Source organism: Priestia megaterium, from assembly GCF_046599315.1.
Classification (GTDB): domain Bacteria; phylum Bacillota; class Bacilli; order Bacillales; family Bacillaceae_H; genus Priestia; species Priestia megaterium_F.
Genome location: NZ_JBKIKC010000024.1, coordinates 1 through 57,671, shown reverse-complemented (window position 1 = coordinate 57,671; position 57,671 = coordinate 1). Strand labels below are relative to the sequence as shown.

The 57,671-nt window shown below is 38.0% G+C and carries 58 protein-coding genes, 4 pseudogenes and 1 riboswitch (1 of these 63 running past the window's edge); of the genes and pseudogenes, 49 read left to right on the top strand and 13 right to left on the bottom strand.

Annotated features, from left to right (window positions below):
* The 5 genes in view from ureC to ACLHDF_RS30760 are tightly spaced (at most 39 nt apart) and all read left to right on the top strand, a layout consistent with a single transcriptional unit that may run on beyond the window.
* Positions 1–1,454 carry the 3' portion of an urease subunit alpha gene (gene ureC, locus ACLHDF_RS30780; protein ID WP_413922173.1) on the top strand. The gene continues 256 nt to the left of window position 1, outside the view, so only the last 1,454 of its 1,710 coding nucleotides appear in the window; its start codon lies beyond the left edge, outside the window; the stop codon is at positions 1,452–1,454.
* A 10-nt stretch (positions 1,455–1,464) separates the two neighbouring features.
* Positions 1,465–1,911 (top strand): urease accessory protein UreE, encoded by a 447-nt coding sequence (gene ureE, locus ACLHDF_RS30775; RefSeq protein WP_413922172.1) that lies wholly within the window; start codon positions 1,465–1,467, stop codon positions 1,909–1,911.
* Complete coding sequence (locus ACLHDF_RS30770; protein WP_413922171.1) at positions 1,904–2,590, top strand: urease accessory protein UreF; 687 nt, start codon at positions 1,904–1,906, stop codon at positions 2,588–2,590. Before ureE ends, ACLHDF_RS30770 begins: the two co-directional genes overlap by 8 nt.
* Before the next feature lie 39 nt (positions 2,591–2,629).
* Complete coding sequence (ureG, locus tag ACLHDF_RS30765) at positions 2,630–3,244, top strand: urease accessory protein UreG (RefSeq protein ID WP_413922192.1); 615 nt, start codon at positions 2,630–2,632, stop codon at positions 3,242–3,244.
* The gene (locus ACLHDF_RS30760; RefSeq protein WP_413922170.1) at positions 3,241–4,050 is read left to right on the top strand and encodes an urease accessory protein UreD; all 810 of its coding nucleotides are present in this window, start codon (positions 3,241–3,243) and stop codon (positions 4,048–4,050) included. Before ureG ends, ACLHDF_RS30760 begins: the two co-directional genes overlap by 4 nt.
* Before the next feature lie 277 nt (positions 4,051–4,327).
* On the opposite strand, the gene ACLHDF_RS30755 is transcribed toward ACLHDF_RS30760, so the two are convergent.
* Positions 4,328–4,966: a sulfite exporter TauE/SafE family protein gene (locus ACLHDF_RS30755; RefSeq protein WP_413922169.1), complete on the bottom strand. Its 639-nt coding sequence runs from the start codon at positions 4,964–4,966 to the stop codon at positions 4,328–4,330.
* A 273-nt stretch (positions 4,967–5,239) separates the two neighbouring features.
* Here ACLHDF_RS30755 and ACLHDF_RS30750 point away from each other — a divergent pair, with 273 nt between their 5' ends.
* The 15 genes from ACLHDF_RS30750 to ACLHDF_RS30680 all read left to right on the top strand — a co-directional run bounded on the left by ACLHDF_RS30750 (position 5,240) and on the right by ACLHDF_RS30680 (position 18,889).
* Positions 5,240–5,701: a hypothetical protein gene (locus ACLHDF_RS30750; RefSeq protein WP_413922168.1), complete on the top strand. Its 462-nt coding sequence runs from the start codon at positions 5,240–5,242 to the stop codon at positions 5,699–5,701.
* Positions 5,702–6,008: 307 nt separating this feature from the next.
* Positions 6,009–6,551 carry a carotenoid biosynthesis protein gene (locus tag ACLHDF_RS30745; protein WP_413922167.1) on the top strand — a complete coding sequence of 181 codons (543 nt, stop codon included), beginning with the start codon at positions 6,009–6,011 and terminating at the stop codon, positions 6,549–6,551.
* Between the two features lie 65 nt (positions 6,552–6,616).
* Positions 6,617–6,835 (top strand): hypothetical protein, encoded by a 219-nt coding sequence (locus ACLHDF_RS30740; RefSeq protein ID WP_413922166.1) that lies wholly within the window; start codon positions 6,617–6,619, stop codon positions 6,833–6,835.
* Between the two features lie 225 nt (positions 6,836–7,060).
* Positions 7,061–7,789, top strand: a complete 729-nt coding sequence (locus ACLHDF_RS30735) for a hypothetical protein (protein ID WP_413922165.1) — start codon at positions 7,061–7,063, stop codon at positions 7,787–7,789.
* Positions 7,790–7,946: 157 nt separating this feature from the next.
* Positions 7,947–8,690, top strand: coding sequence for a sugar phosphate isomerase/epimerase family protein (locus ACLHDF_RS30730; protein WP_413922164.1), 744 nt, complete (start codon positions 7,947–7,949; stop codon positions 8,688–8,690).
* Positions 8,687–9,646, top strand: a complete 960-nt coding sequence (locus ACLHDF_RS30725) for a sugar kinase (RefSeq protein ID WP_413922163.1) — start codon at positions 8,687–8,689, stop codon at positions 9,644–9,646. Before ACLHDF_RS30730 ends, ACLHDF_RS30725 begins: the two co-directional genes overlap by 4 nt.
* 2 nt (positions 9,647–9,648) lie before the next feature.
* Positions 9,649–10,929, top strand: coding sequence for an MFS transporter (locus tag ACLHDF_RS30720; RefSeq protein ID WP_413922191.1), 1,281 nt, complete (start codon positions 9,649–9,651; stop codon positions 10,927–10,929).
* A gap of 26 nt (positions 10,930–10,955) precedes the next feature.
* Positions 10,956–11,600: a bifunctional 4-hydroxy-2-oxoglutarate aldolase/2-dehydro-3-deoxy-phosphogluconate aldolase gene (gene eda / locus ACLHDF_RS30715; RefSeq protein ID WP_413922162.1), complete on the top strand. Its 645-nt coding sequence runs from the start codon at positions 10,956–10,958 to the stop codon at positions 11,598–11,600.
* A gap of 101 nt (positions 11,601–11,701) precedes the next feature.
* Positions 11,702–12,712, top strand: coding sequence for a LacI family DNA-binding transcriptional regulator (locus ACLHDF_RS30710; protein WP_413922161.1), 1,011 nt, complete (start codon positions 11,702–11,704; stop codon positions 12,710–12,712).
* Between the two features lie 104 nt (positions 12,713–12,816).
* A complete protein-coding gene (gene hxlA, locus ACLHDF_RS30705) occupies positions 12,817–13,452 on the top strand; it encodes a 3-hexulose-6-phosphate synthase (RefSeq protein ID WP_413922160.1) in 636 nt (211 codons plus the stop codon).
* Positions 13,452–14,000, top strand: coding sequence for a 6-phospho-3-hexuloisomerase (gene hxlB / locus ACLHDF_RS30700; protein ID WP_413922159.1), 549 nt, complete (start codon positions 13,452–13,454; stop codon positions 13,998–14,000). The genes hxlA and hxlB overlap by 1 nt, the downstream gene beginning before the upstream one ends.
* A 341-nt stretch (positions 14,001–14,341) precedes the next feature.
* Positions 14,342–15,313, top strand: a complete 972-nt coding sequence (locus tag ACLHDF_RS30695; RefSeq protein WP_413922158.1) for a DHH family phosphoesterase — start codon at positions 14,342–14,344, stop codon at positions 15,311–15,313.
* Positions 15,314–15,334: 21 nt separating this feature from the next.
* Positions 15,335–16,084: an SDR family oxidoreductase gene (locus ACLHDF_RS30690; protein WP_413922157.1), complete on the top strand. Its 750-nt coding sequence runs from the start codon at positions 15,335–15,337 to the stop codon at positions 16,082–16,084.
* Between the two features lie 269 nt (positions 16,085–16,353).
* Positions 16,354–17,001, top strand: a complete 648-nt coding sequence (locus tag ACLHDF_RS30685) for a nitroreductase family protein (RefSeq protein ID WP_413922156.1) — start codon at positions 16,354–16,356, stop codon at positions 16,999–17,001.
* A 316-nt stretch (positions 17,002–17,317) separates the two neighbouring features.
* Positions 17,318–18,889, top strand: a complete 1,572-nt coding sequence (locus tag ACLHDF_RS30680) for an APC family permease (RefSeq protein ID WP_413922155.1) — start codon at positions 17,318–17,320, stop codon at positions 18,887–18,889.
* Between the two features lie 58 nt (positions 18,890–18,947).
* Here ACLHDF_RS30680 and ACLHDF_RS30675 read toward each other — a convergent pair whose 3' ends face one another.
* On the bottom strand, positions 18,948–19,511 hold the full coding sequence (locus tag ACLHDF_RS30675; RefSeq protein ID WP_413922154.1) for a YdcF family protein: 564 nt from the start codon (positions 19,509–19,511) through the stop codon (positions 18,948–18,950).
* A 147-nt stretch (positions 19,512–19,658) separates the two neighbouring features.
* A riboswitch (cobalamin riboswitch) is annotated at positions 19,659–19,839 on the top strand.
* Positions 19,840–19,930: 91 nt separating this feature from the next.
* On the opposite strand from ACLHDF_RS30675, the gene ACLHDF_RS30670 reads away from it, so the two are divergent.
* From ACLHDF_RS30670 to ACLHDF_RS30660, 3 genes are all read left to right on the top strand, one after another.
* The gene (locus ACLHDF_RS30670) at positions 19,931–21,457 is read left to right on the top strand and encodes a cobyric acid synthase (RefSeq protein WP_413922153.1); all 1,527 of its coding nucleotides are present in this window, start codon (positions 19,931–19,933) and stop codon (positions 21,455–21,457) included.
* 205 nt (positions 21,458–21,662) lie between these two features.
* Positions 21,663–22,721, top strand: a complete 1,059-nt coding sequence (locus ACLHDF_RS30665) for a FecCD family ABC transporter permease (RefSeq protein WP_413922152.1) — start codon at positions 21,663–21,665, stop codon at positions 22,719–22,721.
* Positions 22,718–24,001, top strand: a complete 1,284-nt coding sequence (locus ACLHDF_RS30660) for an ABC transporter ATP-binding protein (RefSeq protein WP_413922151.1) — start codon at positions 22,718–22,720, stop codon at positions 23,999–24,001. The genes ACLHDF_RS30665 and ACLHDF_RS30660 overlap by 4 nt, the downstream gene beginning before the upstream one ends.
* Positions 24,002–24,018: 17 nt before the next feature.
* Here the strand turns inward: ACLHDF_RS30660 and ACLHDF_RS30655 are convergent, their stop codons facing one another.
* From ACLHDF_RS30655 to ACLHDF_RS30625, 7 genes are all read right to left on the bottom strand, one after another.
* Complete coding sequence (locus ACLHDF_RS30655) at positions 24,019–24,945, bottom strand: hypothetical protein (protein WP_413922150.1); 927 nt, start codon at positions 24,943–24,945, stop codon at positions 24,019–24,021.
* A gap of 44 nt (positions 24,946–24,989) precedes the next feature.
* Entirely contained in the window at positions 24,990–25,415 is a 426-nt protein-coding gene (locus tag ACLHDF_RS30650) for an Hsp20/alpha crystallin family protein (protein ID WP_413922149.1), read from the bottom strand.
* Positions 25,416–25,503: 88 nt separating this feature from the next.
* Complete coding sequence (locus tag ACLHDF_RS30645; RefSeq protein WP_413922148.1) at positions 25,504–26,007, bottom strand: Hsp20/alpha crystallin family protein; 504 nt, start codon at positions 26,005–26,007, stop codon at positions 25,504–25,506.
* 51 nt (positions 26,008–26,058) lie between these two features.
* Positions 26,059–26,301 carry a spore germination protein gene (locus tag ACLHDF_RS30640; RefSeq protein WP_013057626.1) on the bottom strand — a complete coding sequence of 81 codons (243 nt, stop codon included), beginning with the start codon at positions 26,299–26,301 and terminating at the stop codon, positions 26,059–26,061.
* Between the two features lie 107 nt (positions 26,302–26,408).
* Positions 26,409–26,651 (bottom strand): spore germination protein, encoded by a 243-nt coding sequence (locus ACLHDF_RS30635; RefSeq protein WP_013057625.1) that lies wholly within the window; start codon positions 26,649–26,651, stop codon positions 26,409–26,411.
* A gap of 143 nt (positions 26,652–26,794) precedes the next feature.
* Positions 26,795–27,574: an STAS domain-containing protein gene (locus ACLHDF_RS30630; RefSeq protein ID WP_413922147.1), complete on the bottom strand. Its 780-nt coding sequence runs from the start codon at positions 27,572–27,574 to the stop codon at positions 26,795–26,797.
* A 176-nt stretch (positions 27,575–27,750) separates the two neighbouring features.
* The gene (locus tag ACLHDF_RS30625; protein WP_413922146.1) at positions 27,751–28,956 is read right to left on the bottom strand and encodes a TcaA 3rd/4th domain-containing protein; all 1,206 of its coding nucleotides are present in this window, start codon (positions 28,954–28,956) and stop codon (positions 27,751–27,753) included.
* A gap of 196 nt (positions 28,957–29,152) precedes the next feature.
* On the opposite strand from ACLHDF_RS30625, the gene ACLHDF_RS30620 reads away from it, so the two are divergent.
* The 3 genes from ACLHDF_RS30620 (at position 29,153) to ACLHDF_RS30610 (ending at position 31,913) form a co-directional block, all read left to right on the top strand.
* Complete coding sequence (locus ACLHDF_RS30620; RefSeq protein WP_413922145.1) at positions 29,153–30,298, top strand: acyl-CoA dehydrogenase family protein; 1,146 nt, start codon at positions 29,153–29,155, stop codon at positions 30,296–30,298.
* Between the two features lie 108 nt (positions 30,299–30,406).
* Positions 30,407–30,928 carry a GrpB family protein gene (locus ACLHDF_RS30615; protein WP_413922144.1) on the top strand — a complete coding sequence of 174 codons (522 nt, stop codon included), beginning with the start codon at positions 30,407–30,409 and terminating at the stop codon, positions 30,926–30,928.
* A gap of 52 nt (positions 30,929–30,980) precedes the next feature.
* Complete coding sequence (locus tag ACLHDF_RS30610) at positions 30,981–31,913, top strand: alpha/beta hydrolase (RefSeq protein WP_413922143.1); 933 nt, start codon at positions 30,981–30,983, stop codon at positions 31,911–31,913.
* 28 nt (positions 31,914–31,941) lie between these two features.
* Here the strand turns inward: ACLHDF_RS30610 and ACLHDF_RS30605 are convergent.
* A pseudogene (locus ACLHDF_RS30605) lies at positions 31,942–32,043 on the bottom strand (DUF2639 domain-containing protein); the annotation flags it as partial.
* Between the two features lie 133 nt (positions 32,044–32,176).
* Here ACLHDF_RS30605 and ACLHDF_RS30600 point away from each other — a divergent pair.
* From ACLHDF_RS30600 to ACLHDF_RS30575, 6 genes and pseudogenes are all read left to right on the top strand, one after another.
* Positions 32,177–32,401 (top strand): annotated as a pseudogene (locus tag ACLHDF_RS30600) (AbgT family transporter); the annotation flags it as partial.
* Between the two features lie 199 nt (positions 32,402–32,600).
* Complete coding sequence (locus ACLHDF_RS30595) at positions 32,601–33,827, top strand: ammonium transporter (protein WP_413922142.1); 1,227 nt, start codon at positions 32,601–32,603, stop codon at positions 33,825–33,827.
* A gap of 14 nt (positions 33,828–33,841) precedes the next feature.
* Positions 33,842–34,204, top strand: coding sequence for a P-II family nitrogen regulator (locus tag ACLHDF_RS30590; RefSeq protein WP_413922141.1), 363 nt, complete (start codon positions 33,842–33,844; stop codon positions 34,202–34,204).
* Positions 34,205–34,351: 147 nt separating this feature from the next.
* Positions 34,352–34,801, top strand: a pseudogene (locus ACLHDF_RS30585) (branched-chain amino acid ABC transporter permease); the annotation flags it as partial.
* 381 nt (positions 34,802–35,182) lie between these two features.
* Positions 35,183–35,863 carry a hypothetical protein gene (locus ACLHDF_RS30580; protein WP_413922140.1) on the top strand — a complete coding sequence of 227 codons (681 nt, stop codon included), beginning with the start codon at positions 35,183–35,185 and terminating at the stop codon, positions 35,861–35,863.
* Between the two features lie 216 nt (positions 35,864–36,079).
* Positions 36,080–37,177, top strand: a complete 1,098-nt coding sequence (locus tag ACLHDF_RS30575; protein WP_413922139.1) for an acyltransferase — start codon at positions 36,080–36,082, stop codon at positions 37,175–37,177.
* Between the two features lie 94 nt (positions 37,178–37,271).
* Here ACLHDF_RS30575 and ACLHDF_RS30570 read toward each other — a convergent pair whose 3' ends face one another.
* A complete protein-coding gene (locus ACLHDF_RS30570) occupies positions 37,272–37,559 on the bottom strand; it encodes a hypothetical protein (protein WP_413922138.1) in 288 nt (95 codons plus the stop codon).
* 223 nt (positions 37,560–37,782) lie between these two features.
* Between ACLHDF_RS30570 and ACLHDF_RS30565 the strand changes: the two genes are divergently transcribed.
* The 3 genes from ACLHDF_RS30565 (at position 37,783) to ACLHDF_RS30555 (ending at position 39,437) form a co-directional block, all read left to right on the top strand.
* A complete protein-coding gene (locus ACLHDF_RS30565) occupies positions 37,783–38,271 on the top strand; it encodes a GyrI-like domain-containing protein (RefSeq protein ID WP_413922137.1) in 489 nt (162 codons plus the stop codon).
* Positions 38,272–38,364: 93 nt separating this feature from the next.
* Positions 38,365–38,655 (top strand): hypothetical protein, encoded by a 291-nt coding sequence (locus ACLHDF_RS30560; RefSeq protein WP_413922136.1) that lies wholly within the window; start codon positions 38,365–38,367, stop codon positions 38,653–38,655.
* Positions 38,656–38,978: 323 nt separating this feature from the next.
* Positions 38,979–39,437, top strand: coding sequence for a hypothetical protein (locus ACLHDF_RS30555; protein ID WP_413922135.1), 459 nt, complete (start codon positions 38,979–38,981; stop codon positions 39,435–39,437).
* A gap of 47 nt (positions 39,438–39,484) precedes the next feature.
* On the opposite strand, the gene ACLHDF_RS30550 is transcribed toward ACLHDF_RS30555, so the two are convergent.
* Positions 39,485–40,699 (bottom strand): DUF418 domain-containing protein, encoded by a 1,215-nt coding sequence (locus tag ACLHDF_RS30550; protein ID WP_413922134.1) that lies wholly within the window; start codon positions 40,697–40,699, stop codon positions 39,485–39,487.
* 165 nt (positions 40,700–40,864) lie between these two features.
* Between ACLHDF_RS30550 and ACLHDF_RS30545 the strand changes: the two genes are divergently transcribed.
* The 6 genes from ACLHDF_RS30545 to odhB all read left to right on the top strand — a co-directional run bounded on the left by ACLHDF_RS30545 (position 40,865) and on the right by odhB (position 49,205).
* Complete coding sequence (locus ACLHDF_RS30545) at positions 40,865–41,761, top strand: NAD-dependent epimerase/dehydratase family protein (RefSeq protein ID WP_413922133.1); 897 nt, start codon at positions 40,865–40,867, stop codon at positions 41,759–41,761.
* A 122-nt stretch (positions 41,762–41,883) separates the two neighbouring features.
* Positions 41,884–42,330: an OsmC family protein gene (locus tag ACLHDF_RS30540; protein ID WP_413922132.1), complete on the top strand. Its 447-nt coding sequence runs from the start codon at positions 41,884–41,886 to the stop codon at positions 42,328–42,330.
* Positions 42,331–42,470: 140 nt separating this feature from the next.
* Positions 42,471–44,015 (top strand): MDR family MFS transporter, encoded by a 1,545-nt coding sequence (locus ACLHDF_RS30535; protein WP_413922131.1) that lies wholly within the window; start codon positions 42,471–42,473, stop codon positions 44,013–44,015.
* A 65-nt stretch (positions 44,016–44,080) separates the two neighbouring features.
* Positions 44,081–44,668 carry a PadR family transcriptional regulator gene (locus ACLHDF_RS30530; protein WP_413922130.1) on the top strand — a complete coding sequence of 196 codons (588 nt, stop codon included), beginning with the start codon at positions 44,081–44,083 and terminating at the stop codon, positions 44,666–44,668.
* Between the two features lie 363 nt (positions 44,669–45,031).
* A complete protein-coding gene (gene sucA / locus ACLHDF_RS30525) occupies positions 45,032–47,893 on the top strand; it encodes a 2-oxoglutarate dehydrogenase E1 component (protein ID WP_413922129.1) in 2,862 nt (953 codons plus the stop codon).
* Positions 47,894–47,909: 16 nt separating this feature from the next.
* Positions 47,910–49,205: a 2-oxoglutarate dehydrogenase complex dihydrolipoyllysine-residue succinyltransferase gene (gene odhB / locus ACLHDF_RS30520; RefSeq protein ID WP_413922128.1), complete on the top strand. Its 1,296-nt coding sequence runs from the start codon at positions 47,910–47,912 to the stop codon at positions 49,203–49,205.
* Positions 49,206–49,247: 42 nt separating this feature from the next.
* On the opposite strand, the gene ACLHDF_RS30515 is transcribed toward odhB, so the two are convergent.
* Positions 49,248–49,856, bottom strand: a complete 609-nt coding sequence (locus ACLHDF_RS30515) for a TetR/AcrR family transcriptional regulator (protein WP_413922127.1) — start codon at positions 49,854–49,856, stop codon at positions 49,248–49,250.
* A gap of 197 nt (positions 49,857–50,053) precedes the next feature.
* On the opposite strand from ACLHDF_RS30515, the gene ACLHDF_RS30510 reads away from it, so the two are divergent.
* The 8 genes and pseudogenes from ACLHDF_RS30510 to ACLHDF_RS30475 form a co-directional block, all read left to right on the top strand.
* On the top strand, positions 50,054–51,229 hold the full coding sequence (locus ACLHDF_RS30510) for an ABC transporter permease (protein ID WP_413922126.1): 1,176 nt from the start codon (positions 50,054–50,056) through the stop codon (positions 51,227–51,229).
* Positions 51,230–51,264: 35 nt separating this feature from the next.
* Positions 51,265–52,779 carry an FAD-dependent monooxygenase gene (locus ACLHDF_RS30505; protein WP_413922125.1) on the top strand — a complete coding sequence of 505 codons (1,515 nt, stop codon included), beginning with the start codon at positions 51,265–51,267 and terminating at the stop codon, positions 52,777–52,779.
* 131 nt (positions 52,780–52,910) lie between these two features.
* Positions 52,911–53,588, top strand: a complete 678-nt coding sequence (locus ACLHDF_RS30500) for a response regulator transcription factor (protein ID WP_413922124.1) — start codon at positions 52,911–52,913, stop codon at positions 53,586–53,588.
* Positions 53,585–55,057: a sensor histidine kinase gene (locus ACLHDF_RS30495; RefSeq protein WP_413922123.1), complete on the top strand. Its 1,473-nt coding sequence runs from the start codon at positions 53,585–53,587 to the stop codon at positions 55,055–55,057. The genes ACLHDF_RS30500 and ACLHDF_RS30495 overlap by 4 nt, the downstream gene beginning before the upstream one ends.
* Positions 55,058–55,077: 20 nt before the next feature.
* On the top strand, positions 55,078–55,488 hold the full coding sequence (locus tag ACLHDF_RS30490) for a hypothetical protein (RefSeq protein WP_413922122.1): 411 nt from the start codon (positions 55,078–55,080) through the stop codon (positions 55,486–55,488).
* Positions 55,488–56,045, top strand: a complete 558-nt coding sequence (locus ACLHDF_RS30485) for a TolB family protein (RefSeq protein WP_413922121.1) — start codon at positions 55,488–55,490, stop codon at positions 56,043–56,045. The genes ACLHDF_RS30490 and ACLHDF_RS30485 overlap by 1 nt, the downstream gene beginning before the upstream one ends.
* A gap of 160 nt (positions 56,046–56,205) precedes the next feature.
* Positions 56,206–56,984 (top strand): annotated as a pseudogene (locus ACLHDF_RS30480) (D-alanyl-D-alanine carboxypeptidase family protein).
* 118 nt (positions 56,985–57,102) lie between these two features.
* On the top strand, positions 57,103–57,671 hold a 569-nt coding region (locus ACLHDF_RS30475), incomplete at its 3' end, for a DUF421 domain-containing protein (protein WP_413922120.1).

The window sequence follows — 57,671 nt, the reverse complement described above, 5'->3', positions numbered from 1 at the left end:
CAGATATTGGAATAAAAGATGGACTCATTCAAACCATCGGAAAAGCGGGTAATCCTCTGTTGATGGACGAAGTAGATATCGTTATTGGTGCGAGTACGGAAGTGATTGCAGCAGAAGGGAAAATTGTAACAGCGGGCGGTATTGATGCGCATATTCACTTCATTTGTCCGCAGCAAATTGAAACCGCTCTTGCCTCTGGCGTTACAACGATGATCGGTGGAGGAACGGGACCCGCTACAGGAACAAAAGCTACAACTTGTACACCCGGAGCATGGCATATCGAGCGAATGCTTGAAGCTGCTGAAGCATTTTCAATGAATATTGGCTTTTTAGGAAAAGGAAATGCAAGTGCCAAAGAACCTTTAATTGAACAAATTGAAGCAGGAGCGATTGGATTAAAGCTTCATGAAGACTGGGGAACCACGGCATCTGCCATTGATACAAGCTTGCAGGTTGCAGACGAGTATGATGTTCAAATTGCAATTCATACGGATACCTTAAATGAAGGCGGTTTTGTCGAAGATACGATTGCAGCGATTGGTGATCGCGTTATTCATACCTATCATACTGAAGGGGCTGGAGGCGGGCATGCACCCGATATTATGGAAATGGCAAGCTTTCCAAACGTGCTTCCATCATCAACTAATCCAACAAGACCCTATACAGTTAACACGCTTGAAGAACATTTAGATATGCTCATGGTATGTCATCACCTTGATCCCTCTGTACCAGAAGACATCGCTTTTGCTGATTCCCGCATTCGAAAAGAAACGATTGCCGCTGAAGATATTTTACACGACTTAGGTGTATTCAGTATGATTTCTTCAGATTCTCAAGCAATGGGACGTGTAGGAGAAGTGATTACAAGAACGTGGCAAACAGCGGACAAAATGAAAAAGCAGCGAGGAAAACTTGATGGTGACAGCGAAGTCGGCGATAATGCACGTGTTAAACGCTATGTAGCTAAATATACGATTAATCCAGCTATTGCTCATGGAATTTCCGAATACGTAGGATCCGTGGAAACAGGTAAAATGGCCGATTTAGTACTATGGGAGCCCGCGTTTTTTGGAATAAAGCCTGACTTGATCGTAAAAGGCGGTTTTATTGCTCACAGCTTAATGGGAGATCCTAACGCTTCGATTCCAACCCCACAGCCGGTTTTATACCGTGCGATGTTTGCTTCTTATGGAAAAGCGAGAGCTAAAACATCTCTTACGTTTGTGTCAAAAGCAGCATACGAGCAAGGGGTGGGCGAGAAACTGGGATTACAAAAGCTGCTTAAACCGGTAAAAGACATTCGTCAACTAAAAAAAACAGATATGAAGTTAAACGGGGAAATGCCTAAAATTGAAGTGGATCCCCAAACATACGAAGTAAAAGTAGATGGACAAATGATTACATGTGAAGCAGCAGAAGTCGTGCCTATGGCGCAGCGATACTTTTTATTTTGAGGTGAAAAAGATGGTAATCGAAAAAATTATCGGAAATATAGCAACATTAGAAAAAAGAGCTCCCCATATAGAAAAGGTATATATCGAAAGTGATCACTTGGTAAAACGCGTTCAGCGCGTTGTAACAGATCACGGCAAAGAACTAGGAATCCGTCTGAAAGAAAATCGCGAATTACTTGATGGCGATGTACTATTTATGGATGAAAGTAATATGATTGTTGTCCATGTACTAGCAGATGATATTTTGACCATTCAGCCGATTGATATTCAGCAAATGGGAGAAATTGCTCATCAGCTTGGCAACCGACATTTGCCGGCGCAGTTTGAAGGTGGAGAAATGCTCGTACAGTACGATTATTTAGTCGAACAATTGCTCCAGCAGCTCGACATTCCCTATAAGCGCGAAAAGAGAAAAGTAAAACAAGCTTTTAAGCATATCGGACACAGTCATGACTAATTCCTTGCTTTCGCTGATTCAACTATGTGATTCGAATTTTCCATCGGGTGCATTTTCACATTCGTTTGGTTTTGAAACGTATATTCAGCGAAATCAAATTTACAACACAGAAACCTTTCAAGAAGTGCTTCGTACATATCTTGATGTTCAGCTGACGTATACGGACGGCTTAGCATGCAGACTGGCTTATGAGTATGCTGCTCGGAACCAGTTTACCAAAATTATAGTGCTTGATCATGAACTATATGCGCTTGCTTTATCAAAAGAAACAAGAGAAGGGACAAGAAGGGTGGGCCAGCGCATGCTAAAACTTTGCTTGGAGTTATTTAAAGGCACTTATTTAGAAAAGTATATGAACGAAGTAAAAGCAAAGAAGGCATATGGACATCCTGCTGTTGTATTTGCGTTAGCCAGCCTGCAGTTAAATATCACAAAAGAAGATGCAGTTTTAAGTCACTTGTACGCTAGCATCTCTTCTTTAATTCAAAATGCTGTTCGCGGCATACCAATCGGTCAAACAGATGGGCAAAAAACGCTCGTTCTTTTTCAACCTCTGCTGCAGCAAGCACTTCAGCATATTTTACAAGCGGACCAAGAGGAATTTGGTGCTGTGACACCAGGGTTAGAAATTGCTCAAATGCAGCATGAACAATTGCATGTCCGATTGTTCATGTCATAAAAAGGGAGGGAAGGCCTTCTGTCGATGAAGGCGCAAAAAATGGATGCAATTAAAATTGGAATTGGCGGACCTGTTGGTGCAGGTAAAACGATGTTAGTAGAACGACTAACTCGTGCCTTAGAAGGACAGCTCAGTATGGCAGTTGTTACAAACGATATTTATACAAAAGAAGACGCACAATTTCTAGTAAAAAACAGTATTTTGCCAGAAAATCGTATCGTAGGGGTAGAAACAGGAGGCTGTCCTCATACGGCTATTCGAGAAGATGCGTCCATGAACTTTGCCGCAATCGATGAGTTAATGGAACGTCACCCTGATGTTGAACTTATTTTTGTGGAAAGCGGAGGAGATAATTTAGCCGCAACATTTAGCCCGGAGCTTGTGGATTTTTCGATTTATATCATTGACGTAGCACAAGGGGAAAAAATCCCGCGTAAAGGCGGTCAAGGGATGATTAAATCTGATTTATTCATTATTAATAAAACAGATTTAGCCCCGTATGTAGGAGCTAGTTTAGAAGTAATGGAAAAAGATACAATTCAAGCGAGAGGGCATAAGCCTTTTGTTTTCACCAATTTAAAAGAAGATAAAGGGCTCGACCAAGTTATAGAATGGATTAAAAAAGAGGCATTTTTAATCGGCCTTGAATCATGAGCTACACAGGTTATTTAGAGCTTCGAGCAGAAAAAAACAGTGAGCGAACCGTTATTAAAGATACTTACCATTACGGTGCTTTCAAAGTTGCAAGACCTATTTACATGACTCCTGAATCACCTTTTATTTATATGCTTCACGTAGGCGGCGGATACGTGAGCGGAGACAAATATAAGACGATGATAACGGTTGAAAAAGGTGCTCAGCTGACGGCTACTACTCAATCCGCGACAAAGGTGTACAAAACACCGAACGAAGCTGTTTTACAAGAAACGTGTATAACTGTTGAAGAACAAGCCATCATGGAATATATACCCGACCCGCTTATTTTGTATGAAAATGCTTCGTTTGTCCAAGAAACAACGGTTCATATGGCAGAAAACGCTGCTTTGTTTATATGTGATAGCATCACTCCAGGTTGGTCGCCGGATGGGCAGCTGTTTCAATATACCTCTATGCGTTCTAAGCTTAAGCTGTATATAAACAACCAGCTTAAGGTGTATGATCACTTATATTTGAATCCGGAAAATCATTTGCGCGGCATGATGAAAATGGAAGGGTATACGCATTTTGGATCAATTATCATTGTTCATCCAAGCACCGACGACGCATTCATAGTGAAAGTACATCAGCTGTGCGAAGAAACATGCTGTAAAGTGGGTGCTTCCGCACTTCCGATATCCGGGTGTGCTGTTCGAATATTAGCTGCTAGTACACAAGAAGTGGAAGATATAATCATCAAAGTATACGGATTGTTCCGACAGGAGTTACTAAAAGCTGAAGTATCACTTTTGCGTAAGTATTAAAGAGCCTTCACAAAAGGATATTAGTTGAAGAAAAATCCGAACGAGCTGGATTCTTAATGGAGAATCAGATTCGTTCGGGTTTTTTATTGGTAGGGTGAACGTAGGTTTCCTGTATGTAGCTGCTTCTAGCTGTTGATTGGAGGACAAGGCTCAGCGGCCGCCCACGGAAAGCGAAGTCTTGCACGGAAATCAACAGCGGTAGAACAAGCAGTCCAGCTCATTTATCCTAATTATTCGTCTTTAGATTGAATTGATTTAGTTATGTCTCATTCTCTTTCTAAAACCACAGACTAAATAATCCGTCGCTTACACCTAAATTATACATATAGTAGAGACCAAATATGATACTGACAACACCTGTTACCTGCATTAAGCAGCGATTTAACGTGACTTGCTTTTTAGTAGTAACGAACGGAATCCCAATAACTGTTGTAAACAACAGCATGCCAAGACAAGTGCCAATTCCAAAAATCACAATGTAGAGAGCACCTTGCCATGCCTGAGTAACGGTGCTCATTGTTAATACAACCATCGCTGCGCTTCCGGCCAGTCCATGAACAAAGCCGATGCCCAATGACTTTAAGTAAGATGTTTTTTCGTGATGAGTATGTATTTGCTTTTTGTAAGATAGAAGCGACGTAAAACCGAGGTAAACGAGCATAATACCTACTAAAAATTCAAGTGACATGCTCATACGCTCAGAAATACTGCTTTTTAACACAATTAAAATCATGCCAAAGATAAACAGCGTAAGCGTGTGGCCAATCCCCCAGTATACTCCTGCAAGCGAAGAACGCCCCAGCTTTTTGCTTTTTGAAGCAATGGTTGATACAGCAATAATATGATCTGGTTCTAGAGCATGCTTGATTCCTAAAACAAACCCTAGTATTAAAATTGAAAAAATACTTGTTTCCATGTCAGCTTTCTCATCCTCTCGTACGTATAAAACCAGTATATCGTACGCTTCTGCTTTCATAAACAGAAAATTCTAAAATAAAAACAACTGAACAGATAGCTAAACAATTTATCAATTTACAATAAGTTACAAATTTTAAAGGGGAGGTAGTATAAAAATTTTACATTTACAAAAACTATGAGTAAATTATTGTGAGGTTGATAACTATGGACAAAATTTCTACTGATATCATGCTGTGGAGTTCTTTTATACGTCAAAATGTTGGGATAAACCGTGACTAGACTAGAAGCTCTTTTATGGAGCATTGCGTTGCCGGGCTTTGGACAGTTACTAAACAAAAAACATATAAAAGGCATTTTGTTTATTGTACTTGAATTCCTCATTAATATGGGCGCAAATTTTAATGAAGGCATTCGCTTAAGCTTTTTAGGAGATACAAGACAGTCCCTAGAGGTAATGAACATGCAGTGGTTAATGTTTTATCCATGTTTATATTTTTTTGCAATTTGGGATGCTGTTAAAGAAGCGGAAAACGGCGCGTCAAGATTTACATTTATTCCCTTTGTCTCCTGTGCTTATTTTGTTACAGTAGGCATTATGTATTCCTCAATAACCACCATCAACGGTGTTTTTATAGGGCCAATTTGGCTGCCTATGCTGTTTGTTGTACCGGGGCTTGTTATTGGACTCATTGTCAAAAAGCTATTAGAAGTGTATATACATAAGAAAAAATAGACGTCATTACAATCTATACATCCGTAGATTTTAATGGACGTTTATTTTATTTTTGTTTATAAATAAGTAATAAAGTCTCTTATTTAGGGAACGTACTAACAGTGGCTATTTTTACATAATCTTAAGGGAGTGTGTTCTACTCATAGAAACGAGCACATTGAAAATGGAGAGAGTGGGTACAAGCTTATATAATAGCATTTTGACAAAAAGAAGCTGGAGAGAAGGTGAATAGAGGAGTACCACAAATGGCATTTATCGTTTTTTTCTTAGCTGGTACGTATGCGGAGTTATTTTACTTTCCTTTGATTTGCTGCCTTCATGGTTAGAATGGGCAAACGCAGTCTTTTTACATTTGAGCAGTCTTCTTGCCCTCATCTATCTCGCTAAGGCCTATGGAGTAAGGCGTGCCTTGTTCATTACGCTATTTGTGACAGGCGCATCTATTTATGTCGAAAGTTTAGGTGTTAAATATGGATTTTTATTTGGATCCTACGATTATGAAAAAGCTTTTGGTGCCAAAGTTTTAGGAGTTCCTCTGACCATTGGGTCGGCTTGGTTTATGATTGTGATTACAAGCAGAATATTAGCTCTCGGGATTATGAAGCGTATGGAGCTGCCGTTTGTTGTCCATGGAATTGCCTATGCAGTCATTAGTTCCATATTTGCTGTTATTATGGATTTGGCTATTGATCCTGTTGCCTATGTTGTTAGACAATATTGGGTGTGGAAAGGGGACAGTTTTTATTATAATATTCCTTTATCTAATTTCTCCGGCTGTTTTCTACTGTCTTTCTTCATACCGATCCGACTGTTTATATTTGTAACTCTTCATACACCGATAATACGGTAGCTCCGGGTGATAATTTATTTATTTTAGTGAATGCACCTGCTGTAAAAAAAGAGAATCAAGAAGAGATGAAAGCTTACAGAGACGTTGTCTATCGCAAGCTTTCTCAGTTTGGTTTAGATATCAAGCCTTCGCTTGTACATGAACGAATTATTACTCCATATGAAATCGAACGAACATTTGGTGTATTTAGAGGTGCTTTATACGGAGTAAGTTCAAATCGAAAAATGGATAGTTTTCTTCGCCCAAGCAACGTTTCAAAAGACTTAAAAACTTATATTTTATAGGAGGAACGACTCACCCGGGTGGAGGGTCTCCTATGGTCACGATTAGCGGAATCAATGTAGCTACGCTTATTTCATCTTCCTAATTGATAAATCAGGATTGTCAAAAAGTTTAGTTTTTTGGTACTATAAGAAAGTACAGAGGCTGTTAACCCACTGTTCTTATGGATGGAAAAAAATGAAAAAATATGTTACATAACGAAGTTGAAAAGGTGATTACATAATTATATGATTGTATTTACGTGTCTTATTATTATCATAAGCATTATCCGTCCGTACTTGGAAAGCGTGACTGTCAAGCGAATTGCTTCAGAAGGAAAAAAAATTCGCTACTACAAAGAACAGTTCTTTTTTTATGTGCTAATTTTACTATTTTATATTGCGGTTATGGTATACCATGCGGTTCCAATTTCTATGTTAGGGCTGCAGGGAGTATATCTAGATACGATTCATCGGACGGCTCCTTATCCAGCATGGATTGAATATTTGCTGCTTTTAATCTTTGCAGGCTTCATCATTCTTTCCATTATGCTTCAATGGATGAAAGATCATGGAGAAACGGTTTTCGTGGAACAGGAGATGCCCACCTCAATTGAGGCAACCGTTCCTAAAACGGAAAGAGAGCAAAAGTGGTGGCTTGCATACAGCGGTATTTCGAGCTTCGTAGAAAGTACCGTCTATTTTCCTAGCTTTTATCTATATAGTCACTATGTATTAGCCATTCAAAATACATGGGTGTTAGCTATTTTAATTGGCATTGGTTATTTCTTATCACAGCTAGCTTTTCAGCGTGACCGTTTAAGTTTCCAGACGCTGTTAGTTGGTATCGGGCTAGGCGCTTTATTTATTATGACAAAGTCAGTTGTCATCATGGTCTTGTACTATGGCTTTAGCTTCTTAATTTATGATATTTATCAACAAGATCGCAATCTAGTAAAAAGCACAGATGATCGCTAAGAAACAACACAGCATAAAGCTGTGTTGTTTCTTTTTTTTATAAATTAAAAAAAAAGCTTGAAAAGCGCTTTCAATAGTCTTATAATTTAGATAAATCGATTTACTAAACCGGTTTAGTAAGTGGTTAGTTCATATAATAAGAAAGGTAGGTCGATTTATGAACAGGATCATTATCCCATTAAATGCATTTGAAATGATAGGCTGTCAGCACGCCATGATTCAGAGAATATATGAGCAGCAAGTACATGGAGTGGAAATTCGAAGAGAGTTAATGAAAAAAGTAGATCAAGAGATTAACCTTATTGCCAAAGAATTAAAAAAATATCCGCTTTTTACAGTGTATTCGGCTCCCATTGAATTGTGGAAAGAAAATGGAGAATTAAACAAACAAGAGTTAACATTTGTTCTTGAAGAAGCCTTATCACTTGGCGCTCAGTGGGTCAAAGTTTCTCTCGGTTTTTACCAGCCCCAATCTCCTATAGGAGATTTACAGCAGCTATTGCAGGCATTTCCAGCTCTACGTCTATTTGTAGAAAACGATCAAACTAGTTACGGAGGCAACGTAGCATCTCTGCACGCATTTTTTGATAACGCTTACGAAGTTCCTGTTTCCATGACGTTTGATATTGGTAATTGGCTTTATGTAAAGGAACAACCTGAGGAAGCAATAAAAAAGTTAGGCTCATTTGTAGAATATATTCATATTAAACACGTAATAAAAAGTAGCGGAAAGCTAGTAACAACCGCTATATCAAACGATTCAAATGAAATGTGGAAAGATATTTTGAAAGGGTTTTCTTATTCAATTTTTAAAGCTTTAGAGTTTCCAATCGATGAACCGGAACAAGTTCCAAGCTTCATTTCATTGGTGCAAGAAGCAGAACAGGAGGAAGTTCAATGAATTCATTAGACGTTATTACCTTCGGAGAAGCAATGACAATGTTCATGGCAGAAAAACCAGGACCGCTGCATGAGATTAGGCATTATACAAAAGAGCTGGCCGGGGCAGAAACAAATGTAGCTATTGGTCTCGCTCGTCTCGGTCTGCGCACAGGCTGGGTGAGTAAAGTAGGAAACGATCCTTTTGGTACGTTTATTATGAAACGCTTACAAGAGGAATCGGTCAACACCGATTGTGTACTAGTAGATGGTGAACATGCAACAGGCTTTCAGATTAAGTCAAAAGTGGAAGTGGGAGATCCAGAAGTTTGTTATTTCAGAAAAAATTCAGCAGCCAGTCACTTGCACTCCAGCGATTTTAACCAAAACTATTTTTTAGCAGCAAAACATATGCATATGACAGGAATACCACTTGCTGTGTCAGCAAGTATGCGCGAATTTGCTCTACATGCACTTACATCGATGAAAGCAGCTGGAAGAACGGTTTCCTTTGATCCAAACCTGCGTCCAACTCTTTGGGCATCTAAGGAAGAAATGATTTTCACAATCAATGAAGCTGCTAAACAAGCAAACTACGTTCTGCCGGGTATTGAAGAAGGAAAGATTTTAACCGGCTACGAAAACCCAGAAGACATAGCTTCTTACTATTTAGATGCAGGCGTAGAGCTTGTTGTGATTAAGCTAGGTGAACAAGGAGCCTTTTTTAAGACGGCAAGAGAGCAAGGAATGGTTGAAGGAATAAAAGTAAAACAAATAGTGGATACGGTCGGGGCAGGAGACGGCTTTGCAGTAGGGCTATTAAGCGGACTTCTTCAAAACGATTCTCTTACCCAATCTGTCATGAGAGCAAATGCGATTGGGTCATTAGCTGTACAGAGTCCTGGAGATAACGACGGATATCCAACTGAACAGCAGTTGCAAACATATATGGAATCTCAAAAACAAGGAGTGAAATGATGATGAAACAGCAGCTAGCAAAAAAAAGATGGCTTCGGTTAATTCCTATCGTATTTATTACGTATAGCCTTGCTTATTTAGACCGTGCAAACTACGGGTTTGGAGCAGCGGCAGGGCTGGCAGAAGATCTTCATATTACGCCAGGTATCTCGTCTTTATTAGGATCGCTCTTTTTCTTAGGTTATTTCTTTTTTCAAATTCCAGGTGCTCACTATGCTGAGAATAAAAGCGCCAAAAAGTTGATTTTTTGGTCTCTGATTTTATGGGGAGGACTTGCTACAGCTACGGGTATGGTAAGCCATGTTGGTTTTTTGTTTGTTATTCGATTTGCTTTAGGGATAGTTGAAAGTGCCGTTATGCCTGCTATGCTCGTGTTTTTAAGCCACTGGTTTACAAAAGCAGAACGGTCTAGAGCCAACACGTTCTTAATTTTAGGAAACCCGGCAACCGTTCTTTGGATGTCTATTGTTTCTGGATATTTGCTAGAATCGTTTGGCTGGAGATGGATGTTTATTTTAGAAGGTTTTCCAGCTGTTATTTGGGCATTTTTATGGTGGAAACTAGTAAATGACGAACCGAAAGATGCAGGCTGGCTGTCGAAAAAAGAGAAAGCAGATTTACATGATGCACTACAAAAAGAACAAGAAGGAATTAAACCTGTAAAAGGCTATAAAGAAGCTTTCAAAAATCGTACCGTCATTTTATTAAGCATTCAATATGCCTTATGGAGTATCGGCGTCTACGGATTTGTTATGTGGCTGCCTTCTATCATTAAAGCAGCGCCTAACATGAGTATAGTGAAAACAGGTTGGTTAGCGTCCGTTCCTTACGTATTAGCAGTTGTATTAATGTTAGCGGTTTCATATCTATCGGATAAATTTTTAAAACGAAGCGCGTTTGTATGGCCGTTCTTATTGGTAGGAGCGCTTGCATTTTACGGATCCTATTTAGTTGGAACAAGCAACTTCTGGCTTTCTTTTACCTTACTCGTTATCGCGGGAGGAACGATGTACGCTCCGTACGGACCGTTCTTTGCGATTATTCCTGAAATTTTACCGCGTAATGTTGCTGGAGGAGCGATGGCTTTAATTAATAGTATGGGGGCACTTGGCTCATTTGCCGGCTCTTATATCGTAGGGTTTTTAAATGGATCAACAGGAGGATTTGGTGCTTCATATATCTTTATGGCTGGATCATTATTCATTGCTGCCATTCTAACTATTGTCGCGACGAAAAAACCTAGAGAAGTTCAAAGTGTGAAGCCAGTCGAAACAACAGCTTAATGTAACGATAGAAAAGGAGAATTCAAATGCATATTGAGAAAATTACAAATAGCGGTATTGTAGCGGTCATTCGAGGGGCAAGTGCCGAGCGCATTATTCCACTTGCCTACGCGTTAAAAGAAGGCGGAGTAACAAACCTAGAAATTACAATGGAAAATCCTGCTGCTGTAGAGGTTATCAAAGAGTTAAAAAATGAATTCCACGACTCGATGTTTGTTGGAGCAGGAACTGTTCTAGACGAAGAAACAGCACGAATTGCTATTATGGCGGGAGCATCATTTATTTTTTCTCCTACGGTAAACGAGCGAACAATTAAAACGGCTAAAAGGTACGGGGTAATTAGCGTTCCGGGAGCTTTTACACCAACTGAAATTTTAACAGCATATGAATGCGGTGCAGATATGATTAAAGTCTTCCCCGCAAGTGTAGTAGGTCCCGCCTATTTTAAAAATATAGCAGGACCCCTCCCTCACATCCCGTTGATGCCAACAGGCGACGTTACGGCTGAGAATGCGGGATCTTATATCAAAGCTGGAGCAGCTGCTATTGGAGCAGGAAGCACATTAGTGGATGGAAAACAGCTTCCAACTCCTGAGTACTTACTTCAAGTAACAAAGGAAGCGAAACGTTTTATTCATGAAATTCAAGAAGCTAGGCTTGCGTACGCTTAATAAATAAAGCCTTCTACTATTAAGAAGGCTTTTCCTTTTTCGTTTTTTTCGTTTACACTAGGAGTAGCATAATTTTAGGGATTGAATGAAAAGGACGGATCATGATGCAAAAAGTTACTATGCTTGATGTTGCAAAAGCTGCAAATGTCTCCAAAAGCACCGTATCACAATACATTAACAAGCGGTACGAATATATGGGCGAAGAAACACGAAAGAAAATTAAAGAAGCAATTGATACACTCGGCTATCAGCCTAACTATCTAGCACGAAGCTTAAAACAAAAGCGAACGTCGATGATTGGGATTATTGTCGCGAATATTATGCACAGATTTTCTACTGAAGTCATTCGCGCAATTGAGGACTATTGCCATTCACAAGATATACATGCCATTATCTGTAACGCAGATGACGATCCTGAGAAGGAAAAGAAATATATCAATATGTTAAAAGCAAAGCAAGTAGATGGTCTTATTTTATTTCCAACGGGTGCCAATACTTCTCTTTATGAACAGATGATCAAAGAAGAATATCCGGTTGTTATTATGGACCGTAAAATTCGTGATGTAAAAGGGAAAATTCCATCCGTGGTGGCGAACAATCAAGAAGCCACAAAACAGGCTATTTTGCACCTTCTCCAGCTTGGACATAAGCATATAGCAATTATTACAGAACCATTAACCATTACACCTCGAATTGAACGTGTAGAAGGATACAAAGAAGCGTTAACATCAGCCAGTATGCCTGTAAATGAATCCATGATTATCAACTGCAAAAAAGCGGATATGCAAAAAGCCCTTGAAAAGCTATTTGCAGCCGAAAGTCCGCCGACAGCGCTGCTTGCTGGAAACGATTTAGTATTCATTGAAGTACAGAAGTTTATTAAACAAAGAGGATTTAATATACCAAATGATTTATCTTTAATTGTTTATGACAACATTCCTTATGCGGATGTAGCAACGCCTGCCGTTACCACGATTTCGCAGCCTGCTTTTGATATGGGAACAAAAGCAGCAGATTTACTCATTAAACAAATTTTAAAAGAAAAGATAGCTTATGAAGAGTACCAGTACGAGTGTGAATTAATTATTCGGGAAACGACTTTATCGCATTAAGCTAAAAAGAGCGCCTATGACGTGCTCTTTTTGGCTCATTAGAATATTGATTTTTTATTTACATTATTACTAAACCGATTTAGTAGAAAGCGAGGAGAAGAAACATGAAGATACAGTTAGCATTAGATCGCGTCACGATTGAAGAAGCTATTACACTTGCCAAGCTGGCTGAACCCTCTGTTGACTGGATTGAAGTAGGTACATCTCTTATAAAAGAATACGGAATTGAAAGCATTTATAAAATCAAACAAGCATTTCCACATAAGACGGTTATAGCAGATATAAAAACGATTGATAACGCAGAATATGAGTTTACAATGTGCTATCAAGCAGGGGCAGATGTAGCAACAGTAATGGGGGTGTCGCCTTTACCGACGATAGAGACGTGTGCAAATGTAAGCGAAAAATGGAACAAAAAAATGATGGTTGATTTATTAAACACGTCAAGCAGCCTGCAAAAGCAAGTAAGTATTTATAGAAACGCTATTTTCTGCCATCATATCAGCAAAGACCAACAAGAAAAAGAAGGAAAATCACTGAGTCAACTAAATTTGCGGCAGTATTTTCATTCAGATGCGCAAATGGCAGTAGCAGGAGGAATTAATTCAACATCAGCAGCGTCGTTACTTCAGATGAAAGCCGATGTCGCGATCATTGGATCAGCCATTACAAAAAGTGCAGATGTGGCAAAGGCCTCCGCTGAATTTCAAGAATTATTCATGAGCAGGGGGAACGTATAATGACAAAAGTACAAACGATTTTACATGAGATTACGACTGTGATGAACCACATAAAAGAACCTCAAATAGAAGAAGTAGCGTTTTCACTTTATCAAGCTAAACGAATCTTTGTCATCGGCGAAGGTCGCTCTGGCTTAATGGGCAAATCCTTTGCGATGAGACTGATGCATTTAGGTGCGACAGTATACGTTGTTGGAGAAACCATTACCCCTTCGATTGCAGCAGGTGACGTATTGGTAGCTGTATCAGGCTCAGGAAAAACACAGCAAGTGGTGAGTGTAGCTAAGAAAGCCAAGGAAGTAGGATGTTCAGTTATTGGCATTTCAGCTAGTACAGAATCACCATTAACCGCTCATACTGACGAGCTGCTGCATATTCCTGCTGCAACCAAATACCGAAACGAAAATGAAGCAGCTTCCATTCAGCCTTTGGGCTCATTATTTGATCAATGCGCTCACGTTGTATTTGATACCATTTGCTTAGAATACGGAAAGTTGAATGAAACGGACCATGAACAGGCGTTTAAGCAGCATAGCAATTTAGAGTAAGTCAAAAAAGGCTGGAACAAAAGTATTTTAGTTGAAGGAAGATCCGAACGATGAACCGAGATTCTTGATGGAGAATCCTACTCGTTCGGATTTTTTCATGGTGATGGAGAACGTAGGTTTCATGTATGTAGTGGCTTCTAGCTGTTGATTGGATTGTTTTAGTTATGTCTCAATCTTTTTTGATGCAGATAAGTCTACGTCTAAACGTGAACTTCATTTTTGTTTAATACGAATATATTACTTTGCTTCAAAGGAAGTAACAGCATTTTTATGTTGAAATTGCTATAATATACAAGCCGGTACATATACTAAGGCGACTGAGAATAAAGGAGTTTTGATTGATGACAAAAATAAAATTAATTTCACATAACGATTTAGATGGGGTAAGTCCAGCACTGTTGGGCCGGTTAGCGTTTGGCGACGACAATTTCGATTACAGCACGGTAAGCATTGGCCGCATCAATGAAACGGTGACGCATTTTATTGAAGAAGAAAATGATGGAGACACAGCTTTATACATAACGGACATTAGCGTAAATGATGAAGTAGCGGAAAAATTAAATGAACTTGTAAAAAAAGGCCAGCAAATTACTCTTATTGATCATCATATCTCCGCTCTTCCACTAGCTCAGAAATATGCGTGGGTTCATGTTATTGCAGAAGATGAAAATGGTAAAAAGACGGCGGCTACATCTCTTTTCTACGACTATTTAGTGCGCCACAACATGCTTCAAAAAACGGCGTTACTTGATGAGTACGTAGAACTTGTGCGCTTATTTGATACGTGGGACTGGTTCCATGAAAATAACTTGAAAGCAAAGCGCCTTAATCACCTATATTATTTAATTCCGCATGAAGAATTTAAAGAAACCATTCTAGAAACGCTTCGTGAATCGTATCATACCGAAAATCAAGAATTTACGTTTACGGACAAACACGAAATTTTACTAGAAGCGGAAGAGAAAAAGATTGAAAAATACATTTATGACAAACAAAAACAAATTATAAAAGAAACCGTTAAAATTGATAAAACAACGTATAACGTAGGCATTGTATTTGCAGATACATATCAGTCTGAGCTAGGAAATGCACTATGCTTAGAAAACGAAGATATCGACTTTTCCGTTATGGTGGATATGGGACGCCAAAAGATTGGCTTCCGTGCAGTAAAAGACGAGATCAACTTAGCAGAAATTGTTGGACACCTCGGCGGAGGAGGTCATCCAAAAGCTTCTGGATGCAAGTTAACAGCTGAAACGTTTGCTCTTTTCGTCACGGATCACTTGTTTAAAGACGAAGAAAAAAGTGAATAAAGCGTATAAGGAGGAAATGATATGTCGTTTAAAGATGTAGTCGTTGTTGTTACCGGAGCCGCGAATGGAATAGGAAAAGATGTATCCCGCGCATACGCGAAACAAGGAGCAAAAGTGGTACTGGCAGATGTGGACGAAACGGAAGGGGAACGTCATGCAGAGGCTATTCAAAGACAGGACGGAGAAGCCATTTTTGTAAAAACAGACGTCCGAAAAGAAGGAGATATTTTAAATCTTATTGAAAAAACGGTCAGTACGTATGGGACGATACATATTTTGATTAATAATGCAGGCGTTTCTCGCTGGAAATCACCATATGAGCTGTCCATTGATGAATGGGATGACATTATCAATACGAACTTGCGCAGCGTGTTTTTATGTTCTCGTGAAGCGGCTAAAGTGATGAGGAAAAATGAAAGTGGAGGCTCCATTGTGAACTTAGCTTCTACAAGAGCTACAATGTCTGAACCTCATACAGAAGCCTATGCCGCTACAAAAGGAGGCATCGTTGCTTTAACTCACGCACTTGCCATTTCGCTTGGTGATGACAACATCACAGTAAATGCTATTTCTCCAGGGTGGATTGAGACATCCGATTACGATGGCCTCCGTGAAATTGATCATAAGCAGCATCCTTCTAATCGAGTTGGAACGCCGGCAGATATTTCAAGAGCGTGTATGTACTTAACGAATGCGGAAAATGATTTTGTGACAGGAGCTAACCTCGTAGTAGACGGGGGAATGACGCGAAACATGATTTATGAACATTAAGCATATATGAAAAGAGGCTGCAATATTTAGCAGTCTTTTTTCATATAATCAATAAAAGAAATAACAATTTTTTTATTGACAGATAAGAATAATCATTGTAAAGTAAGTTACATAAAGTAATCAAATTTCAATTAGTCTTTTTTAGTATAATATCTTGAATTAGAGATATAGTAATTCATTATATCTTGTTTATCCTCCTTTATCAGGGGGAAGGGTATAAACATACAATTTAAGCTTTAAAAAAACACAAACAATTAGGAGTGTGGAAAATGGGTTTTTTAGATAAATTATTTGATAAATCAAGTGATCAACAACAAGTTGGAAAAGATTTTTATGAAGCGATTAAAAACCGACGTTCTATTTATGCAATTGATAAAAATGTAAAAATATCAGAAGAAAAAATTGAAGAAATTATTAACTTTTCGGTGAAGCATACTCCTTCATCATTTAATTCTCAAAGCGCACGCGTAGTCGTCTTATTTGGCGAACAGCATGATAAAGTATGGAATATTACGAGAGAAACACTTCGCAAAATTGTCCCAGCAGAAAATTTTGCAGATACGGATCAAAAAATGAACTTATTCGGAAGCGGCTATGGAACAGTTCTTTTCTTTGAAGATCAAGAAGTAATTGAAGGGTTGCAAAAGCAGTTCGCATCTTATAGCGAAAATTTCCCGGTTTGGTCTAACCAATCATCAGGTATGCTGCAGCATGTAATCTGGACAGCACTTGAACTGGAAGGCCTAGGAGCAACTTTACAGCATTACAATCCATTGATTGACGATGAAGTAAAAGCAACTTGGAATATTCCAAGTTCATGGAAGCTGATTGCTCAAATGCCATTTGGTAATCCTGTGGCGCCAGCGGGAGAAAAAGAATTTCAACCGTTAAGTGAACGTGTAAAAGTATTTAAATAACCGAAAAAAGCTTGAAATTTTTTAATTTCAAGCTTTTTTTTACAGAAAATAGTTTGAATATTCTTTTATGTTTACCCTAAGAATAATGCGGTTAAATAAGGGGAGTAGTCCTCAAATCTTCTGTGGAATTTATGCGTTATACATAAACAATTCAATGATGTTTTACAAAAAAATAAAGTTTTTAACTTGGTTTTTTAGAAAATATTTGTTAACATATCCACTTGTGAGGTCTTAGTAAGAGGAGGATGATGTAAAGAATCCCATATCGGACGCAAGGGCGTAGATATGTGGAGTGGGAATTTTAAAGGAGGATTTTATGTCTGATCAAGGAAATCAAGGAAAATTTAAAAAATCAATATCGTTACTTGACTTAACTTTAATTGGGATGGGAGCTATTTTTGGTTCCGCCTGGTTATTTGCTGTTAGTAACGTAGCGTCAAAGGCTGGTCCAGCCGGAAGTTTTTCGTGGCTGATTGGTGGAGTCATTATTTTACTTATCGGTTTAGTGTATGCTGAACTTGGAGCAGCGCTGCCGCGTACCGGTGGAATTATCCGTTATCCGGTTTACTCACATGGTCATTTAGTGGGTTACTTAATTTCATTCATTACCATTATTGCTTACACTAGTTTGATTGCCATCGAGGTAACAGCTGTACGCCAGTATGTGGCTGTATGGATTCCTGGTCTAACTAAACATGGTTCTGAATCGCCTACTACAATTGGCTGGTTATTTCAGTTCGCGTTACTAACGCTATTTTTTATCATTAACTACGTAAGTGTAAAAGCATTTGCTAAGTCAAATGTTATTATATCTGTGTTCAAATATGCGGTTCCTCTTACAATTATCGTCGTGTTAGCTTATCACTTTAAATCAGCTAACTTTACAACTGGCGATTTTGCTCCGTTTGGTTTTAATGGTATTCAAGCAGCCATTTCAACAGGTGGCGTTATGTTTGCTTACCTAGGACTTCACCCTATTGTTTCGGTAGCCAGTGAAGTTAAAAATCCGCAGCGTAATATTCCAATCGCGCTAATTATCTGTATTGTACTTTCAGCGATTATTTACACAGCACTGCAAGTATTGTTCATTGGTAACATCCCGTCTGATATGCTATCAGGAGGATGGGGAACAATTCAAGAGCAATTCTCTTTACCATTTAAAGATATTGCACTTATTTTAGGCCTTGGCTGGTTAGTAACGCTTGTTATTTTTGATGCTATTTTATCACCAGGCGGTAACGGGAACATCTTTATGAATACAACTTCTCGTCTAGTTTATGCTTGGTCTCGTAATGGAACATTATTTAAACGTTTCTCAAAAGTAGATAAGAAAACGGGAATTCCACGTGCGTCACTATGGCTGTCATTTGGAATGTCTGTATTCTGGACACTGCCATTTCCTTCTTGGGAAGCGCTAGTAAACGTATGTTCAGTAGCACTTATTCTGTCTTATGCTATCGCACCAATTTCAGCTGCTGCATTCAGAGTAAATGCAAAAGATCTTAAAAAGCCTTTCAAATTAAAAGGTATGAGCATTATTGCTCCTGTTTCATTTATCTTCTGTTCATACATCGTATATTGGTCAGGATGGACGACAATTTCTTGGCTTCTAGGATCACAGCTTCTAATGGTTGTTATCTACGTAGCATTTAAGAAATACGTACCAACTGACGTCGTAAAATTTGCACAGCAGCTTAAATCTGCTTGGTGGCTAGTTGCTTATTATATTATTATGCTTGTTATTTCTTACCTAGGTTCATTTGGTGGAGGACAAGGTGTACTAAGCAATCCACTTGACTTAATTTTAATTGCTCTCGTTTCACTCGGTATTTTCTACTGGGCAAAATATACAGGTTTACCAAAAGCAGTTATCGATACAGATGATTAATAAAAAACACGGCATGAATTCATGCCGTGTTTTTCGTTTACAGAGGTGTATACTCTATTTATTTATCAAACAGCCATGTTTTTAAAATAGCAGCATACTCACGAAAGTAGGCTTGAAGTTTAATTGAACTCGGTGTTTCTGCACCTAAAGGATATACATCAAAGCCTTGACGCTTGGCAATAATAGAAGCGCGAAACAAATGAAAATCACTGCTAACAAGAACTATTTTTTTATTTTGAATGTCGACTTTCTTTTTAGTGAAAGTGAAATTCTCAAAAGTAGAAGTTGACTGGTCTTCTTTTATAATTCGATTCTTTTTAATTCCTTCTTTTCGTAGAAAACGATAGGCTGCTTCTGCTTCAGAAATTTTTTCATCAGATCCTTTTCCACCCGTTACGATAACTTTTGTCTGTTGATGTGTTTGTAAATAAAATAAAGCTGTCTTTACTCGTTCTTTTAAACTAGGAGACATTTGATCACCATCTACTTTAGAACCTAAAATGAGCACATAATCTGCTTTTTGTGGAACAGGCTTGTGAGCAGTTTGATACATACAAAAAGATATGATTGCTATATAAAGAACAAGCAAACTAGTAAAGATATAAATTATTTTTTTCTTCAACTATGAGCACCTTCCTAGCTAATACATAAGGTATCTGGAAAATAATTGTTATTATAGCATACGAGACCAAAATAAGTATAAACACAGCAATATATAATAATAGAAGAAAATCGTTATTGTGAATGACTATAAAATTCGTTACAATAAAGAATAAACGATTTTAAAAGTGCCTCTAAAGAGGATAATAGGGAAATCGGTGTGAATCCGGTGCAGCCCCCGCTACTGTAAATGTGGATGAACCTGCAAAGACCCACTAGTCAAACTAGGAAGGGTGCAGAAGTAAAATGAAGCATAAGCCAGGAGACCTGCTTTTAAAAACCCCTTATTTTTCGGTGGGAGAAATAAGTCAAGACAATGTGTTAATGAGCGCATGACCAAACCTTGACTTTTACAGTTAAGGTTTTTTTATGTGGTAGGGAGTGGACAAAGTGAAAAAAGGAAAACCTCTTATGATTCAAGGAACGCACTCAGACGCTGGAAAAAGCATGATTGCTACAGCGTTTTGCCGTATTTTTAAAGAAGACGGGTATCAAACTGCACCGTTTAAATCACAAAATATGGCGCTTAATTCATACATTACAATGGATGGAAAAGAAATTGGCAGAGCGCAAGGAATTCAAGCGGAAGCGGCTGGAGTAGAAGCAACAACCAATATGAATCCTATTTTAATTAAACCAACTCGTGATCACGAATCTCAAATCGTTGTTCATGGAAAGCCGCTTCGTAATATGTTTGCTTTTCAGTATCGGCAAGAATTTTTTAATGAAGGGTTGAATGTTATTACTGAATCTTATAAAGAGCTTGCCAATCATTATGATCGAATTGTGATTGAAGGTGCTGGAAGCCCTGCTGAAGTGAATTTAAACGACCGGGAACTCGTAAATATGCGTGTAGCAAAGATAGCCGAAGCGCCTGTTGTGTTAGTAGGAGATATTGATAAAGGAGGAGTTTTTGCGAGCTTAGTGGGTACTCTTCAATTGCTTCCTGATGAACACAGGCCTAGAGTTATTGGAGTATTAATCAATAAATTTCGAGGAGATTTAGAACTGTTAAAACCAGGGTTGAAGTGGTTTGAAGAATATACAGGTGTTCCGGTATTAGGAGTTATTCCTTACATGCATGACGTGGAAATTGACGCTGAAGATTCGTTATCACTCAGAAATTACTCAACGCTTGTGAATCCGTTAAAAGAAATCGATATTGCGGTTATCTCGTATCCACGCATCTCAAATTTTACAGACATCGATCCTTTAAGCTTAGAAGAAGACTGTCATGTGAGACTTGTAACCAAACCATCGCAATTAGGTACACCTGATTTAATCGTTTTACCAGGAAGCAAAAATACGATTGAAGATGCGCAGTTTTTACAAGAAAGCGGCCTGGCTTTAGCCATTAATCAAGTCTTGAATACAACGAACGTTCACATCATTGGCATCTGCGGAGGATATCAAATGTTAGGTGAGACAATTACAGACCCCGATGCCGTAGAGTCCCGGATTGAATCTATTAAAGGCCTGGGTTTGCTTCCAGTGGAAACCATTATGAGAACCAGTAAAAAAACGGAAAGAGTTTCTGGGTATGTTCAGCTAGAGAGTGAAAGAGTTTCGATTGAAGGCTACGAAATTCATATGGGAAAGACGACTTCTAAAAGCATAACGGAAGCTTTTGCAGTGGTGGATGGTGAAAAAGAAGGAACGGTTAAAGAAAACGTAATTGGTACATATGTTCATGATGTGTTTCATAATGATGCTTTGCGCAGAGCTTTGCTTAATCAAATTCGTAAACATAAAAAATTGCCGCCCATTACGGATACATTCAACAGCCGCCTGCGAAAAGATGAGTCTTTTTCAAAAGCAGCGGCATATGTGCGAGAAGCTGTGGATATGGAAAAGCTGTATTATTTAATCGACAATTATAAAAGCCCGGAGCAAGCACAAAAAGTATAGCTTGCAGAGGCTTTCACTTGTTTTTTTACCGGATTTTTTAGTACGCTATTCTACGTTGTCTAGTTCAATAATCTCGCACTCGTAACGAATAAAAGATGATTGTTTCCAACTCTATGTATGGTGGAAACAAGGTTTATGGACAGGAAAATGAATGGTTAATGTAATGTAAAACATCACGCCTCGTTTCCTAGAGGAGCTGAAAGTATTGATTTTTAAACATATTTTTTTAAACAAAACATCTATTTTATACATAGTGAGTTTATTCATTGTATGTACTTCGGTTATCATGGGCGTATTTATTGGCACAGTTTCATTAACCGTAGGAGATATAATCAAAATTATTATTGGCCACCTTATCAGGCAATCCTTATATCATGGTCCAGAGAACATGGATTTAATCATTTGGCAAATTCGATTCCCAAGAGTACTGGTGGCATTTTTAGTAGGAGCTTCACTTTCCATAGCAGGGGCTGCTTTTCAAGGGTTATTAAGAAACTCTCTTGCCGACCCTTATACGATTGGCGTTTCTTCAGGTGCAACCCTTGGCTCTGTTATGGCAATTTATTTTCATTGGAGTATCTTTGGTTTGTCCATCTTCACACTGCCTGTAGTCGGCATTGTGGCTGGATTTCTTACCCTTCTTTTAGTTTTTGGTATTACGAAGCTGGCAAGCGGCAATTTGGCCAATGAAACCATCATCTTAGCGGGAATTATTTTATCATCCTTTATGAGCGCGCTTATTTCATTAATTGTGGCTCTTTCTCCTGAAGAAGATGTAAGGCAGGTTTTATATTGGCTAATGGGAAGCGTATCGATGAGAGGATGGTCTCATATTCAAATCTTAGGGCCGTTCTTTTTGATCGGTACGATTATGCTGCTGTTAAATGTAAAAGAGCTGAACGGCTTAGCATTTGGCGATCAATCCGCTCATTTTATGGGAATTGATGTGAAGAAGAAGAAAAGAGCGATTTTAATAGGAGCATCCGTATTGACAGGAGCTGCGGTATCAGTGTCCGGAGCAATAGGGTTTGTTGGCCTGGTTATTCCCCACGTAGTGCGCCTCGTAGCGGGAGCTAATCATAAGCATGTGCTTCCGCTTTCTATTTTAATAGGAGGAAGTTATTTAGTTTTAGCAGATTTATTGGCACGAACGATTTTAGAACCGCGGGAACTGCCAATCGGAGTTGTAACCGCCTTAATTGGTTCGCCGATTTTTACGCTGCTCCTTGTAAAAGAACGTATGCGGAAAAGAGGAATATCATGATTGAATTACATAATGTCACAGGAGGATACGATAAACAAAAACCGACCGTGCGTGACATCACGTTCACCGTAGACAAGGGTTCTTTTGTCGCTTTACTAGGACCAAATGGAAGCGGGAAAACAACGCTTATTCGCTTAATTATGAATGTATTAAGCATTCAATCAGGAGAAGTAAAGATAGAAGGAAAGTCAGTAAAAGCTTATTCACCAAAACAGCTGGCGCAAAAAGTAGCTGTCATGACGCAAGAAAATCAAATAGGGCTGGAATTTACGGTTCAAGAGATTGTTTCACTTGGACGTTATCCTTACCAGGCAAAAGGTTTGTTCAGCGCTGCATCAGTACAGGATGAAGAAGTAGTAGAAAGCGTGATGAAATTAACAAACGTCTGGCACTATAGAAATCATACCTTTCAATCACTGAGCGGTGGAGAAAAACAGCGAGTTTTACTTGCTAAAGCGCTAGCGCAAGAACCTGACTACTTACTTCTTGACGAACCAACTAATCACTTAGATGTAAAACATACGATGGAGCTGCTTCAGCTGTTAAAAACTTTACAGCAGGAAATGAACTTAACGGTCTTGGCCATTTTGCATGACCTCAACATCGCCTCGCTATTTGCAGATGATGCCGTGTTATTGAAGGATGGAAGAGTAGAAGAAACAGGGATAGATGCCATTTTTCATGATGCAGCTACCTTAAAAAGAGTATATGATGTCGATTTACACGTATTTCACCATCCCGCTATGAATAAGCGGCAAATTGCTTTTATGCCGCCATATCAATATCCGAAGATGGACTTCCATGAATTGTATCAGTTACAAAAAGAAGCGGGAAGGTTGTCTTTGTCGTTTGTTCGCCCTCTGAGAACTCTTTCACTTGGTTCAAATGAAACAGGTCTAGATTGGTGTCAAGAAATTGTTCAACAGCAAAGCAGTGCTGATATGAAGTGGGAAACTGCGTCTTTATCTAGTCATGAAGTTCGCTTAAAAGATGATAAAGGGTACTCGTGGGTAGCTTTGTTGGCATATGGTCAAAAAGAAAATGAAATGGATATTATGCTAGTAACAAATGCGCCGCTTTCGGACGCGAACTTACTTCATGGTGCGATGAAGATAATCGAATACCGGGCTGTCTTAGGAAGAACAGGACGTATTGTTTTAGCATCATCTCATCATACAGAAGAAAATCAAGAAGAAATTTCAGACTTCTTAATGGAACGTCTCCAAAAAGAATTACAAGTATTTCTTAAAACAAAAATGACCGACAATTGCTTTAAATAAGCAGTTGCGGTCATTTTTTATTCCTCGGAGTGATCAGATTTTTCTGTTTCGCTTCCTGAACTCATCGTTGTCTCCGTTGTATGTTCATCAATCTTTTTTTCTTTTAACTTTACAGAAAACAAGTCTTTGACTTCTTCATTTACTTGATCTGAGTCGGTGCTATAAGTTGTACCGATGTTTAAGTGACCGGTCAAATCTTTAATGCCTAGCTGGCCGAAATTATTACTAAGATCAATTTTGTCTAACAATACTTTTTCGACCATAATTTTTTCAACAACAATGGACTGCTTTGGCTGAGTTACTTCATTAATCTTCTTGTCAAGACTTGTCAGCATCTCATATAAAGCTGTATTGGATGATAATTCCTTTAACGCAGAGAGCTGATTTTGGATGTCTTTGAAATTAGGAGCTGACTGCATAGCCGAAAGTAAATGAGCTGTTTGCTCATGCAGTTGAGACAGTGATTGAATAAGGTGAGCCGATTCATGTAATTGCTGATAAAGCTCTTCTATTTTAGGGATCGCGTCAGTTAAACGCGTCACTTGATCAAGAATCTCCTGCAAGTTCAGCGCTGAATCTGACGAAAAAGCAGGTTTTGTGAATTCAGCTTCTGCAGATGTCTTAGACTCTATTTGGCTAGGTAACTCCTTTGGCTGCTGAGGTAGTTTCTTTAGATTAGACTCTATTTGGCTAGGTAACTTCTTTGGCTGCTGAGGTGCTTTCTTTAGATTAGACTCTATTTGGCTAGGTAACTCCTTTGGCTGCTGAGGTAGCTTCTTTAGATTAGACTGTTTTTGTGGCTTCATCTTTTTGGGTAATTCTCTCCGCTTTTGATTAGAACGTTGGTCTATGGGACTTACTTTTTTTTTGGTTGGAAGGGAAGACGGATGTATTTTACGGACTGTTTCAATTTTAGGCGATTGTTTAAACCACTTAGAAAACATGAAATTCCCTGCCTTTCATGCTACGTATATTTCTGCACAATAAATTACAAATCAAATTTCACGTACAAAAGACCATCTTTAAATGATGCGTGACATGGAGCTTCACCTACAGCAGATGGAAGGATGATTGATCGTTGAAATGTTCCTTCACGTCTCTCTTTGTGAAGAACATTTGCATCCTTCATCGTTAGAAGAGATGAACCGGATATGTGTAAAGTGTTTTCGTGCATGGTCAATTCGACGTCTGTTCGCTTAGCACCGGGTATTTCAATCACAACTAACAGTTGATTTGCCCATTCATATACATCAATTAAAGGATAATCTCGATACTCGTTCACAATTTGAGGAGAGGCATCTACTTCTGTATCATTCTTTTCTTCATGATCATCGTCAAAAATCTTTTCCCAAAATTTCGTATGGTTTTCTTCCTGTAACGTTTCTGCCCACTTTTTAAACTTTCCGTGATTCATATTTATCACCTTCTTAAAAAAATAAAACAAGATCTTTTACAGCTTTCTACTTTATATGTATGCATGAAAACAGAAAAAAACGTCCACTTTAATCTAAATCGTGAACGTCTATTTGAGACATAGGAATATTAACATGTTTAGGCATCCGGATTTCCAACACCCCGGAACGATATACGGCGCGTGTACCTTTTTTACGAACCGAACAAGGAAGCTGAATTTCTTCTTTGAAGGATTCTTCCCCATCTATTCCTTCGATTGTACACACATAGGGAGTATGATAAACTTTAATGCTTGATACAATATCGCGGTTAGGGATTTTTAACTGAACAATACATTCGTCTAGCGTATTGATGACGTTCGAATCAAATCTTCTGAGCTTTTGTCCATGACCTTCATTCCCCATATCCTGCTGTTCTTTCATCATGTCTTGAGCTTGCTTAAAGAATTCATTTCCTTGCATGAAATCCGGAAAAGAATGAGACATCGTAGAAGAAATCATTTGCTGAATATATTTATTCATGTCTTTTGATGCCATTCCTTTTGGAAGATTTTCCATCATTCCTTTAAAAGGAGACTTTCCAAATGGAAACATATTTACACACCTCCTTGTAATGTGCCAAGTAAACTGACCAAATTGTTAAAGCTAAATTTGATTTCCAATTGGAGCTGAAGGGTTTGCAATTTGATCTTGATCACTTACATCAGGATCTAATACGCCCGTATTCATTTGAGAGCAAGTAGGAGAGAAGTTACCTAAAGAGAAATTTGCGCCGTTAAACTTGGAGTTCGCCGTGTGACTGTTTTGAATGGTGGAACCAAAATCAATATTTGCGTTTTGCGTGACACCATTTGTTACGATATTAAAAACGTTAATTTGAAGAGGCATAAAGAGACTCCTTACTGTTTTTATTCATTCCACTCTAACGGCCTATCGCGTTAAGAGAGAATGTATTCACCGTTTGTCATCATGCTATTGACAAGCATCGCCCTATATCACTGCTGATAACCATTGACATGATCAACGTTTGCAATATCTGTTTGGTCATTTGTATCAGGATCGATATAAATGTTTCGCATTTTCGAGGAAGCAGGTGAGACATCGCCATAAGAAGAGTTCGTACCAGTGGATTTCGAATGAGCCGTGTGACTGTTATGGAGTGCTTCGCCAATGTTGACAGAGCCGTTGCTTGAGATACTGTTGATCTTTAAATTATAAATATTAATAACACTTGGCATACGCTCTCACCCTTTTCTATGGTTGATTAATGTATCCTATGATGATAAGTGCCTAAACGTTCACGCATCCTCATAACTAAAATCGCCTTTTCCGTTTGAAGGAAAAAGCGATTGAGAGAGGATTACTTAATGATATGATGGGCTTATGAAATGGGTGCAATACGATAATTCTTTTTTTCTAAAATGTAAGAGATGCTTTGTTGAACAGTGGAAAATGTCCGCCAATTAAACTGAGAATCTACAAGTGAAAGAGCCATGTTTGAAGACAGACCAACGATAAGGCAAGTGGTACCAATCAATCGTAAAGCATCATGGAGGGTATTAATATAATAGCCGTGTTCTTCGTCTAATGAATGAAGGGAAGACAAGTCAATAAGCAAATAGCGCGCCTGTTCTTTTACAACTGCCTCCAATACCGTTTCAGTTAGCTTCTTTCCACGTTCTATATTCATCTTACCGGTAATGGGCACGGCTAAAACCTCGTCCCATATTTTTAATAAAGGGGTGGATAAGTCCTCAATTAACCGTTCTTTTTCAAGCTCTGCTTCTGCTTGATCGGTAAAGTCCAATAACATAAGCAAGTAGCCATAACGCTCACCGTCTTTTGTATCAATGGGGTGAATCACAGCTTCTGCTACGTATTGACTGCCGATCGTTATACGTGTTCGATAAGTTGTATGAAGAGAGGTGAGTAATTTTTTCGCTTCTTCAGGATTGGAATGAAAGAAATCCATATGCTTTCCAATTAGCTCTTGGATATGGGATAACTGGTAGATTGAGAGTACTGGTTGGAGTGTTTCAATTGCTCTTGCATTCATCCACTGCACACGATAGTCTTTATCGGCAATGATCATAGTTTCCTGAATATTTTCTAAAATCAAATGTCCATTAAGCTTTTGCGGAAGTCGTCCAATTCCATTCATTCTCTATCTCTCCTTATGCGTGTATTGAGTTTATGTACATCTATTTTACAGCGAAAAGAATGAAGAAGGCTATAAGAAATTTATTGACATGTGTAGGAAGCCCACTAAGTAAAGAAACGTGGGAGTAGGCACTCGCTTCAATTAATAAACTCCCCTGTGTAAAAGGGGAGTTTATCTTATTCATATGATTTGATAAAGTCAACGTTATATTTTTCAACGCTTGATAAGTAGGAATCTCTAAACGATGAATCAGGCATATACCATGACTTTCCATCAAAATAGGCTTGAAGATCTTTCGATTTAAATATATACCCATGCCGCGCATAGATTTCATTTCGAGCCAGCCTTAGTTCACCCGAGCTCAAACCACTAATATCACTATAGCTTAATTTGTAAGAATCTGAATATGGGAGAATATAAGAACTTGAAGTACCATAAGAGCGCGGGCCAGGTACTATCACTTCACGTTCATTTATGACGGTTTTTTCTTTTTCAACAGGCGGCGTTTGTATATTTAACGTAATTTTTTCTTCATTTTGAATGGTGTAGGGACTGCTTTTGAACGTCGTGCCGTCTTTTTGTACTTCTGCATGAACAGTGACGCTTCCATCCGTAGCAACCGGTCCTATTTGTGATGAGCTATTTACCTGCAATCCCGTGCTTTTTCCGTTTACAAATAAAATAGCGTCATCTCTATTCGATGAGATTGTAACGTAAGCCCCTTTAAATACAAGAGATATATCTTCTTCTTTTTGGCGATGAAAATTTACAGTAGTTTGATCCGTAAGTTTTCCGTAAGAGCTTTCATAAGAGGCCACAAGCGGATAATTCCCAATCATGAAAGGTCCTATTTTTTGCGTTTGATTTTTGGATATTGACTGTTTTGTTTCGTTAACTGTAACCGTTGCATCTTCTGGGGTGGTAAGGGAGATATAATAAGGTGAAGGCACGACCACGTATTGTTTTTTGAAGAATAATGAGCGTTTTTGTTCTTTTATTGTAAAATAGATACTCGTTTTATTTTTTAAGTCATTTTCAACCTCAGGCAAAATAGAACCGTCGGAAGTTGCATCAAACAGCGCTTGAATAGATGTGTCACTGATAACTGTATTAGACTGTGAAGAGTCTAATAACTCTCTTACCACAGCTGTATCTTTCGATTCTAATGCCTCAATAAAGCGGTCAGCCGTTTTTTCTTCTGAGCTAGAGAACAGGGAATAAACTACAAAAGTTAAAATAAGTATAAGCGCAATACCTCCACTGATGTACCAGCTCTTTTTATGCTTAGCTGCAGCTGACGACACCGTGAAAGAAAAGCCACAGTTATTGCAAAATAATTGGTCTGTGCTTGCACTGGCACCGCATTTTGGACATTGATTCATTCACATCATCCCTTTCATTTTATTCAATTAAATGTATGGAATATATAGGTAGAACAGACCATTAAATTGGAGAACAGGAATCTGACGGAAAACACAAGCACCCCAAACATGCACAGCAAGAGTGAGATGTGCTATGATAAAAACTATATATTAATCCGATAGGGACACTCTGTCATATAAAAAGGAGATGAAGCAAATGAGTGTTTCATTTGTAAATGAAAACCAAAAGTCTACGTATGAAAAACTTCTGCCTCTAGTCGAAAAATTTAAGAAACGAGCTTTTAAAATAGATGAAGAAGGTACGTTTCCATTTGAAAATATTCAAGAGTTAAAAGAAGCTGGCTACACACGTCTTTCTCTAGAAAGCAAATATGGCGGAGATGAATTACGCCTTTATGATTTTTTATTATTTCAAGAATTAATTGCTCAAGGAGATGCTTCTACTGCTCTTAGTATCGGATGGCATATGGGGATTACAATGGATTTATGTGAAAAACAGCCCTGGAGCAAGCAAATGCTCAATTTTATTTTTAAAGAAATAGAAAAAGGTGCACTTATTAACACCGCTGCTACTGAGTCGAAGACAGGAAGCCCTACTCGAGGAGGAAAACCGGAAACGACGGCTGTAAAAACAAAAGAAGGTTGGCGAATCAATGGCCGAAAAACTTTTACCACTATGTCTCCGGTCTTAAACTACTTCTTAGTAAAAGCAAGCATCGAAGGAGAAGAAGATATCGGCTTATTTTTAATTCCTCGTGAAACAAGTGGACTTTCAGTGGAAGAAACATGGGATATGATTGCAATGCGTGGGACAGGGAGTCACGACCTTGTGCTAGAAAATGTTGATATTGAACATGATTTTCTTGTTGAACGTCTCGGTGGTTTTAAAAAGAATGAGCCAAGCGGCTGGCTGCTTCATATACCAGCTTGCTACATGGGGACAGCAATTGCAGCAAGAGATTATGCTGTGGCATTTGCTAAAGAATATTCTCCCAATAGTATCGAAGGAACGATTAGTGAGTTGCCAAATGTGCAGCGTTTAGTAGGAGAAATGGAACTTGAACTGATGCAGGCACGTCACTTTATGTACAGTGTTGCAAGTAAATGGGATGAGACCAACGACCGAGCAGCACTAGCCGGAGAATTAGCAGCTGTCAAACACGTGGTGACCAATAGTGCCTGTACTGTCGTCGACAAAGCAATGCGCATAGTGGGGGCACGAAGCTTGCAGCGTAGTAATCCACTGCAGCGTTATTATAGAGATGTGCGTGCCGGCCTTCATAACCCTCCAATGGATGATATGACGATTGTTAATTTAGCGAAACAGGCGTTTATTAGATGATAAATACGCTTCATACCTCTTAATAACATGTTAAATGGTGAAAAACTGCTTATTATAGGCTATCATCCTATAATAAGCAGTTTTTTATTGTAGGAGGAGGAATTGAAGATGCAATCTATAAGAGAAATTCAGTTGGCACCCTATAATATCGAGTGGGAAAAGGAATTTACACAAGAAGCTGACACCTTAACCAATGTAATATCAGCTCAAATTTTAGAGGTTCATCACATCGGAAGCACCGCTGTTCCCGGCTTGAGCGCAAAACCAATTATTGATTTACTTATTGTAGTGAAAGATATAAAAAAAGTAGATACATATAATCAGAAGATGGAACAGCTTGGATACGAAACGAAAGGTGAAAACGGCATAAAAGATAGACGATACTTTCAAAAAGGAGGAAATGAAAGAACCCATCATGTTCATATTTATGAAAAAGGCCACCCAGAAATTAATCGTCATATATGGTTTCGAGATTATCTACGCGCTCGCCCTGATGCAGCGAAAGAATACGAAACGTTGAAAAGAGAATTAGCACATCGCTATCGCTTTGAACCAGAAAAATATGTGGAAAATAAAACAAATTTTATTCATAAAATAGATCAGCTAGCTTTAAAGTGGAGAAAAGGTTAAAGCAAGAGATACGAATAATAAGTATGATCTTAGATGAAAGGGAGAGAAGAGCTTGACTCCAGTTTTAAACAGACAAACAACGACAGGTAAAAAGAAAAAAACGCTGTGGATTAGCTTGATATCCTTTGTTATTCTTGGTTTTGTACTTTGTATGGCAATTTCTCTCTATGTAGGTATAAGCCTCACAAAATTAGATAAAAATCCTGCTGTAAAAAACCCTAGTGATTACGGCATGCATTATAGTAATCAACTATTTTTGAGCAAAGACGGAATAACGCATTTAAAAGGATGGATAATCGAACCAATCAAACAGCCAAAAGCGACTATTATTATGTCACATGGATACGGGAATAACCGTGAAGCAAAAGGAGCCGGATTTTTGCCGCTAAGTGAAGAATTTGTAAAAGCGGGATATCGAGTGGTCATGTTTGATTTTAGAGACGCAGGAGACTCAGAAGGGAATCAAACCACGATTGGTGTGAAAGAGCAGCTCGATTTATTAGGCGTTATTCAGAAAATGAAGGAAACAACAAAAGAGCCAATTGTGCTCTACGGCATTTCAATGGGAGCAGCCACTTCTTTATTAGCAGCCTCTCAAGATGAAGATGTAAAAGCAGTAGTAGCCGATAGTCCTTTTAGTGATTTAACTTCTTATTTAAAAGAAAATCTATCTGTATGGTCTCATTTACCAAACTTTCCGTTTACACCGCTAACAATTGCTATTCTTCCTGTTATCGCAGATGCAGATCCTGCTAAAGCCAGTCCTATTAAAGCAGTCGAGCATATTTACCCTCGACCAATCTTATTCATACACAGCACAGGAGATACAAAAATCCCTTATACTGAAAGTGAAATAATGGCTAAAACGCACCCAGATGCTTTTCGCTTCTGGAAAACTGATAAAGCGGAACACGTTCAAAATTATCATGTATACCAAAAAGAATATGTAAAGCGCGTACTATCTTTTATTGATCAATCGCTTTAAAAACAGCCCGCTTGTCAAAAGCGGGCTGTTAGCTGTTGATTTTATCTTGTTCTATAAGTTCACTATGTAAATTGCGAAGAATGTAGGTTTTGTAACCTTCTAACTTTCTTCCATCAATTTTAGAAATATTGACTGCTTTTAACTACTGAACAAACCAGCCCTTGGAGGTAACAGCTGTTAATGTATCAGGAAAAGAGTCTGTTCTGTCTAGTATAGTGAAATAACAAAAAGCTCTCTGTTCTAAGAGAGTTTTTTGTTATTTTAAAAAAGATATAGCCTTTATGAAAGAATACGAGCCTAAGTCAGGCCTTGGCACGATTATGTCACTTATGCTTCCTTATACTCTAACCTTTTTAGGGATTTGGATTATGATGTTGATTGTTTTTGGTGTTCCTCTAGGGCCAGGAGTATATATGTATTTGTATATAAAAATCCCCTTCTACTCCGAAGAAGGTTTTCGTGTCAGAGTTTCTAACACAATCAAATGATATTTTCCCTTGTGAATATAAAGAAAAACAAAAGAGAAGGATAAAAGAGTATAAAAAACAAAAATTTTCTGAATAAATTTGCAAAAAGTAGTTGCTAAATACATATAAATCAAATATGATAGTAAACATAACAAAAGATGTTATATAATCTAACATTAAATTCAGGGGTTATTTATTCGTACTTAAGGGGGAAATCATCATGCAAATGGGCGATTCAGTATTTATGTTTTTTTCAGCATTATTAGTTTGGATTATGACACCAGCTATTGCATTATTTTATGGGGGCATGGTTCGAAGTAAAAACATGTTAAGTACCGCGATGTATAGCGTAGGATCATTAGCTGTTATATCCGTTCTTTGGATAGTAGCTGGCTATTCGTTAGCTTTTTCAACCGGTGGCAATGCTTTTATTGGAAACTTGGACTGGGTAGGATTAAAAGGAGTCGGGTTCACTCCAAATGGGGACTACAGCGCTACGATCCCGCATAATATGTTTATGATGTTTCAGCTAACATTTGCGGTATTAACAGTAGCTATTATCTCTGGAGCTTTTGCAGAACGCATGAAGTTTTCAGCATTTATCTTATTTGCTATCCTATGGTCATTAATTGTATATGCACCAGTCGCACACTGGGTTTGGGGAGTTGGCGGATGGCTTCGTGAACTAGGAGCTATCGACTTTGCCGGAGGAAACGTCGTTCACATTTCTTCAGGCGTAGCAGGCTTAATTCTAGCTCTTGTTGTTGGAAAACGCAAAAATGCCGATGCAGCAGCACCTCACAATTTACCGCTAACACTTTTAGGTGGAATGCTGATTTGGTTTGGCTGGTTTGGTTTTAACGTTGGAAGTTCCTTAACTATCAACAGCGTTGCAATGACGGCTTTTATTAACACAAATACAGCGGCCGCAACAGGAATTATCGGCTGGCTTGTAGTAGAATGGATTATTAATAAAAAACCTACTCTGCTTGGAGCAGTTTCGGGAGCTATTGCCGGACTTGTCGCTATTACACCTGCTTGCGGATTCGTTACACCGTTCGCCTCTATTGTAATTGGTTTTATCGGCGGAGCAGTTTGTTTCTGGGGTATCTTCTCACTTAAAAAGAAAATCGGTTACGACGATGCGTTAGATGCATTTGGCCTTCACGGTATTGGGGGAACATGGGGAGGTATTGCTACAGGTTTATTTGCCACAACTTCTGTAAATGATGCCGGTGCGAACGGTTTATTCTACGGAGATCCAAGTCTACTTTGGAAACAGCTGGTAGCTATCGTAGCAACTTATCTATTTGTCGGCATTGCTACCTTCATTATTGTTAAAGTCGTTGGATTAATAGTATCTCTACGTGCGACACAAGAAGAGGAAACGCTGGGACTTGATATTACACTGCACGGTGAAAGAGCGTATCACGAATCGAATATGTAAAAGGGGTGGGCACAGTGAGTGATATTTTAACAAAAATTGAAATTATTACACGCCCTTCAAAGTTTGAAGAGCTTAAGCAAGAACTGGCAAAAATTGGCGTTAGCGGTATTACGATTACAGATGCGTTGGGGTGCGGGTTGCAAAAAGGCATTACGGAGCTTTACAGAGGCGTCAAAAAGCAAGACAATATGCACGCACGAATTAAAGTAGAAATTGTTGTCTGCGAAGTCCCAGTATCCGACGTTGTGGATAAAGCAAGGAAAGTCTTAAATACAGGTCAACCTGGAGATGGGAAAATATTTATCTATGAATTAAAAAATGCGATTAAGATCCGCACAGGGGAAGAAGGATCACAGGCATTACGAAATAATAGTTAAATTCGAGTGAGAAACAGAAAACAAAGGGTCATAAAAGAGGTGCATAATATGCACCTCTTTTAAGTTTAATAGTTACAAGGCATGTTTCCTTATGGCGACATGCTTTTTTGTTATATATACAGCCTAAGAGTATATCATAAAAAATAAATGATAGGACTTGAAGTTTTCGTCAATCGGACCAAATGGGGAATGGCCATGAGAGCCATAGCTCAGGATCCTGATACAGCTTCACTGATGTCCATCAATGTAAACAAATTCATTTCTCTTACTTTTTTTATTGGTTCGGCTTTAGGAGGAGCTACTGGCGTCTTATTTGCGCTTCATTACGGAACAATTGACCCTTATATTGGTTTTATATTAGGGTTAAAAGCTTTCACAGCAGCTGTTTTAGGAGGAATAGGCAATATACGAGGCGCAATGTTTGGAGGACTAATGCTTGGTATTCTTGAAATGTTTGCAGCCGCTAATTTATCAACAATCACCGGCGATGTTTTAGGAGCGGAATATAAAGATGTATTTGCATTTGCCATTTTGATTTTGGTATTAATTTTTAAACCAGAAGGCTTATTTGGAAAAGCCGTTACAGAAAAAGTGTAGGTGTTAGATGACCTCATAAATGAAAAAAATGCTTCAATTTCAAGCTTTTTCATAAAAAATAAAAAAAGTTGAAACTTTTTTCACTAAAAAACGTTTATAAAGTAATAGAAAAAAATGGGTACGGTTATTTACACTCAAAAAGGAAGTGAGAGCGTGGCGACGCTGAAAACTAATTATTTGACTGACTTATGCTTAACCTATAGAGAAAGTCAATTTTATGTAATGCAAATACCTAGTTCCTACAAAAAAATAGCTAGCAAATACTTTCAGTTTCATCCCCAAGAAAAAATAATTGCGTATTTACACAGTTCTTTTATAGCGGGGCTAGATAAAAGAGGAATTTGCTTTACAAATAAGGGGCTTTACTGGAAAAGTAGAGGAATGAAAAAAGGAAAAATGTTATGGGAAGAGTTCGCTAACATTCAATCTATTACCATTCGAAAAGAAGAAATGATTTGTTTTAATGACGTGGAGAAATTTCAAGTCAACCAGAACGATTACTCAGCTAGAAAGCTAGTATCTCTATTAAAAAAAATCAAGAAATTTATTCGTACTCATTCCTACGAATATATGTGTCAAGACTATATATATCCGTGTGTATCCTCAAAAGAATTAACTTCTATTTGTTCATCTTTTCAAATTCATCAAACACCTGATCCGAAAGATGTGTTGTCAGTAGAAGGGCGACTATGTGAAGAAGTTGAAAAAGAGATGCGAAACAGGCTCTATTTACCTGCTAAAGAAAAAATTGTAGCTCATTTAAATACATATCCTCTTCAAAAAACCGAGGGGATTACCGTTTGTTCTAAAGGAATTTATTTCTCAAAATCTTTTAAAACAATTTATTACCCTTGGCACTTATTTCGCCACGTTAGTATTTCAGTGGAAACAGAGGAATTAAAAATTGCTAAAAAACATTCGTTATCCCTCAACTCAGCTGCTGTATCAAGCGGGGAAGTAATGCTGTTTCTCAAACAAATTAAACAGCATGTGCAGGCCTTGTATGAAAAAGAAGTTGATATCAAACAAGACAATAAGTTCGCATGGAAAATGTTAATTTAAAAAACAGATTACCGGTAATCTGTTTTTTATTTTATAGTTCTTTAGAACTATTCATTTGGAATATCGAAAGATGTCATACAAGTAAACAAGACTAGGATATTGGAAATTAAGAAAAAATTTCCATGACCATAAGGTTAATTTTCCCAAAAACTCTTTTTTAATTGGATAATTATGCTAAAATAAAACCCGAGTTTATTTTAAGGAGCTGACAACAAGATGGAACGTAATTATTCAATTGATTTTATTAAATTTTTTGCTACAGTGTTTGTTGTTTGTATTCATGTTAATCCATCACATGACGATTTCTTTTTAGGGAACCAGGAAAATGTGCTAGATGTCATTGTTGACACATTTGCACGATTTGCGGTTCCTTTTTTCTTTATTGTATCAGGATATTTGTTTATGAATAAAATTCAAAAACACCCTCAGCCTTCTGCATACTTAAAAAAATACACGTGGAATATTTCAAAGCTTTACGCATGTTGGTTTATCTTTTATTTATTGTTTGGTATAGTTCTGCGCTTATTTCAGAACCACGGAACGCTAGCAGAACGAAAAGGGGCCGTAGCCGATTATTTAACTTCATCCATCACATTTAAAGATGTTTTTTATTATGGAAGTGACACAAGCGGGTTTCAACTTTGGTACTTAATTGCGTTAATTTGGGCTGTAGCTATCGTTTTCTTATTTCAAAGATGGAAAAAGATTGGCTTACTAATGCTTATCAGTACTGTATTATATGTAACAGGGTTGTTTGGACAATCTTATTCTTTATTTTTTCCACTTTCCTTTCAAACAAGAGATGCCCTGTTTTTTGGTTTGTTTTATACAGTGTTAGGAGCTATGTTTGCCCTTTACGGTCAGCGAATTCTGTCAGTATTAAACGTAAGGCCAATGATTTATTTAGGCAGCTTTTTTGTGTTTTCAGCGTTAGAGATTGCTGAGCGTTACTGGTTGGTCAATATCCAGCATAGCAAGCCCGGAGACTATTTTATTTCTACGATCTTCTTATCAGCATCATTGTTTTTATTCGTATTAAGCAGTCCAGGTCTTGGAAAAAACTCGTTTTTCTCAAAGGTCGGGAAAAATTCAGTGGGCATTTATGTAGTGCATATATGTATACTAAATGAGACCTATCGATTGCTGTGTTCCATAGATTCTGCTTTCTTTACAAATAGTGTCGTTGCATACGTACTTATTGTTCCAGCAGTTTTTTGGTGCTCGTACTATTTATATAGAGGAATTCAGTGGACAAAGGAAAAATTACATGTGAAGCCACACAAACATCCGATCACAAAACTACAGCATAAATAAGAAAAACACCGTAGCAAAGCGTCCGGTGCTTTTTTTGATAAAAAATGAGTAATCTAATGTATTGAATAAGAGCTGGCTAACTAAGCCAGCTCTTTTATGATGCAATAGCGTACAAAAGCTGCTTTTGCAGTTTGGGAGATAAAGGAATATTTTGATACAACTCGTAGATATGATGTTCGTTCCGGTGGTAACAAATCCAATCCTTGTATGTTCCTTTTAAGAAGATACGAAAAAACACGATTCGCTTATTCGTGCTGCCTGTTTGTAATTCAATTTTCAAATCATCTGTTTCTAATGTATACTGTACTGTAGAAGAGGAGAGAGCAAGTTTAGTTGTTTTTTTACTTGTTTTAATGAATTCGGCAAGTTCAATGATTTTCATTTTTTTACCTCACTCTATTGTAAATTAGGGGTATCTTATACGTATGAAGTGTACAAAGAAAATAGAATCATTTTTTTTAGTTTAAAAGAATGATCTTCAGCCCCTTTGTTGAGGGATTTGCATAAAAGGTTGACGTTTTCTTTGAATACAAATAAAATGCATATTAAGAAGTAAGTATTTCCCTCATTGTAAATACAGAAAAGAAGAATTAAGGGGGCTCAATATGTTGACTGACTTAGTCGTAAGTCAAAAAGTGGTCAAAGTAAATGAATTTACTGTAGTAGGAGTGCCTATTCGAACAGATGAAACTGTAGAAGAAACGGGCACAGGTCTTATTACCGAGCACTGGCAGACTTTCTATAAACAACAGTTAGCTAATAAAATCGCCAATAAAGTAAATGGTAATACATTTGCTCTTTATACAGAATTTGAATACGATCAAAAAATGAATTTTACGTTTGCTCTTGGATACGAAGTTTTACCTGGGGGAGAACTGAAAGATGATATGAGAGAGTTCATCATTCCAGAAGGCGAATACATGGTGTTTACAACGGCCGTTGGTCCAGCTAGACAGGTAGTCGTAGAGGCTTGGGCTTATATTCGCGAATGGGCTAAAAAAAATCATCGTGCCTATAAAATAGATTTTGAATTATATGATGAACGCTGTATTGATCCTGAGTACAGTCAAGTTGATATTTATGTTTCGATTTAACAACTAGTTTTTTTAAGTAATTAAGATGCAGATGAGCATTTTTTGCTGCGTTCTTACTTTTGAGGATAGGAATACAAAAGGGGTTTAGCGAGAGTGATCAGCAACGATTTATTACAAGCTTTAAAAGATGGATATAAACAGAGAATTAAGTGGGTACTTATAAGTCAAATGGCACTGTTCATCACCGTAGCAGTCATACTTGTATCAAATTTTATCACTAAATTTTCGTTTAACCAATTAAGCTTTATTTTTGTTTTAGTTAGTGTTAGTTCGCTATTATCGGGAATAGAGCACGTATTGTTGAAACGCGAGAAGTGGCAATGGATTTTTGACTTTATTTTAGCTGTTTTTTTTATTGGTTTGTCTATTTTCTTACACCGTTAAAGCGCCTGGTTCAGCGCTTTTTTGTTTTAAGTAGATCATCCTAAAAATTTTCGGCTTCATCTAGTATAAGTAAATAAAAATAGGCATTAATAACGGTAATAGTCGGAAAATTCAGTAAAAAATCTTGAATCTTGTCTTTATTTCGATTATGATAAGTTTACACCTTTCGTATTCACTTCTTTTGATGTCGGTACCTCTAATTTTACACTACAGAAAAGAGGTGAAGCCATTTCTTCAGTTTTCCTGCTAGCCTGCATATTAACCCTTTTAGCTATCTTATTTAATAGCAACTACCCTCAAAATTAAAGGAGAGATCCACGCTTATGTCAAAAGCTCCGGTAAAAAATGATATTGAACTTCAACTATCTGAAACGCACTTTTTTCAACTGCTTGATTTAATTTATTTAGGTAACTGGATGGTTACAGCATGTTCTGGAGTGGAAGATCATCATGCCCAAGAATACACGGATGTAGAAAAACAACTGTTTTCTTACGCAGAGCCTTTTGTTGAAAAAGGACCTTTTCATACATTAAACAGTGAGGTCATGTTTACAGAAGAACATGAAGATTCCCTTCAGGACATTATTGGGGAATACGATAACGAAGTGTTTTGGGAAGCCCTAGCCTATCGATTGGCTAAACGAGATGTGATAGGGCAAATAGGACCGATTAAAGAAATAAAAAATGAAGTATTTATGCAAATTTTTCATCGAGAAATGGACTATATACGAGAGTTTGAGAAAAATGGGATTAAACGAATAACGATACCGCCTTTGCAGTAAACGAGACAAATCGGCTTTCAAAATTGAAGGCCGATTTGCTGTTATGCTTAAGCTTTCCTGTGGCGTCTCAGAGGCGGGAAAGACCGGTATGTAAAGCTTCGCCATAACCATTCACATGGACCGTAATAGAAATAATAAAGCCACCACTTATTAAGAAAAAGCTGAACTGTATAGATGACGAGACAAATAATCATGTTTCCGACTAAAGGAAGATTTCCGTATAAACCAAATGCTCGAACTATACACAGACAGATTAAAGTTTGGCTAAGGTAAGTTGTTAATGCCATTGTTCCGCTATACTTAAAAAGAACCAGTATGGAAGCGTAACGAGAAAATTGCAGGAATAACAGTAAGGTGGTAAGATAAAAAAAACATAGAAAAATGCCGCTCAAACTTGTAAAAAGATGAATGGCTGTCTGCTGATAGAATCCATATCTTAAAATCTCTAGTTTTAAAACGGCGAGAATTATAACTAAAGTAAAACCTGCCGCGCCTGTTATTAACTGAATTTTCTTGAAAAAAGAACGATTTTTTTCGATATTATTCAATAATTTTTTTTCAGCAGTATACAAGCCAAATAAAAACATAGAAAATACAGGCAAGATAGAAAATGGAAGATTTAATAACATAGGTACCACTTCAATATTCAAACGGTAAAACAGCCAAGATAGATAATCTGCTTGCCGGTAAGTGGATAAATATTGTGCTAATACATGTTCATGTAAAACGTTGTATTCCGACTGAATGTCCTGCAAGACGTGCGCTGGAGTAAAAAACTGCATACAAGCCAAAAGGTAAAAAAAACATAGCAAGCCTATTGCCCACAGCAAAATCGTCTTGGCTTTTCGATTGTAAAAAAAGAACAATAAAAAACCGCCAATGGCATACACATGCAAAATGTCTCCATACCATAAAAATATAAGATGAAAGAGTCCGATTAACAGCAAAGCAGCCATTCTTCTTAACCACAAAGCAGCGGCAAAGTATTGTTTTTCTTCAGCTCTATACAAAAAAATTCCGCATCCGAGTCCAAATAAAAAAGAAAAAATGGGAAAAAACTTTCCTTGAACAAATAGCAGCAGGAATAAATCCATATAAGCATCCATTCCTTCATATTCGTAAGGAACATCGTACAGCCGAAAAATATATATCGGAGAATCAAAAGCAGGTATATTTACTAAAAAAATGCCTAGCAAAGCAATGCCCCGAATAATATCAAGAATAACAAAGCGTTCGTTAAGGGGAAGTGGAGAAGGATTCATCACTGTCGCTCCTTTTTGTTAGATATGTACATCTTACCACGATAGTGGCTAAAAAATAGGTGGGAATATAAAAAAATAAGCGGAAAGATTCATAGCTTTATGAATGAAAAAGTTGGATAATAATGGTATGATTATCCATATCAAATACGAAAGGTGGAGAAAAGGATGAAAACAGCACTTGTGTTAGGTGGAACTCGTTTTTTTGGAAAAAATTTAGTTCAAACATTGCTTTCTAAAGGAGTACAGGTTACGTTAGCAACGCGAGGTAAAACACCGGATGATTTCGGCGACCAAGTTGAGCGAATTTTTCTTGATCGTGTAGAAAAAGATTCTGTAATCGAAACAACACGAGGAAGAAAATGGGATGTTATTTTCGATCAGATATGTTATTCTTCACACGGCGCAGCTGTTGCTGTTGAAGCTTTTCGTCATAGTACGAGTCATTATGTACTCACCTCAACTCTTTCAGTATACGGTTCTTTAGAAAAAACGTGTTATGAAGAAGATTTTGATCCATACAAGTATCCTATTTCCTATACACGTCGTGAAAATATTTCCTACCAAGAAGGAAAACGCCAAGCCGAGGCGGTATTCCTTCAAAAAGCACCGTTCTCCGTAACGGCTGTCCGTTTTCCAATTGTAATGGGAAAAGATGATTATACGGACCGTTTACGTTTTCACGTAGAAAAAATTATGCATGAAGAAGAAATTGGTGTGCCTGCTATTGAAGCAGAAATGAACTTCATTTCACAGGAAGAAGCAGGTGAATTTTTAGTCTGGTGTGCCGAGCAGAAGCTAAAAGGACCGATTAACGCTTGTTCAAATGGCACCATTTCACTCAAAAATTTATTTTTATATATTGAACAAGCAGCGGGTAAAAAAGCAAAAACAACCTCTCGTTTGACAGATGAAAATAGTTCTCCATACGGAGTAGATCATTCTTGGACGATGAGTAATGAAAAAGCTAGCTTTTGGGGATATTCATTTACAAACCTGCAGGACTGGCTGCCACCATTAATCAAAGCTTTTGTTGAAAATGAAAAGAAAGTACCTTTAAGTTAGGAAAAAACAAAGACTGCACCGTTTAGCAGTCTTTTTGCTGTTACAAGCAAAACATTTTTATTTTATACATAAAAGGAGTACGCTAAGGACACATGATTATATAGAAGAAAGAAGGAAATATTATGGCAAAACATCACTTTCATTTGCAAGCAGACTGGCCAGGAGGCCGAAATGAAGTAGGTACAATTGAGTCAGGCCAATTAAAAACAAAAATTTCTATTCCACCAGAAATGGACGGGCCAGGAGTGGGAACCAATCCAGATGAAATGCTGCTAGGAGCAGCAGCCACTTGCTACATTATCACGCTTGCGGCAATGCTCGAAAGAAGCGGAATCCACCAGAAGGCTTTAACGATGGAATCGGAAGCTATTGTGGACGTAACCAATGGTGTATTCACATACGAAAAAATTATTCATAAACCTCATGTTATTATCACCCCTGAACTTGCGGCTCAGAAAGAAAAAATCAATCGACTTATAAAAAAAGCAGAAACGTCCTGTATGATTTCAAGAGCCATTCAAGGAAATGTAGAAATTGAATTAAAGTCTCAGCTCACAGTAGAAGCGTAATGGATCCATTACGCTTTTGTTATGTTTATTTCTAAAAAATAGCACATTTAAGATTGTAAAATACTCAAATTTGAATATAATAATTTAAGTAGTTATTATTTCTGTTCATCAAAAGAGATGACGTGAAAGGAGGAACTGAAATGGTTTCATCAGAAAAACATATTCGTTTTATCGTAGCAGGATTGCTCCTCGGTATTTTTATGTCAGCCATGGATAATACCATCGTAGCGACGGCTATGGGAAAAATCATTTCTGATTTAGGTGGATTAGATAAATTTGTTTGGGTTACGTCCGCCTATATGGTTGCCGTGATGGCAGGTATGCCGATATTTGGTAAACTATCTGATATGTATGGGCGCAAACGTTTCTTTATTTTTGGATTAACGGTATTCTTACTTGGATCCGCACTGTGTGGTCTAGCACAAAGCATCGTGCAGCTCAGTATTTATCGGGCGATTCAAGGAATTGGAGGGGGAGCACTTCTTCCGATTGCGTTTACCATTGTATTTGACATTTTCCCTCCCGAAAAGCGCGGGAAAATGACAGGACTGCTAGGTGCCGTTTTTGGCTCAGCAAGTGTATTTGGTCCGCTTCTTGGTGCCTACATTACAGAATACATTAGCTGGCACTGGGTATTTTATGTGAATGTTCCGATTGGACTTTTATCATTATTCTTTATTGTGCGCTTTTATAAAGAGTCAACGAGTCATAAAAAACAAAGAATTGACTGGACAGGGGCAGCCACTCTTGTTATTTCAGTAGTCAGTTTAATGTTTGCTCTTGAACTTGGAGGAAAAGAGTACGAGTGGTCCTCTCCGCAAATTCTATCTCTTTTTGCTATCTTTGCTGTGGCGCTATCGCTTTTCTTCTTTGTGGAAAAACGAGCGGAAGAGCCGATTATTTCATTTTGGATGTTCAAACGGCGTTTATTTGCAACATCACAAATTCTTGCTTTCCTATACGGAGCAACATTTATTATTTTGACCGTATTTATTCCTATTTTTGTTCAAGCTGTTTACGGAGGTTCTGCTACAAATGCAGGTTTAATTTTAACTCCGATGATGTTAGGATCGGTAGCAGGAAGTGCTATTGGAGGGATTTTTCTCACAAAAACAAGCTTCCGAAACTTAATGATTATGTCCGTTTTTTCATTTGCAGCGGGAATGTTTTTATTAGGAACAATGGAACCTGATACGCCTCGTTGGATGCTGACGGTATTTATGATTTTGACTGGATTTGGCGTGGGATTTAGCTTTTCTCTTTTACCAACTTCTTCAACGCATAAGCTGGATCCGCAGTTTAGAGGTTCTGCCAACTCAACGAACTCATTTGCACGTTCCTTAGGAATGACGCTGGGAGTGACGATTTTTGGAACGATTCAAAGCAATACATTTACAAATGAGCTGGAGAGAAATTTCCAAGGTATAGGAAATTCGCCACAAGGGGCACTTTCTCAAATAGGAGATCCAAGTGCAGTCTTTCAATCAAGTGCCCGAAACAGCATTCCGCCTCAAATATTAGATAAGATTGTTGATGCCATGTCTACGTCGATCACGTATGCATTTATGCTTTCTCTTATTCCAATTGCAGTAGCTATCATCACCGTCTTTTTAATGGGGAATGAACGCGTAGAAGTTCCTGCTAAAAAGCGGATAGAAGGTAAGGAACCTGCAGCTCAGAAATAGAAAAAGCACGAATTTATTCGTGCTTTTTTTCTAAATAAGATGCATATCAAGAGGTGAAGGGTATTATGAGTGTTAAATTAGTCATATTGGGTTTATTAATGGAAGGAAATAAACACCCTTATGAAATTCAGCAAACCATTAATGAAAGACAAATGAAGCACTATATCAAACTTGCAAGCGGTTCTTTATATTATGCCTTTGATACGCTTGAGAAAGATCAATTGGTGACGGTAGTAGATGTGATTCGAGAGACGAACAGACCTGAAAAGACCGTTTATTCTATCACGGATGCAGGAAGAGAAGAGTTTGAGCGTCTTTATTTTGAACAGCTGTTAAAAAAAGAGCATATGCATAGACCTGTTTATGCTGCTCTTTCATTTACTTCTTACGTAGATCAAGAAAAAGTGGCTTCTGCTTTAGAAAAAAAGATTGAGGACACGGCTGCTTATTTAGAAAAAATGCAAAATTTATATAAAGTTAAAAAAGCCGATCATTCCATTGCAATTTTGTCCATTATTATGCGTACGATTATGCATTTGAAAGTAGAATTAACTTGGTTTACTCATTTACACGAAGCCGCTAAAAGTAACAAGCTTACAGAAGTAGATGGTAGTTATTTTGAAGACGTTGAAAAAATCGTAAATGAGTTTTAAAAAAAGAAGCAAAACACTGCTTCTTTTTTTAATGGTCATAAAATATATTTCAAGCAATTTAATTTTGCCAAAAGCTAGGTCAATAACAATTAATTAACACCTGATTCTATCTTCAATCACCTTTACTTATAAAACGCTTTCAAAAAGTAGTAAGACTATTAAAAAAGTAAAAAAAATTAAAGAAATATAGCGATTTCATTTTGATTGACGAGTAAAAGAGTGGTAAAATATAAGCAGATATCAGATACACATGCAGTGAGATTCATCACTCGTTGTAAAGATGTCAGACGATAAGGTAATCGACATTCAAAATTGAAAGATTGTTGAGTACGACAATTATTATAACTCGTTGGGGGTTTTATCATGGGTAACGAAACGTCGAATAGAGGGGAGCCGTGGCAAGGATTTTTGGGTCCAAACTATGGCTATGTATTAGAACAGTATGAGTTATATGAAGAGCAGTCAGATCTAGTAGATCCAGAGCTAAAAGAATTATTTGATTATTGGGGTGCTCCTCCACTAAATGAAAGTGAGCAAGTTCAACAAGCTGAATACACGCAGCCTGCACCTTCAGCTAACACATCTAAAATCGCATCGGCTATTAAGCTAGCGGAAAACATCCGTGCTTATGGCCATCTATACGCATCAATTAAGCCTCTTGAAAGCGAGAAAAAAGATCCTGTCTTGCTTCATTTGGAAGATTACAATTTAACGCAAGAAGATTTGAAATCAATTCCAGTTGAAATTTTATGTACAAATGCGCCATCACACGTCAAAAATGGTTTAGACGCAATTAACTATTTAACAGATGTCTATACAAAAACCATTGCGTTTGAATTCCATCACGTACATAACATGGAAGAGAATAAGTGGTTGACTGATATGGTCGAGTCGGGTTCTATTTTCCAACCTCTTTCAAATGAAAAAAGAACTTCTGTATTAAAACGTTTGACAGAAGTAGAAGGCTTTGAACAATTTTTACACCGTACATTTGTCGGACAAAAACGCTTTTCTATTGAAGGCGTAGATATGTTAATTCCACTTGTAGATGAACTGATTGCACGCTCAGTAGAAACAAGTCCAAAGACGGTCAATATCGGTATGGCTCATCGCGGGCGCTTAAATGTATTGGCACACGTATTAGGCAAACCTTATGAAATGATTTTTGCAGAATTCCAGCATGCACCTAACAAAGAGTTGGTTCCTTCAGAAGGTTCAATCGGTATCAACTACGGCTGGACAGGAGACGTAAAATATCACCTAGGTGCCGACAAACAAATTAAAGCAGAGAACACAGTTCGAGCTCGTTTGACATTGGCTAGCAACCCTAGTCATTTAGAGTTTGTCAATCCGGTTGTGGAAGGGTTTACAAGAGCAGCTCAAGATGAGCGTGATGTAAATGGATACCCAAAACAAGATGTAAAAAAATCGTTCGCGATTTTAATTCACGGAGATGCTGCGTTCCCTGGTGAAGGTATTGTACAAGAAACGCTAAACTTAAATCAATTGACTGGTTATCAAACAGGTGGAACAATCCACATTATTGCTAACAACATGATTGGATTTACAACAGAAAGCGTTGATTCTCGTTCAACAAAATATGCAAGTGACTTAGCAAAAGGGTTTGAAATTCCAATTGTTCACGTAAACGCGGATGATCCAGAAGCCTGTTTAGCAGCTGCGTATTTTGCTTATGAGTATCGCAGACGTTTTAACAAGGATTTCTTGATTGATTTAATTGGGTACCGTCGATTTGGCCACAATGAAATGGATGAACCGTCTGTAACACAGCCTAAGATGTATGAAATTGTGACAAAACGTCCAACCGTTCGCGCTATGTATGCAAAGCAACTTGAAGAACAAAACGTAATTCAAAGCGGCCAAGCAGATCAAATTAATGAAGAGTTACAAGCGAAGTTAAAAGCAGCTTATGAAAAAGTACCGCCAAAAGCTGAAAAACAACATAGAATTATGGAAATGCCACAAGCAGTCTTCAAAGGGATTTCAGACATCGATACATCTGTTACAAAAGAAGAGCTGTTTGAAGTAAATCAAGAGCTAGTGAAATATCCTGAAGGATTTAATGTATTTCCAAAACTTGATCGTATCTTATCTAAACGTGCCAAAGCGTTTGAAGAAAATGAAAGCGTAGATTGGTCATTAGGGGAAGCATTTGCGTTTGCTACGATTTTAAGAGACGGCACGCCAATTCGTATTACGGGTCAAGATTCTGAACGTGGTACGTTTGCACATAGACATCTTGTTCTTCATGATCATAAGACAGGGGATGTTTACTCACCACTACACGCAATGAAGAACGTAAGCGCTTCCTTTGATATTCGTAACAGCCCACTATCAGAAGGATCCGTTCTTGGATTTGAATACGGTTATAATGTATTTGCTCCTGAAACGCTTGTTCTTTGGGAAGCACAGTTTGGTGATTTTGCCAATGCAGGTCAAGTTATTATTGACCAGTTTATTGCGGCAGGCCGTGCTAAGTGGGGACAAAAATCCGGAATGGTCTTATTGCTGCCACACGGTCACGAAGGTCAAGGTCCAGAACACTCAAGCGCGCGTCTAGAACGTTATTTACAGCTAGCTGGAGAAAACAACTGGACAATCGCAAACGTAACAAGCGCTGCCCAATATTTTCACTTACTTCGACGACAAGCAGCCATCTTACAGCGCGAAGAAGTAAGGCCGCTAGTAGTTATGACACCAAAAAGTTTGCTTCGTAATGCCTTTAGTGTGTCAAAACTTGAAGAGTTTACAAAAGGCTCTTTCCGCTTAGTAGTAGAACAGCCTGGATTAGGCAAAAAAGAAGATGCAGTTGAACGAATCGTTCTGTGCAGCGGAAAAATCAGCAGTGAATTAACAGAACGCTTAAACAAAGCAGAAGATGATAAAGATTGGCTTCACGTCCTTCGTCTTGAACAAATTTATCCGTTCCCAAGACGCGTAATTGCCGAAATCTTTGCTCGCTATAAAAATTTAAAAGAGATTGTCTGGTTACAAGAAGAGCCGGAAAACATGGGCGCATGGAACTATGTAGAAGATCGACTACGTGAAGTAGCACCAGAAGGGGCTACGGTTGAATACATCGGCCGCACAAGACGCTCAAGTCCAGCTGAAGGAGATCCAACAGTTCACAGACAAGAACAAGAACGTATTTTACAAGATGCATTAACTAAAAATGAAATTGCTAACGACGTTGTTACACGATAAGGAAGGGGAATGAACAATGGGAGAGATTAAAGTACCGGAATTAGCAGAATCAATTTCTGAAGGAACAGTTGCACAGTGGCTAAAACAAGTAGGAGATTTCGTTGAAAAAGGCGATTATATTGTTGAACTTGAAACAGATAAAGTTAACGTTGAAATTACAGCTGAAGACTCTGGTGTGCTAACAGAACTTCTTGCTGGCGAAGGCGACACGGTTCAAGTTGGCGAAACAATTGCACGCCTTGAAGCGAAAGAAGGAGCTTCTGCATCAGCAGCACCAAAAGCTGAAGAAAAGCCAGTAGCTGAAGCACCAAAACAAGAAGCGGCCCCAGCCCAACAAAAAACTGTTGAAGAAGTAGCACCAGCAGCTGAAGCACCTCAGCAAGGAAATCAAAAACAATGGCTGATTGCTTCTCCTGCAGCTCGCAAAGCTGCAAGAGAACGTGGAATTAAGCTAGATCAAGTGCCAACTACCGATCCTCTTGGCCGTGTGCGTAAACATGATATTGATTCATATGCAGATCAAAAATCAAATGAGCAAAAGCAGCAGGCACAAGCAAGTAAGTCAGCTAACCCGGTATCTCCGTCTCCAGCGGCAAGTGAAAATAGCGATAAACCTGTTGAACGCGAACGTATGTCACGTCGTCGTCAAACAATTGCTAAACGTCTTGTTGAAGTTCAGCAAACGGCGGCTATGTTAACAACGTTTAATGAAGTAGACATGACGGCTGTTATGGCTCTTCGCAAACGACGCAAAGACAAATTCTTTGAACAGCACGACGTAAGACTTGGCTTTATGTCATTCTTCACAAAAGCAGTAGTAGCAGCACTTAAAAAATATCCATTATTAAATGCTGAAATTCAAGGCAACGAGTTATTAATTAAAAAATTCTATGATATTGGTATTGCTGTGTCAGCTCCGGACGGTCTTGTCGTTCCAGTTGTACGTGATGCTGATCGTAAAACATTTGCTGGTATCGAAGGGTCTATCGTTGATTTAGCGAAAAAAGCGCGCGATAACAAATTATCATTAAAAGATTTACAAGGTGGAACATTCACAATTACAAACGGAGGTGTATTCGGTTCATTAATGTCTACACCAATCCTAAACGGACCTCAAGTTGGTATTCTAGGAATGCACAAAGTTCAGCTTCGTCCTGTAGCAATTGATGAAGAGCGTATCGAAAATCGTCCAATGATGTACATTGCACTTTCTTACGATCACCGTATCGTTGACGGCAAAGAAGCCGTAAGCTTCCTAGCTACTGTTAAAGAACTATTAGAAGATCCAGAATCTTTATTACTAGAAGGTTAACAAAAAGAACCTGCTCTTCTCTAAGAGAATAGCAGGTTCTTTTTATGCTCGTTTGATGCCTGCAACATAAGCAGGACCCAAAAAAGTCATGCTAGCGAGTGTCAAGGCCATTTCTCGCGGTGATTGCTTCATATCTTGTTCTAGCCAGTACTGAATAACTCCAAGGTGTGCCGACGTTACGTAAGACATTAAATGTTCAAGTGGAACAAGCGGAGGCGTTTTGCTATTAATGAGCTCTAACTTTTCCAGCATATTGGTCTTCATGACTTCCTTAATTTTAAGATGAAATCCAGGATTCCCTTTTGGACCAAGCATAACCTGCATAAAACGCGCATTTTCTTGAATATACTCAAAAAGTGCGATGATAAACGGTAAAGGTTGTTCTTTCAAATTAGCAGACACAATCTCCTGTGGGTTTGCTTTTTGGATAAATTCTTTTATCTCTTGAATGACTTCGTTTTCGCTTTTTTCAAGCAAATCGTATTTGTCTTGGTAGTGTAAATAAAAGGTTCCGCGATTAATATCCGCTTTTTTTGTCAAATCTCTGACCGTTACTCCTTCAAACCCTTTCTCTTCCATCAATTCTGTCAAAGCATCTCGAATGAATCTTTTTGTTCGAATAATTCGGCGATCTGTTTTTGAATTACCCACGGCTTTTAGACACCTACTTTTTTCTTTAATAATGAACAGTTATATGCTTTGTGTTAAGTAAGCAACATTCTCGCTATTATTGCATATTGAGAATGCAGGTGAATTCATTATAATTTACATAGTGATCACTAATCAACAGCATGTACATTATTTTTTCAGCAACGTCCATATGTTTAAAATAAAAAGGGGTTATCTATATGAAACTAGCTAATCAAAAGCTTATATATTTTTCACCAATTATAGTAGTAGCGGTTATTTTTATTTTTATCCTAACGTTAATTCCCTCGGTAAGTCCAGTACCTAAGGATTTGCCAATCGCATTCGTAAATGGCGACGAAGGAGTGACGGTTCCAACAAAGGGTAATGTAAATATAGGAGATCAAATAGAACAAAATATAAAAAGCTCAAGTACTAAACAGTCTTCGGTTAAATGGATTTTTGTATCTAATACTAAGGAGGTTGAAAAAGGATTAAATAATCAAAAATATTACGGAGCGCTTATTATCCCAAAAGATTTCAGCAAAAAACAGGCAACTCTTCAGACGGCTCAGCCGGATGCGCCTGCTGTTAGATTATTAGTGAATCAAGGAATGAATACAGCTGCTTCAACACTAGCAAGCCAGGTGCTAAACGGCGCAGTCGATAAGGTGAACGAAAATATGCGCTTGCTGCTAGTGAAAAGGTTTGAACAAAGTGGAACGCAATTAAGTACAAAACAAGCATTAGCACTCGTTGCACCGGTTCAAAAGACAGTTATAAACGTAAATGAAACAGGAACCCATAGTGTCAGTGGAAACGCCCCAGTTTCATTATTTCAGCCGCTGTGGATGGCAAGTATAGCAGGGGCAGCAGTTGTATTTCTCACCATCCAAAAAATCACGTTTTCTTCTCGTAAAGAGAAAATCGTTAACCAAGTAGAATTAGTAATCATCGGGGCTATACTTGCTTTAGCTGCAGGCTTTGGGCTAGCGTGGATGGCTGAAGTAGTTGGAATTACCGTCCCTTCACTTTTGGATACAGCACTATTTCTAGCTATTGCTTACTTCAGTTTTTTCACTTTGATATCAGCTGTACTTTCATGGCTTGGACTAAAGGGACTTCCGATTTTCGTTATTATTTTATTTTTTGGAGCACCGCTGCTTTCCATGGCTCCAGAAATCATGCCTGATTTTTATCGAGAGTGGATTTATTCATGGCTGCCTATGAGATTTATGGTAGATGGCGTAAGAGAACTGTTTTTCTTTGGAGGACAGCTCACATGGACTCATTCTGTATCCGCTCTAGCCTTTATCGCTTTAATAAGTTTGTGTGCTCTAGTTGCTTCTGCTTTACCTGCATCTTCTATAAAAAAAGAGAAATCTAGCTCAATATAAAAGATACTGTAACTGAATGAGAAGGAGAGATGATGATGATTCCACAAATCCTAATTGTTGGCGCCGGACCTACTGGCCTCGTTATGGCATACAATTTAGCCAGACATAACATTCCTTTTCGAATTATTGATAGAAACGAAGGGCCTGGGCAAGCCTCTCGGGCAATGGCTATTTTACCGCGAACGCTTGAGTTTTATCAGCAGTTCGGTTTTGCAGATGAAGTCATAGGCCTCGGAATTAAGATGGAAGATGTATACGTTCGAGTAAAGAATAAAATAAAAGCAAAGGTTCATCTAGGGGCTTTAGGAGAAGGATTAAGCCCTTTTCCTTTTGTACTTACATTTCCACAAGATGACCATGAGCGATTTCTACTTAAAAAATTAAAAAATCTCGGGATTGAAGTAGAATGGAAGACGGAGTTATTATCTCTATGCGAACACGGAGAAGGAATAAAAACGGTATTAAAAGCCCAGCAAGAAGAAAGTGCTTATTTTAAGTATATTTGTGGATGTGATGGAGCACATAGTACAGTTCGTAAACAAATGAATATAGAATTTAAAGGAGAAAAATATAAACAGCATTTTTATGTGATGGATGTTCACGGATTTGGTGAAATGATGAAGAATCAAAAAATCAGCGTTTCATTTAGCAATGAAGAATTTTTGATTTGTATGCCAGTTAGAAGTAAAGGAACGTACCGAATGATCGGCATTATTCCTTCAGCTCTTGCGAATCAAAACGAGGTAAAAGCTGAAAACATTCACGCTTTTGTTCAACGAACATTTGGTGCTCAGATTGAAAGTGTAAATTGGTTCTCAACGTATCATATCCATCATAGAGTAGCAAGTCGTTTCCGACAAGGACGTATTTTTTTATGTGGAGATGCAGCTCATATTCATAGTCCTGCAGGCGGACAAGGAATGAACACAGGAATTGGAGATGCTATCAACCTTTCATGGAAATTGGCAGCAGTCCTTCAGCACAAAGCAGCACCATCTATATTAGATACATACGAAGAAGAAAGGTTGCCTTTTGCTGAGCTGCTTGTAGATACAACGGACCGGGCTTTTAAGCGAATGGTAGCGCGAGATAAAACGAGTCAATTCTTTAGAAAGCATATCTTTCCGCCTCTACTGTCCTTTTTATTTCGTTTTCCTTCTCTTCGTCATAAAGTATTTAAAATTTTATCTCAAATCCGTATTACCTATCAAAATAGTGACTTAAGCAGCGGACAAGGAACGAACGTACAAAGTGGTGATCGGTTACCTTTTGTGGAAGGGAATTTCGAATCCTTACAGTCCTTAAACTGGCAAATACATGTCTATGGAAAAGCGACAGAGAAGTTAAAAAAGAGCATGCGAAAAAAAGACTTCTCTGTGCATGAGTTTTCTTGGAATCCTGACATGAAGAAAGTAGGGCTTCAAAAAAGTACACTTTATGTTATTAGACCGGACGGGTACATCGGTTTTATCAGCAGTGAACAGCGTGTAGACCTGCTTCATCAATATTTGCATACTCATAAAATTATTCCTTTTGCAAATGAATCATAATACTAAAAAAACGCCATTTATATGGTGTTTTTTAATTTTGTTTACAATTTCGAAACAACTTGGAGATGTTTTTGGAAAAGCTGTTTGGTAAGATAGACGAATAGAAATATCAAATAAAAGTACGTGATACATTGAATAAAAGAATTTTAGTAGTCGATGATGAAAAAAGTATTGCTACAGCGGTATCTTATGCTTTTAAGCGCGAAGTATATATTATAGACACAGCATCCGACGGTGAAGAAGCGCTTGAAAAAGTTAAAAGCTTTCGACCTGATGTGATGATGCCGAAATTAACCGGGTATGAAGTATGCCGAAAACTCGAGAATCGAAGAGGAATGGGGATTATCTTGTTAACGGTTAAAAATGATATCGTCGATAAAGTTCTAGGCTTAGAGTTAGGCGCAGATGATTATATGACCAAGCCGTTTGATGTAAGAGAACTTGTAGCTAGAGCTAAAGCGCTCGTTCGGCGAATGGAAAAAAACGAAGCTCCTGAGGCTGTAGGAGAAATCACTGTGGGAAAAGCAAAGGTGAACTTAATTCAGCGCACATTACATGTTGCCAATGATTTAGTCAAGCTTACACCAAAAGAATTTGATCTTATTGCTTTATTACTTGCTAACTTAGAGAGAGTGTATACAAGAGAAGATTTATTAGATCTTGTCTGGGGAATGGATTATGCAGGCGGTACACGTACGGTAGACATTCACATGCAGCGCCTTCGAAAAAAAGTAGGAGACGCAGAACCTTATTTGTTACAAACGGTATATGGCGTTGGATATAAAGCGACAGCAGGGATCAATGAATGAAAATAAGCTTAAAAGCTAAGATGGGACTCGTTCTTGCTTTTTTAATTATTCTAACGGTAACCGTACTGAGCGTACTCGTGTTAAAAGGAATTGAGACAAATGAGCGTGATCAGCTAGAAAGTGAACTTATTCAAAAAAGCAAAGCAGCCGAGCAAACGATTCGTCAAAGTTATTTAACAAATGACTCGTCTTTGAATATAGATTTCTTTCTTCAGCAAAAAGGACAGCGCCTTGCATCTTCTATTGCATCACAAAGTGGAATGCAAACAGTTCTATATAATCAAAAAGGACAGGAAGCAGGAAGTTCTATTCCTATCGGCCAAAAATCCGTAGATGTTTCTGACATGCTTAGCTATGCTTTGAAAGGAAAAATAGCATATCAAATCTCGGGTGCTTCTCTTATTTACTTTGCACCTGTCTCAATCGATAATCAATTTATTGGAGCCATTCGTTTTGACCATTCACTAAAAAATAATCAGCAGTTTATAGCTGATATTAGACACTTATTTCGTACTGGGGGAACGATTGCAGCAGCAGCTTTTTTAATTGGCTATGCTTATTTTTACCGCATTGCTTCGCTTATCGCTACTCTTCAAAAAACTTCACAGCAGATTCGAAAAGGCCATTATTTAACTGACGTGCCGTTCAAACGACGCGATGAACTTGGGGAGCTCAGTCAAGGCTTATTTTTTATGAGTACGTCGATTGAAAAAAATATCGATCAAATGAATGAAGAAAAAAGAAAGCTTGAGCTTGCTATTTCGAAGCTGCAGTCTCTTGAACAGCAGCAAAAGCAGTTTATCGGAAACATCAGCCATGAATTTAAGACGCCTTTAACATCTATCAAAGCCTACGTTGACTTACTTGATATGTATCGAGATGACCCTCAGCTTATGAAAGATGGCGTGCAAAACATTCGTAAAGAAACGGATCGCCTTCATGAAATGGTGGATAAAATCTTAAAGCTTTCAGCACTTGAGAAATATGATTTCGAGCAGCGACCAGAGTCAGTTGAATTGAAGCGGCTTCTAGAAGACATATGCGACCGCATGAAAGGAAAAGCAGCTAAGTTTGATTTAACTCTTCACACCAATATAAAAGAATCAGTTGTTTGGGCTGATCGCGAAAGCTTAATACACATTTTTATTAATTTAATTGACAATGCTATTAAATATAACGAACCAGGCGGAAAAGTGGAAGTAACGTCTTACACTTTAAAGAATTCTATCATTGTGGATGTAGCTAACACTGGAATAGGAATTCCACCCGAAGCGGAAGCGAAATTATTCCAACCATTTTTTACTGTAAACAAAGATCGGTCGCGTTTATCTGGTGGGACAGGCCTTGGCTTAGCATTGGTCAAAGATTTAACTAAAAAACAAAAAGGCGTTATCAAGTTGCATCATTCTGACTCTGCATCGACACTTTTTAAAGTGTCCTTTCCTTTGAGAAACAAAGAAATGAGTTAGGTAAAAGGAGTGAACCGTTATTGAAACGGTATAGAATAATTATAGGTATGACAAGCGGTCTTCTTATTTTAACCTCGTGTGGCCAAGGAGAAAGCCATAGAGAAACCGTTGAAAAATCTGACAAGAAAATTACTGTATTGGACCAACTAGAACAAGATGGAAAAATAGAGGTAAAAGACGTTCAGGACATTAAAGGCATAAGGGCGTTTCAATTTTGGAATGAATACAACGTTATTGTCAGTAAAGAAAATAAACAATTTCATTCGCACGATTTTGGCTCCAAAGAGGTATATGCGCAGAATTTAGCTACTTATAATCTAAAAAATAAGTCCACTTTTATTTTGCATCCAAGCAGTGAAATTCAGCATGCGGCAAAGCTTTCTCCGAATGGCAAATATCTTTTTTATAAAGTTGCAAAAGGTGAGAAGTAATGTTTATTACAATGGAAGGAAAGCTTTCTAAAGTAAGTATAAAAGGAGAAGCAGAACCACTGTTGCACAGAGATGAGCGAATTTTAGATGCAGTTAAAGGAATAGGTGGCATTTATTATATCAGTTTAAACAACCAGCTTTTTTTCCTTCATAACGAACAGACAAATCCCGAAAAAATTCGAGACGATGTTGTCTCTATTATCCCCTCTCCAAACGGAAAGCAATTAGCGCTCGTTCAGCAAAAAGATGCCCAAACACGAACGCTGTCTATCACAGACTTAAAAGGATCAGAGGCCTTTCAGCTTGCTCTATCCACTCAAATTTTTGGCGTAAGCTGGTCTCCCGATGGTTCGAAATTAGCTTATAACTTTATTTCTGAAAAAGGCGGAGATAAAGGAATATTTATAGCAGACGGATTAACAGGAGGTGTTACAAACTTAAACATAAATTTAGACTATGTTGCCGATCAGCTTGCTTGGAGTCCATCAGGAAATAAATTAGTTGCATCTAGCTTCACGCAAAATCAATTTCATACGTATATTATCTTTTTGAAATAGGTTGCTTAGGCAGTTTATTTCTATTTTTTTACACACTATAATTTTTTAAGCATGTTTACACGTTGGAAACAACTGAATAAAAGACAGAAACATTTATGTTTTATCCTTTCTTTACAGGCTTTTTAGCGTACAAAAAGCCGCTTGAAAGGAGTACAATATCATGAAATACTTTTTGTTTATTTGTTCTTTAGCTTTTACCCTGATGATAACAGGATGCGGAACAGTGGATTCTTCGTCAAAACCAGCGAGAGAATCTAATGAAAATGGACAAGCTCAAAAATTAGCAATCTCATCAGCTTCTTCACCTTTAAAGAAACCTAACTTAGAAGAAGCAGTGGTAATAGCCAATCCAGAATCGGTTACGGCTTTGGTCAATAAAAAGCATCAGCTTCCTGAATCTTATCAGCCTTGCGATTTAGTCTATGCTGACGTTCCGTTTATCTTCAGCGGAAAAATAGAAAAACGAATGCTTAGAAAGCCTGCGGCACAAGCGCTTGAAGAACTTTTCCGAGATGCTGAAAAAAGAGGGAATCAGCCTGCTTGGTGTATCTGGTTATCGATCTCACGAGCGGCAAAAAGAACTTTTTGCATTCTATGCAAAGAGAGACGGAAAAGAAAAAGCACGCACCTACAGCGCCTATCCTGGAACAAGTGAACACGAAACAGGATTAGCAATAGATGTCACAGGAGGAAATGGAATATGTGCTGCAGCAGACTGCTTCGCTGATACGCCAGAGGCTCGCTGGCTCTCAAAAAAATGCATATCAATACGGGTTCATTATTCGATACCCTGAAGGTGAAGACCAAGTTACCGGCTATAAATACGAGCCGTGGCATCTTAGATATGTAGGAAAAAAAGCAGCCGCATCAATTTTTAATCAACATGTAACGTTAAAAACCTATGCAAGCCCAAAAAAAGATCAATCAAAAGTGCTATAATCCTTTTGTCTTCTATAAGGGAGGAATAAAAGGGAGAAAAATTAAAAGTCAGGTTTATCACTCTCACATATGATACAAACTGATAATATAACATGCTTGCTGTAGAGGAAGGGTATCAATGTATAAAGATATTGCAATTGAATTAATATGTGGATTTTTAGCGCTATTTATCATGCTGAAGCTTTTGGGCAAAACGCAGTTTGCTCAAATCACGCCGTTTGACTTTATTACAACGCTTGTCCTGGGAAATATTGTGGGTGATGCAGCTCTTGAAAAAGGAGTAGAGTTAACTGAAATTCTGTATAGTATTTTGATTTGGGGACTTCTGATCTACGCGGTGACAAAGCTTTCTCAAACCTTTACAGGATTTAGAGGGATTCTTGAAGGAAAACCGTCGATGATTATTTATAAAGGTAAAATCCTTTACAAAGAACTTAAAAAAAATAACTTGGATCTGAATCAGCTTCAGCATCTAATGAGGCAACAAGGATATTTTTCAATTTATGAAGCAGAATATGTCATTTTAGAGACCAGCGGAGATATAAGTATTGCACCCAAGCACCAATTTGCGCCACCGACGAAAAATGATTTAAACATCCCTTATTCTCAAACCAATTTACCTATTGCTTTAATCATGGATGGAAAAGTGGTGCCTAATAATTTAAAGGAAGCTAACGTAGATGAGAA

Excerpts from the sequence above, each read along its gene's own strand:
- ureE (WP_413922172.1), top strand. The coding sequence starts at position 1,465 with ATGGTAATCGAAAAAATTATCGGAAATATAGCAACATTAGAAAAAAGA.
- ACLHDF_RS30655 (WP_413922150.1), bottom strand. The coding sequence starts at position 24,945 with ATGTTTTCTAAGTGGTTTAAACAATCGCCTAAAATTGAAACAGTCCGT.
- ACLHDF_RS30690 (WP_413922157.1), top strand. The coding sequence starts at position 15,335 with ATGTCGTTTAAAGATGTAGTCGTTGTTGTTACCGGAGCCGCGAATGGA.
- ACLHDF_RS30565 (WP_413922137.1), top strand. The coding sequence starts at position 37,783 with ATGTTGACTGACTTAGTCGTAAGTCAAAAAGTGGTCAAAGTAAATGAA.
- ACLHDF_RS30545 (WP_413922133.1), top strand. The coding sequence starts at position 40,865 with ATGAAAACAGCACTTGTGTTAGGTGGAACTCGTTTTTTTGGAAAAAAT.
- ACLHDF_RS30680 (WP_413922155.1), top strand. The coding sequence starts at position 17,318 with ATGTCTGATCAAGGAAATCAAGGAAAATTTAAAAAATCAATATCGTTA.
- ACLHDF_RS30740 (WP_413922166.1), top strand. The coding sequence starts at position 6,617 with ATGAAAGCTTACAGAGACGTTGTCTATCGCAAGCTTTCTCAGTTTGGT.
- odhB (WP_413922128.1), top strand. The coding sequence starts at position 47,910 with ATGGGAGAGATTAAAGTACCGGAATTAGCAGAATCAATTTCTGAAGGA.
- ACLHDF_RS30760 (WP_413922170.1), top strand. The coding sequence starts at position 3,241 with ATGAGCTACACAGGTTATTTAGAGCTTCGAGCAGAAAAAAACAGTGAG.
- ACLHDF_RS30660 (WP_413922151.1), top strand. The coding sequence starts at position 22,718 with ATGATTGAATTACATAATGTCACAGGAGGATACGATAAACAAAAACCG.
- ACLHDF_RS30535 (WP_413922131.1), top strand. The coding sequence starts at position 42,471 with ATGGTTTCATCAGAAAAACATATTCGTTTTATCGTAGCAGGATTGCTC.
- ACLHDF_RS30650 (WP_413922149.1), bottom strand. The coding sequence starts at position 25,415 with ATGAATCACGGAAAGTTTAAAAAGTGGGCAGAAACGTTACAGGAAGAA.
- ACLHDF_RS30555 (WP_413922135.1), top strand. The coding sequence starts at position 38,979 with ATGTCAAAAGCTCCGGTAAAAAATGATATTGAACTTCAACTATCTGAA.
- sucA (WP_413922129.1), top strand. The coding sequence starts at position 45,032 with ATGGGTAACGAAACGTCGAATAGAGGGGAGCCGTGGCAAGGATTTTTG.
- ACLHDF_RS30550 (WP_413922134.1), bottom strand. The coding sequence starts at position 40,699 with ATGAATCCTTCTCCACTTCCCCTTAACGAACGCTTTGTTATTCTTGAT.
- ACLHDF_RS30710 (WP_413922161.1), top strand. The coding sequence starts at position 11,702 with ATGATGCAAAAAGTTACTATGCTTGATGTTGCAAAAGCTGCAAATGTC.
- ACLHDF_RS30630 (WP_413922147.1), bottom strand. The coding sequence starts at position 27,574 with ATGAATGGAATTGGACGACTTCCGCAAAAGCTTAATGGACATTTGATT.
- ACLHDF_RS30770 (WP_413922171.1), top strand. The coding sequence starts at position 1,904 with ATGACTAATTCCTTGCTTTCGCTGATTCAACTATGTGATTCGAATTTT.
- ACLHDF_RS30625 (WP_413922146.1), bottom strand. The coding sequence starts at position 28,956 with ATGAATCAATGTCCAAAATGCGGTGCCAGTGCAAGCACAGACCAATTA.
- ACLHDF_RS30735 (WP_413922165.1), top strand. The coding sequence starts at position 7,061 with ATGATTGTATTTACGTGTCTTATTATTATCATAAGCATTATCCGTCCG.
- ACLHDF_RS30645 (WP_413922148.1), bottom strand. The coding sequence starts at position 26,007 with ATGTTTCCATTTGGAAAGTCTCCTTTTAAAGGAATGATGGAAAATCTT.
- ACLHDF_RS30540 (WP_413922132.1), top strand. The coding sequence starts at position 41,884 with ATGGCAAAACATCACTTTCATTTGCAAGCAGACTGGCCAGGAGGCCGA.
- ACLHDF_RS30505 (WP_413922125.1), top strand. The coding sequence starts at position 51,265 with ATGATTCCACAAATCCTAATTGTTGGCGCCGGACCTACTGGCCTCGTT.
- ACLHDF_RS30635 (WP_013057625.1), bottom strand. The coding sequence starts at position 26,651 with ATGCCAAGTGTTATTAATATTTATAATTTAAAGATCAACAGTATCTCA.
- hxlB (WP_413922159.1), top strand. The coding sequence starts at position 13,452 with ATGACAAAAGTACAAACGATTTTACATGAGATTACGACTGTGATGAAC.
- ACLHDF_RS30620 (WP_413922145.1), top strand. The coding sequence starts at position 29,153 with ATGAGTGTTTCATTTGTAAATGAAAACCAAAAGTCTACGTATGAAAAA.
- ACLHDF_RS30570 (WP_413922138.1), bottom strand. The coding sequence starts at position 37,559 with ATGAAAATCATTGAACTTGCCGAATTCATTAAAACAAGTAAAAAAACA.
- ACLHDF_RS30730 (WP_413922164.1), top strand. The coding sequence starts at position 7,947 with ATGAACAGGATCATTATCCCATTAAATGCATTTGAAATGATAGGCTGT.
- ACLHDF_RS30575 (WP_413922139.1), top strand. The coding sequence starts at position 36,080 with ATGGAACGTAATTATTCAATTGATTTTATTAAATTTTTTGCTACAGTG.
- ACLHDF_RS30485 (WP_413922121.1), top strand. The coding sequence starts at position 55,488 with ATGTTTATTACAATGGAAGGAAAGCTTTCTAAAGTAAGTATAAAAGGA.
- ACLHDF_RS30695 (WP_413922158.1), top strand. The coding sequence starts at position 14,342 with ATGACAAAAATAAAATTAATTTCACATAACGATTTAGATGGGGTAAGT.
- ureG (WP_413922192.1), top strand. The coding sequence starts at position 2,630 with ATGGATGCAATTAAAATTGGAATTGGCGGACCTGTTGGTGCAGGTAAA.
- ACLHDF_RS30495 (WP_413922123.1), top strand. The coding sequence starts at position 53,585 with ATGAAAATAAGCTTAAAAGCTAAGATGGGACTCGTTCTTGCTTTTTTA.
- ACLHDF_RS30595 (WP_413922142.1), top strand. The coding sequence starts at position 32,601 with ATGCAAATGGGCGATTCAGTATTTATGTTTTTTTCAGCATTATTAGTT.
- ACLHDF_RS30530 (WP_413922130.1), top strand. The coding sequence starts at position 44,081 with ATGAGTGTTAAATTAGTCATATTGGGTTTATTAATGGAAGGAAATAAA.
- eda (WP_413922162.1), top strand. The coding sequence starts at position 10,956 with ATGCATATTGAGAAAATTACAAATAGCGGTATTGTAGCGGTCATTCGA.
- hxlA (WP_413922160.1), top strand. The coding sequence starts at position 12,817 with ATGAAGATACAGTTAGCATTAGATCGCGTCACGATTGAAGAAGCTATT.
- ACLHDF_RS30640 (WP_013057626.1), bottom strand. The coding sequence starts at position 26,301 with ATGCCTCTTCAAATTAACGTTTTTAATATCGTAACAAATGGTGTCACG.
- ACLHDF_RS30510 (WP_413922126.1), top strand. The coding sequence starts at position 50,054 with ATGAAACTAGCTAATCAAAAGCTTATATATTTTTCACCAATTATAGTA.
- ACLHDF_RS30685 (WP_413922156.1), top strand. The coding sequence starts at position 16,354 with ATGGGTTTTTTAGATAAATTATTTGATAAATCAAGTGATCAACAACAA.
- ACLHDF_RS30725 (WP_413922163.1), top strand. The coding sequence starts at position 8,687 with ATGAATTCATTAGACGTTATTACCTTCGGAGAAGCAATGACAATGTTC.
- ACLHDF_RS30615 (WP_413922144.1), top strand. The coding sequence starts at position 30,407 with ATGCAATCTATAAGAGAAATTCAGTTGGCACCCTATAATATCGAGTGG.
- ACLHDF_RS30720 (WP_413922191.1), top strand. The coding sequence starts at position 9,649 with ATGAAACAGCAGCTAGCAAAAAAAAGATGGCTTCGGTTAATTCCTATC.
- ACLHDF_RS30755 (WP_413922169.1), bottom strand. The coding sequence starts at position 4,966 with ATGGAAACAAGTATTTTTTCAATTTTAATACTAGGGTTTGTTTTAGGA.
- ACLHDF_RS30580 (WP_413922140.1), top strand. The coding sequence starts at position 35,183 with ATGAAAAAAGGAAAAATGTTATGGGAAGAGTTCGCTAACATTCAATCT.